The organism is Pedococcus sp. P3_C7 (assembly GCF_056402615.1).
In genome coordinates, this window is the sequence record NZ_JBFUHC010000013.1 from 1 (window position 1) to 57,671 (window position 57,671).

The 57,671-nt window shown below is 71.1% G+C and carries 49 protein-coding genes (1 of these 49 running past the window's edge); 33 read left to right on the forward strand and 16 right to left on the reverse strand.

The window, feature by feature from the left end; genetic code table 11:
• The 8 genes from AC1DS4_RS17485 to AC1DS4_RS17520 all read left to right on the forward strand — a co-directional run.
• Positions 1 to 1,066: His/Gly/Thr/Pro-type tRNA ligase C-terminal domain-containing protein (locus AC1DS4_RS17485; protein ID WP_477646084.1), on the forward strand; the 1,066-nt coding region annotated here is incomplete at its 5' end.
• Positions 1,066 to 1,827: an HAD family hydrolase gene (locus AC1DS4_RS17490; RefSeq protein ID WP_477623403.1), complete on the forward strand. Its 762-nt coding sequence runs from the start codon at positions 1,066 to 1,068 to the stop codon at positions 1,825 to 1,827. The genes AC1DS4_RS17485 and AC1DS4_RS17490, both read left to right, overlap by 1 nt.
• Positions 1,828 to 2,610: a TSUP family transporter gene (locus AC1DS4_RS17495; protein WP_477632661.1), complete on the forward strand. Its 783-nt coding sequence runs from the start codon at positions 1,828 to 1,830 to the stop codon at positions 2,608 to 2,610.
• Between the two features lie 6 nt (positions 2,611 to 2,616).
• Positions 2,617 to 3,339 carry a nucleoside/nucleotide kinase family protein gene (locus AC1DS4_RS17500; protein WP_477632660.1) on the forward strand — a complete coding sequence of 241 codons (723 nt, stop codon included), beginning with the start codon at positions 2,617 to 2,619 and terminating at the stop codon, positions 3,337 to 3,339.
• 79 nt (positions 3,340 to 3,418) lie between these two features.
• A complete protein-coding gene (locus AC1DS4_RS17505; protein WP_477632659.1) occupies positions 3,419 to 4,879 on the forward strand; it encodes a ferredoxin reductase family protein in 1,461 nt (486 codons plus the stop codon).
• An 8-nt stretch (positions 4,880 to 4,887) separates the two neighbouring features.
• The gene (locus AC1DS4_RS17510; protein ID WP_477623407.1) at positions 4,888 to 5,388 is read left to right on the forward strand and encodes an FMN-binding protein; all 501 of its coding nucleotides are present in this window, start codon (positions 4,888 to 4,890) and stop codon (positions 5,386 to 5,388) included.
• Positions 5,385 to 6,173 (forward strand): FAD:protein FMN transferase, encoded by a 789-nt coding sequence (locus tag AC1DS4_RS17515; protein WP_477623408.1) that lies wholly within the window; start codon positions 5,385 to 5,387, stop codon positions 6,171 to 6,173. Before AC1DS4_RS17510 ends, AC1DS4_RS17515 begins: the two co-directional genes overlap by 4 nt.
• Positions 6,174 to 6,221: 48 nt before the next feature.
• Positions 6,222 to 6,842 (forward strand): histone deacetylase, encoded by a 621-nt coding sequence (locus AC1DS4_RS17520; RefSeq protein WP_477623409.1) that lies wholly within the window; start codon positions 6,222 to 6,224, stop codon positions 6,840 to 6,842.
• Here the strand turns inward: AC1DS4_RS17520 and AC1DS4_RS17525 are convergent.
• The 5 genes from AC1DS4_RS17525 to AC1DS4_RS17545 all read right to left on the reverse strand — a co-directional run bounded on the left by AC1DS4_RS17525 (position 6,820) and on the right by AC1DS4_RS17545 (position 13,700).
• Positions 6,820 to 8,796, reverse strand: coding sequence for a thioredoxin domain-containing protein (locus tag AC1DS4_RS17525; RefSeq protein WP_477623410.1), 1,977 nt, complete (start codon positions 8,794 to 8,796; stop codon positions 6,820 to 6,822). The two genes, AC1DS4_RS17520 and AC1DS4_RS17525, sit on opposite strands and share 23 nt — an antisense overlap.
• 92 nt (positions 8,797 to 8,888) lie before the next feature.
• Positions 8,889 to 9,659 carry a L,D-transpeptidase gene (locus AC1DS4_RS17530; RefSeq protein WP_477615409.1) on the reverse strand — a complete coding sequence of 257 codons (771 nt, stop codon included), beginning with the start codon at positions 9,657 to 9,659 and terminating at the stop codon, positions 8,889 to 8,891.
• Between the two features lie 5 nt (positions 9,660 to 9,664).
• The gene (locus AC1DS4_RS17535; RefSeq protein WP_477623412.1) at positions 9,665 to 10,510 is read right to left on the reverse strand and encodes an ice-binding family protein; all 846 of its coding nucleotides are present in this window, start codon (positions 10,508 to 10,510) and stop codon (positions 9,665 to 9,667) included.
• Between the two features lie 170 nt (positions 10,511 to 10,680).
• Positions 10,681 to 13,287 (reverse strand): hybrid sensor histidine kinase/response regulator, encoded by a 2,607-nt coding sequence (locus AC1DS4_RS17540; RefSeq protein ID WP_477632658.1) that lies wholly within the window; start codon positions 13,285 to 13,287, stop codon positions 10,681 to 10,683.
• Positions 13,284 to 13,700 carry a response regulator gene (locus tag AC1DS4_RS17545; RefSeq protein ID WP_477632657.1) on the reverse strand — a complete coding sequence of 139 codons (417 nt, stop codon included), beginning with the start codon at positions 13,698 to 13,700 and terminating at the stop codon, positions 13,284 to 13,286. Before AC1DS4_RS17545 ends, AC1DS4_RS17540 begins: the two co-directional genes overlap by 4 nt.
• A gap of 189 nt (positions 13,701 to 13,889) precedes the next feature.
• Between AC1DS4_RS17545 and AC1DS4_RS17550 the strand changes: the two genes are divergently transcribed.
• The 5 genes from AC1DS4_RS17550 to AC1DS4_RS17570 are packed head-to-tail and all read left to right on the forward strand — an operon-like array spanning position 13,890 to position 19,230.
• Positions 13,890 to 14,297, forward strand: a complete 408-nt coding sequence (locus tag AC1DS4_RS17550; RefSeq protein ID WP_477646085.1) for a response regulator — start codon at positions 13,890 to 13,892, stop codon at positions 14,295 to 14,297.
• A complete protein-coding gene (locus AC1DS4_RS17555) occupies positions 14,297 to 14,650 on the forward strand; it encodes an Hpt domain-containing protein (protein ID WP_477623416.1) in 354 nt (117 codons plus the stop codon). The genes AC1DS4_RS17550 and AC1DS4_RS17555 overlap by 1 nt, the downstream gene beginning before the upstream one ends.
• 23 nt (positions 14,651 to 14,673) lie before the next feature.
• Positions 14,674 to 15,636, forward strand: coding sequence for an alpha/beta fold hydrolase (locus AC1DS4_RS17560; protein ID WP_477632655.1), 963 nt, complete (start codon positions 14,674 to 14,676; stop codon positions 15,634 to 15,636).
• Positions 15,633 to 17,798 (forward strand): molybdopterin-dependent oxidoreductase, encoded by a 2,166-nt coding sequence (locus AC1DS4_RS17565; RefSeq protein ID WP_477632654.1) that lies wholly within the window; start codon positions 15,633 to 15,635, stop codon positions 17,796 to 17,798. Before AC1DS4_RS17560 ends, AC1DS4_RS17565 begins: the two co-directional genes overlap by 4 nt.
• Before the next feature lie 19 nt (positions 17,799 to 17,817).
• Complete coding sequence (locus AC1DS4_RS17570) at positions 17,818 to 19,230, forward strand: WS/DGAT/MGAT family O-acyltransferase (RefSeq protein WP_477632766.1); 1,413 nt, start codon at positions 17,818 to 17,820, stop codon at positions 19,228 to 19,230.
• Between the two features lie 64 nt (positions 19,231 to 19,294).
• Here the strand turns inward: AC1DS4_RS17570 and AC1DS4_RS17575 are convergent, their stop codons facing one another.
• Positions 19,295 to 20,713, reverse strand: coding sequence for a cation:dicarboxylate symporter family transporter (locus tag AC1DS4_RS17575; RefSeq protein ID WP_477632653.1), 1,419 nt, complete (start codon positions 20,711 to 20,713; stop codon positions 19,295 to 19,297).
• A 109-nt stretch (positions 20,714 to 20,822) separates the two neighbouring features.
• On the opposite strand from AC1DS4_RS17575, the gene AC1DS4_RS17580 reads away from it, so the two are divergent.
• Entirely contained in the window at positions 20,823 to 22,439 is a 1,617-nt protein-coding gene (locus AC1DS4_RS17580; RefSeq protein ID WP_477632652.1) for a sensor histidine kinase, read from the forward strand.
• A complete protein-coding gene (locus AC1DS4_RS17585; protein WP_477632651.1) occupies positions 22,432 to 23,145 on the forward strand; it encodes a response regulator in 714 nt (237 codons plus the stop codon). The genes AC1DS4_RS17580 and AC1DS4_RS17585 overlap by 8 nt, the downstream gene beginning before the upstream one ends.
• Before the next feature lie 15 nt (positions 23,146 to 23,160).
• On the opposite strand, the gene AC1DS4_RS17590 is transcribed toward AC1DS4_RS17585, so the two are convergent.
• Entirely contained in the window at positions 23,161 to 24,105 is a 945-nt protein-coding gene (locus AC1DS4_RS17590) for an aminoglycoside phosphotransferase family protein (protein ID WP_477632650.1), read from the reverse strand.
• The gene (locus AC1DS4_RS17595) at positions 24,102 to 25,124 is read right to left on the reverse strand and encodes a DUF4439 domain-containing protein (RefSeq protein ID WP_477632649.1); all 1,023 of its coding nucleotides are present in this window, start codon (positions 25,122 to 25,124) and stop codon (positions 24,102 to 24,104) included. Before AC1DS4_RS17595 ends, AC1DS4_RS17590 begins: the two co-directional genes overlap by 4 nt.
• 101 nt (positions 25,125 to 25,225) lie before the next feature.
• On the opposite strand from AC1DS4_RS17595, the gene rimP reads away from it, so the two are divergent.
• From rimP to AC1DS4_RS17640, 9 genes are all read left to right on the forward strand, one after another.
• Entirely contained in the window at positions 25,226 to 25,765 is a 540-nt protein-coding gene (gene rimP / locus AC1DS4_RS17600) for a ribosome maturation factor RimP (protein ID WP_477632648.1), read from the forward strand.
• 1 nt (position 25,766) lies between these two features.
• Positions 25,767 to 26,855 (forward strand): transcription termination factor NusA, encoded by a 1,089-nt coding sequence (nusA, locus tag AC1DS4_RS17605; RefSeq protein WP_477632647.1) that lies wholly within the window; start codon positions 25,767 to 25,769, stop codon positions 26,853 to 26,855.
• 95 nt (positions 26,856 to 26,950) lie between these two features.
• A complete protein-coding gene (locus AC1DS4_RS17610) occupies positions 26,951 to 27,208 on the forward strand; it encodes a YlxR family protein (RefSeq protein ID WP_477646096.1) in 258 nt (85 codons plus the stop codon).
• A gap of 205 nt (positions 27,209 to 27,413) precedes the next feature.
• Positions 27,414 to 30,356 (forward strand): translation initiation factor IF-2, encoded by a 2,943-nt coding sequence (gene infB, locus AC1DS4_RS17615; protein ID WP_477646086.1) that lies wholly within the window; start codon positions 27,414 to 27,416, stop codon positions 30,354 to 30,356.
• 167 nt (positions 30,357 to 30,523) lie between these two features.
• On the forward strand, positions 30,524 to 31,015 hold the full coding sequence (gene rbfA / locus AC1DS4_RS17620; RefSeq protein ID WP_477623426.1) for a 30S ribosome-binding factor RbfA: 492 nt from the start codon (positions 30,524 to 30,526) through the stop codon (positions 31,013 to 31,015).
• Positions 31,002 to 31,916 (forward strand): tRNA pseudouridine(55) synthase TruB, encoded by a 915-nt coding sequence (gene truB, locus AC1DS4_RS17625; RefSeq protein WP_477623427.1) that lies wholly within the window; start codon positions 31,002 to 31,004, stop codon positions 31,914 to 31,916. The genes rbfA and truB overlap by 14 nt, the downstream gene beginning before the upstream one ends.
• A 10-nt stretch (positions 31,917 to 31,926) precedes the next feature.
• A complete protein-coding gene (locus tag AC1DS4_RS17630; protein WP_477632644.1) occupies positions 31,927 to 32,886 on the forward strand; it encodes a bifunctional riboflavin kinase/FAD synthetase in 960 nt (319 codons plus the stop codon).
• A complete protein-coding gene (gene rodA / locus AC1DS4_RS17635; RefSeq protein ID WP_477632643.1) occupies positions 32,850 to 34,031 on the forward strand; it encodes a rod shape-determining protein RodA in 1,182 nt (393 codons plus the stop codon). The genes AC1DS4_RS17630 and rodA overlap by 37 nt, the downstream gene beginning before the upstream one ends.
• Positions 34,032 to 34,275: 244 nt before the next feature.
• The gene (locus AC1DS4_RS17640) at positions 34,276 to 36,144 is read left to right on the forward strand and encodes an AMP-dependent synthetase/ligase (protein WP_477632642.1); all 1,869 of its coding nucleotides are present in this window, start codon (positions 34,276 to 34,278) and stop codon (positions 36,142 to 36,144) included.
• 14 nt (positions 36,145 to 36,158) lie between these two features.
• On the opposite strand, the gene AC1DS4_RS17645 is transcribed toward AC1DS4_RS17640, so the two are convergent.
• The gene (locus AC1DS4_RS17645; RefSeq protein ID WP_477632641.1) at positions 36,159 to 36,770 is read right to left on the reverse strand and encodes a protein-L-isoaspartate O-methyltransferase family protein; all 612 of its coding nucleotides are present in this window, start codon (positions 36,768 to 36,770) and stop codon (positions 36,159 to 36,161) included.
• Between the two features lie 186 nt (positions 36,771 to 36,956).
• Here AC1DS4_RS17645 and AC1DS4_RS17650 point away from each other — a divergent pair, with 186 nt between their 5' ends.
• A complete protein-coding gene (locus tag AC1DS4_RS17650) occupies positions 36,957 to 38,099 on the forward strand; it encodes an alpha/beta hydrolase (RefSeq protein ID WP_477632640.1) in 1,143 nt (380 codons plus the stop codon).
• 6 nt (positions 38,100 to 38,105) lie between these two features.
• Here AC1DS4_RS17650 and AC1DS4_RS17655 read toward each other — a convergent pair whose 3' ends face one another.
• Positions 38,106 to 38,975, reverse strand: a complete 870-nt coding sequence (locus AC1DS4_RS17655) for an SGNH/GDSL hydrolase family protein (RefSeq protein WP_477632639.1) — start codon at positions 38,973 to 38,975, stop codon at positions 38,106 to 38,108.
• A 90-nt stretch (positions 38,976 to 39,065) separates the two neighbouring features.
• On the opposite strand from AC1DS4_RS17655, the gene AC1DS4_RS17660 reads away from it, so the two are divergent.
• On the forward strand, positions 39,066 to 41,072 hold the full coding sequence (locus AC1DS4_RS17660) for a TIGR03960 family B12-binding radical SAM protein (protein ID WP_477632638.1): 2,007 nt from the start codon (positions 39,066 to 39,068) through the stop codon (positions 41,070 to 41,072).
• A 78-nt stretch (positions 41,073 to 41,150) separates the two neighbouring features.
• Here AC1DS4_RS17660 and AC1DS4_RS17665 read toward each other — a convergent pair whose 3' ends face one another.
• Positions 41,151 to 42,119, reverse strand: coding sequence for a cupredoxin domain-containing protein (locus tag AC1DS4_RS17665; protein ID WP_477632637.1), 969 nt, complete (start codon positions 42,117 to 42,119; stop codon positions 41,151 to 41,153).
• 64 nt (positions 42,120 to 42,183) lie between these two features.
• Positions 42,184 to 44,076, reverse strand: a complete 1,893-nt coding sequence (locus tag AC1DS4_RS17670; protein WP_477646087.1) for a hemagglutinin — start codon at positions 44,074 to 44,076, stop codon at positions 42,184 to 42,186.
• Between the two features lie 456 nt (positions 44,077 to 44,532).
• Between AC1DS4_RS17670 and AC1DS4_RS17675 the strand changes: the two genes are divergently transcribed.
• The gene (locus AC1DS4_RS17675; RefSeq protein WP_477632635.1) at positions 44,533 to 46,476 is read left to right on the forward strand and encodes a S53 family peptidase; all 1,944 of its coding nucleotides are present in this window, start codon (positions 44,533 to 44,535) and stop codon (positions 46,474 to 46,476) included.
• A gap of 164 nt (positions 46,477 to 46,640) precedes the next feature.
• Here AC1DS4_RS17675 and AC1DS4_RS17680 read toward each other — a convergent pair whose 3' ends face one another.
• The 4 genes from AC1DS4_RS17680 to AC1DS4_RS17695 form a co-directional block, all read right to left on the reverse strand.
• Entirely contained in the window at positions 46,641 to 47,267 is a 627-nt protein-coding gene (locus AC1DS4_RS17680; protein ID WP_477615380.1) for a hypothetical protein, read from the reverse strand.
• Positions 47,268 to 47,422: 155 nt separating this feature from the next.
• Positions 47,423 to 48,790 (reverse strand): transaminase, encoded by a 1,368-nt coding sequence (locus AC1DS4_RS17685; RefSeq protein WP_477632634.1) that lies wholly within the window; start codon positions 48,788 to 48,790, stop codon positions 47,423 to 47,425.
• 79 nt (positions 48,791 to 48,869) lie between these two features.
• Positions 48,870 to 49,787, reverse strand: coding sequence for a TIGR03086 family metal-binding protein (locus tag AC1DS4_RS17690; RefSeq protein WP_477632633.1), 918 nt, complete (start codon positions 49,785 to 49,787; stop codon positions 48,870 to 48,872).
• Positions 49,787 to 50,764, reverse strand: coding sequence for a phosphotransferase family protein (locus AC1DS4_RS17695; RefSeq protein ID WP_477632632.1), 978 nt, complete (start codon positions 50,762 to 50,764; stop codon positions 49,787 to 49,789). Before AC1DS4_RS17695 ends, AC1DS4_RS17690 begins: the two co-directional genes overlap by 1 nt.
• A gap of 79 nt (positions 50,765 to 50,843) precedes the next feature.
• Between AC1DS4_RS17695 and AC1DS4_RS17700 the strand changes: the two genes are divergently transcribed.
• The 6 genes from AC1DS4_RS17700 to proB all read left to right on the forward strand — a co-directional run.
• Positions 50,844 to 51,596, forward strand: coding sequence for a TIGR03936 family radical SAM-associated protein (locus AC1DS4_RS17700; RefSeq protein ID WP_477632631.1), 753 nt, complete (start codon positions 50,844 to 50,846; stop codon positions 51,594 to 51,596).
• A gap of 169 nt (positions 51,597 to 51,765) precedes the next feature.
• A complete protein-coding gene (locus AC1DS4_RS17705; RefSeq protein WP_477646088.1) occupies positions 51,766 to 54,972 on the forward strand; it encodes an Rne/Rng family ribonuclease in 3,207 nt (1,068 codons plus the stop codon).
• Positions 54,973 to 55,170: 198 nt separating this feature from the next.
• Entirely contained in the window at positions 55,171 to 55,479 is a 309-nt protein-coding gene (gene rplU / locus AC1DS4_RS17710) for a 50S ribosomal protein L21 (protein ID WP_140741724.1), read from the forward strand.
• 36 nt (positions 55,480 to 55,515) lie between these two features.
• Entirely contained in the window at positions 55,516 to 55,785 is a 270-nt protein-coding gene (gene rpmA / locus AC1DS4_RS17715) for a 50S ribosomal protein L27 (protein ID WP_179420401.1), read from the forward strand.
• Positions 55,786 to 55,901: 116 nt separating this feature from the next.
• The gene (gene obgE, locus AC1DS4_RS17720) at positions 55,902 to 57,482 is read left to right on the forward strand and encodes a GTPase ObgE (protein WP_477646089.1); all 1,581 of its coding nucleotides are present in this window, start codon (positions 55,902 to 55,904) and stop codon (positions 57,480 to 57,482) included.
• A 10-nt stretch (positions 57,483 to 57,492) separates the two neighbouring features.
• Positions 57,493 to 57,671: the beginning of a glutamate 5-kinase gene (gene proB / locus AC1DS4_RS17725; protein ID WP_477623445.1), read on the forward strand. It continues 946 nt past the right edge of the window; the window shows 179 of its 1,125 coding nt (coding positions 1–179); it begins with the start codon at positions 57,493 to 57,495; the stop codon falls past the right edge of the window.

The window sequence follows — 57,671 nt, forward strand, 5'->3', positions numbered from 1 at the left end:
CTCGTATGCCGACGTGCCCGCTGCGCACGCGGAGTCCACCCCGGACACCCCCACCATCGACGCGCTCGTCGCCCACCTCAACGCGCACTTCCCCCGCGAGGACCGACCCTGGGCTGCGGGCGACACGCTCAAGAACGTCATCGTGACGGTGGTCCACCCCGACGGCACGCGTGAGCCGCTGGCCATCGGCGTGCCCGGCGACCGCGAGATCGACGAGAAGCGGCTCGGCGCCCAGGTCGACCCGGCCGAGGTGGAGGCCTTCGAGGAGAAGGACTTCGCCGCCAACCCGGCGCTCGTCAAGGGCTACATCGGGCCCGGCGCGCTCGGCTCGGAGTCTGCCTCGAAGATCCGCTACGTGCTCGACCCGCGGGTCTCCGAGGGCACCCGCTGGGTCACGGGTGCGAACGAGGCCGGCAAGCACGTGATCGACCTGGTGGCCGGCCGCGACTTCACCGCTGACGGCACCATCGAGGCCGCTGACGTGCGCCCCGGCGACGCGTGCCCGAGCTGTGGCCACGGACTGGAGTCGGCCCGCGGCATCGAGATGGGACACATCTTCCAGCTCGGCACCAAGTACGCCGAGGCGCTCGACCTCAAGGTGCTGGACCAGAACGGCAAGCTGCAGACCGTGGTCATGGGTTCCTACGGCGTCGGCGTCTCGCGTGCCGTGGCCTGCGTCGCCGAGGGCAACCACGACGAGCTCGGCCTGCGCTGGCCCCGGGAGATCAGCCCCGTCGACGTGCACGTCGTCGCCACCGGCAAGGACGCGACCCGCGACCCCGAGGTCTTCGCGACGTCCGAGGAGATCACGCGCGCCCTCGAGGCCCAGGGCCTGTCGGTGCTCTACGACGACCGCCACAAGGTCAGCCCCGGCGTGAAGTTCAAGGACTCCGAGCTGATCGGGGTCCCGACGATCGTGGTGGTGGGCAAGTCGCTCGAGAACGGCATCGTCGAGATCAAGGACCGCGCCACCGGCGACCGTCGCGAGGTCCCGGTGCAGGACGTCGTGGCCGAGGTGGTCCGAGAGGTCCGCGGCGACCGCGAGGTCCGCGGCTCCGAGTCCTGATGGGCGGCTCTGCGCCGATCGAAGCGCTGATCTTCGACTGGGGCGGGACGCTCACGCCCTGGCACGACGTCGACCTGCCCCAGCAGTGGCGCGTCTTCGCCCGCGAGGTGCACGGACTGCCGGTCGATGACCCGGGCATGCCCGTCGAGGAGCTCGCCGAGGCCGACTCGCTGGCCATCCGCATCCACGAGGCCGAGGAGAAGGCCTGGTCTCGCGGCCGCCAGACCCATGAGAGCGCCTCCATCGAGGAGATCCTCGCGGACGCCGGGGTCGACGCGGACCACGACCGGCACCTCCTGGCGCTCGCGGCATACCGGAGGTTCTGGGAGCCGCACACGCACACCGACCCGCAGGTGCGCCCGCTCTGGGAGGGGCTGCACGACCGCGGCCTCAAGGTCGGTGTGCTGTCCAACACCATCTGGAGCCGCGCCTACCACCGCGAGGTCTTCCAGCGTGACGGTGTCCTCGACCTGCTCGACGGCGACGTGTACTCCTCGGAGATCCACGTCGTGAAGCCGCACCCGGAGGCGTTCCTGGCGGCGTGCGAGGCAGTCGACGTCGCGCCGCAGGCCGCCGTCTACGTCGGCGACCGCCTCTTCGAGGACGTCCACGGGCCGCAGCAGGTCGGCATGCGCGCGATCTGGATCCCGCACAGCGACATCCCGGTCAACCAGCAGGTAGCGGTCGACGTGACCCCCGACGCCCAGGCCCACGAGCTGCTCGACATCCTCTCGATCGTCGACGGCTGGCTGGGGCAGTAGGTGCCGGACGTCGACCTGACCACGGTCCTCCTCATGGCCCTGGCGGGGTTCGGTGCGGGCTGGATCGACGCGGTCGTCGGCGGGGGCGGCCTCGTGCAGCTGCCCGCCCTGCTGCTCGGCTTCCCCGGGGCGTCACCCGCGCAGCTGCTCGCCACCAACAAGATCGCCTCGATCTTCGGCACGACGACGAGCTCGATCACCTACTGGCGCAGGGTCCGTCCCGACCTGCGCACCGCGCTGCCGATGGCGGCCGTCGCCTACCTCGGCGCGGTCGGGGGTGCCTTGCTCGGCCTGCACATCCCCAAGAGTGCGTTCAACCCGATCATCCTCGTGATGCTGGTGGTCGTCGGCGCCTACACCATCGCCAAGCCCTCCCTCGGCGCCGAGACCGCCCTGCGCTTCGCGGGTCACCGGCACACCGTCATCGCGATGATCACGGGCTTCGTCATCGGGGTCTACGACGGTGCCCTCGGTCCGGGTACCGGCTCGTTCCTCGTCTTCGCGCTCGTCGGGCTGATGGGCTACGCCTTCCTGGAGGCCAGCGCGAAGGCCAAGATCGCGAACTTCGCCACCAACCTCGGGGCGCTGACCGTGTTCGTCCCCGGTGGCCACGTCATGTGGAAGATCGGGGCGGTGATGGCCGTGGCGAACATCGCCGGCGGCTACGTCGGAGCGCGGACGGCCGTGGCGCGGGGGAGTCGGTTCGTCCGCGTGGTCTTCGTGGTGGTGCTCGTGGCCTTCATCGTCAGGATCGGCGGCTCGGTGCTCGGCTGGTGGAGCTGACCGGGGATGGACGCCTCCCGCGAACCCGGTGGTCCGGAGGTCGCCGGCGCGCCGTCGCTGCCCGCGCTGAGTGAGCTGCTGGACCGGTGCGCCGGCCTCGTGTCCGAGGCTGCCGGCGGACGCCGACGGGTCCTGGGCATCGCGGGGCCACCGGGCGCAGGCAAGACCACCCTGGTCGCGGCGCTGCTGCACGCCGTGGCAGCCGACCCGCGACTGGCCGGCCGCGTCGCCCACGTGCCGATGGACGGCTTCCACCTGCCCGGTGCCGAGCTGGGACGGCTGGGCCGCTTGAACCGCAAGGGCGCGCCGGACACCTTCGACGTCGAGGCGTATGCCGCGCTGCTCGCCGCCGTTCGCGGCTCACCGCGCGTGGTGGTCCGGGCCCCCGCCTTCGACCACGCGGTGGGGGAGCCCGAGGCCGAGGCCATCGAGGTCGGCCCCGCCGCGGACCTCGTTGTCTCCGAGGGCAACTACCTGTTGCTCGACGACCCGGCGTGGCGCCCGGTGCGGGCGCTGCTCGACGAGGCGTGGTTCTGCGCCCTGGCGGACGACCGGCGCCGCCAGCGCCTCATCGACCGCCACGTGGAGACCGGCAGGGCCCTCGAGGACGCGACGGCCTGGGTCGACCGGTCCGACGAGGCCAATGCCCGGCTCGTCGCCGGAGGCCGGGACTTCGCGGACCTGGTGCTGGTCGACGGCCGGATCGTCCGAGGCCCTGCGGCACCCTGAGAGGGGGTCCCTTGGACTCACGCACCGGTCATGGCTGGTGCACAGCAAACACCCAGACTCGCGACCCACAGTGCTGGATGTGACCACCACCGACCTGCCGCGCTCTGCGGTGACCTCCGCCCACGACCCCGCGCACGCGGCATACCGAGCTGACGCCGGTCGAGCCCACGCCCGCCGTCCCGCCGTGCGGGTCGTGCCGCGCTGGTGGCGCGATGCGTCCGTCAGCGCCTTCTGGCTGGTGCAGCTCTGGGTGACCGCGCTGTGGGTCCAGCACGGTGGCATCCAGGACCTCGGGTCGCTTTCGGGTGCGCTCACCAGCCTCGGGCGCCTCACCGGGCTGGTCGCCTCGGCCCTGCTGCTGGTCCAGGTGTTCCTGATGGCCCGGGTGCCGTGGTTCGAACAGGCCTGGGGCCAGGACGAGCTCGCGCGCACGCACCGGCTCGTCGGGTTCACGTCCTTCAACCTGGTGTGGGCGCACATCGTCCTCATCACGCTCGGGTATGCCGCCGCCTCTCCCGTGGGGTTGTGGGGCACCATCGTCGACTTCGTCGTCAACTACCCCGGGATGCTGCTGGCGGTGGCCGGCACGGTCGCCCTCTGCCTGGTCGTCGTCACCTCGGTGCGCAAGGCACGACGGCGACTGCGGTACGAGTCCTGGCACCTCATCCACCTCTACGGCTACCTCGGCGCCGGGCTGGCGCTGCCGCACCAGCTGTGGACCGGTCAGGAGTTCCTGGCCCCGACGGCGTCGACCGTCTTCTGGTGGGGCCTGTATGCCGTGTGCGCCGCGACCGTGCTCGTCTTCCGGGTGGGGCTGCCCCTGTTCCGCTCACTGCGGGCGCCGCTGCGCGTCGTCGCCGTGCACGCCGAGGCGCCGGGGATGACCACGGTCGTCGTCGGTGGGCCCGGCGTGGCGCGGATGCGACCCGCGGCAGGGCAGTTCTTCCAGTGGCGCTTCGTCGACGGGCCCGGCTGGACCCGGGCCAACCCCTACTCCCTGTCGGCGGCTCCGGACGGGCGACACCTGCGCGTCACCGCTGCCCACGTGGGGGACGGCACCGAGCGGCTGGCCACCCTGCGGCCGGGCACACGGGTGCTCGTCGAGGGGCCGTACGGCCGGCTCCACCCCGGGGTCCGCACTCGCCGCAAGGTGCTCCTCATGGGCGCGGGAATCGGCATCACCCCCATCCGGGCCCTGCTCGAGGGACTCGACCAGGACCCTGGCGACGTCGTCGTCATCCACCGGGCCAGCACGCGAGACCAGTTCGTGCTCGGCGAAGAGCTGTTCCGGATCGCGACCGACCGCGGCGCCCGCTACGTCACCGTCGAGGGACACCGTGTGCCCGGGCGTGACACCTGGCTGCCTGCGGCCGCCGCGCACCTGACCGACGCGGCCGCCCTGGCCCAGCTCGTGCCGGACGTCGCCGAACGTGACGTCTTCCTGTGCGGGGCGCCTGCCTGGATGGACGCCGCCCGCCGGGCGGCGCTCGACTGCGGGGTCCCGGCCACCAACATCCACCTCGAGCGGTTCGAGTACTAGGAGGACCCATGCGAAGAATCACCCTGTGGGCCCTGTCCACCCTGACCACGTTGGTGCTGCTGTTCAGCTACCACACCTCCACCGCCGGCTCGGGGACGACGCTGGCCGCCGGGACCTCGGTCCAGGCGCCGGCCGCTGCCTCGGGCACGACGGACTCGGGGACCACGGGCTCCGGAACGACGGACTCGGGGACCACGGACTCGGGGACGACCTCGGGCTCGAGCACCTCCGCCGCCAAGACCTACGACGGAGACACGGTGCAGACGCGATGGGGGCCCGTGCAGGTCCGGATCACCGTGCAGGACGGCAAGATCACCGCCTCCGAGGCGATCGTGTACCCCAACGGGAACCACGAGGACGTCCAGATCAACTCCGCCGCGCTGCCGGTCCTCAGCCAGGAGGCGGTGCAGCAGCAGAGTGCCGACATCGACATGGTGTCCGGCGCGACCGTGACCTCCGAGGGCTACCTGTCGTCGCTGCAGTCCGCGATCGACCAGGCCCACCTGTGACTGCCGTGACGGCGACCCCGCGCAGGGCGTTCGTCGAGCAGGTCATGGGGATGCCGGTCTCGATCCACCTCCGAGGAGAGGCGCGGGGTGCCCTGGACGACCCCGGGGTCGTCACCGCCGTCGAGCAGGCCTTTGCCGTGCTGCGCAGGGTCGACTCGGTCTTCAGCACCTGGCGCGAGGACAGCGACCTGATGCGGGTGAGGCGAGGCGAGCTCCCCGCGGCGCAGGCGCATCCGTGGCTGGCCGAGGTCGAGCAACTCTGTGCCGAGGCGCAGTGGCGCACGGCTGGGCTGTTCAGCGCCTCCTACGCCAGCTCCTCCCACGACAGCACCTCCCACGACAGCGCTGCCACCAGCGGGACCTCCTACGACCCGACGGGGCTGGTCAAGGGGTGGGCCGTCGAGCGGGCGGCGATGCACCTGCGGCACGTGCCCGGGATCTCGTGGTGCCTGAACGCGGGCGGCGACCTGTTCGCCGGCGCCGGTCGTGCGGCCCCGCCGAGCACCTGGCGCGTCGGTGTCGAGGACCCTCGCGAGCCCTCCGCCGTCGCGGCGACGATCCCCCTGCGCAGTGGCGGGTTGGCGACGTCCGGCGCAGCCGCCAGGGGAGCGCACGTCGTCGACCCGCGGAGCGGCGCGGCCATCACCCGCCCCGGTTCGGCGACGGTCTGGGGCCCCAGCCTCCTGTGGGCGGACGTCTGGGCGACGGCCCTCTTTGTGGACCCGTTGGCGGGGGAACGTGCGCTGGAAGGCGCCGACCCGGCATACCGGTCGCTGTTGCTCTGAATGAGCGGTGGTGGGGTGGCACCGGCCTCGGCGTGGCATGGTGGAGGTGTGCAGGTCTGGTACGCGAGCTATGGCAGCAACCTCTCCCGCGACCGCTTCCAGTGCTACCTGGGCGGCGGTCGGCCTGAGGGCGCGAGCCGCACCTACCCGGGCGCCCGCGACCAGAGTCCTCCCCAGGACGACCGCGCGCTGACGTTGCCGGGCGAGCTGGTCTTCGGGTGGGATTCGCCGACGTGGGGTGGCGGGATCGCCTTCTACGACGCCGACACGGCGGGCACGACGCTGGCGCGCGCCTACCTCGTGACCGAGCAGCAGTTCGCCGACGTCGCTGCCCAGGAGATGCATCGGGCGCCGGGCGCAGACCTCGATCTCTCGCACGTGCTCGAGCACGCGCGGCACGAGGTGGGGCCGGGTCGTTACGAAGCCCTCCACCTGGTCGGCGAGCTCGAGGGGACGCCGGTCCTCACCTTCACGACGCCGGATCCGACTGCGGTGCAACCCAACTCACCGACACCCGCCTACCTGCGAACGCTCGCCGCAGGCGTCCGCGAGGCCCACGACCTGTCGGACGACGAGCTCACGGACTACCTGCTCGGGCGCCCGGGCATGCAGCCCGACTGGGATGCGGCCCGGCTGACCGAGCTCGTCAGCGAGCCAGCGCCGCGGTGAGCGCCGCGACGTCCGTCACCGGGGCGTCGCACACGAAACCACGGCACACATATGCCGCGGCGCCACCACCGACGAGGGGCCGCTGGGCGAGGAGCGGGTGCCCCGGGGCATCGGGCTCGCCCTGCACCACGACCAGTCCGGGTGAGGCCGAGCGGCGCGCGACTCCGGCCAGGGCGTCGGCATCGGCGCCCGTGCCGACGACGGCAACCTGCAAGGGGCCGGTGACCGACGCCTCGGCCACCGAAAGCGTCCAGCCTGCGAAGCGCGGGTCGCGCAAGGCCAGCTGCCCTGCTGCTGAGAGCCCTGCCTCTGCCCGGTCTCTCATCGCTGTGTCCCCGGTCAGGGCCGAGCAGGTGAGGAGGGCGCCGGCCAGCGCCGACTGGCCTGATGGTTCGGCGTTGTCGGCGGCGCTGCGCGGGCGGGTGAACAGCGCCTCGGCGTCATCACTGGTGTCGTGGAACCCGCCGTCGTCAGCGGCGAAGTGCTCGACCGCCGTGGTGAGCAGATCTCGTGCGGTCGCAAGCCATTTCGCGTCGCCGGTGGCCTGGTGCAGCGCGAGCAGCCCCTCCGCCAGGTTGCCGTAGTCGTCGGCCACACCGGCGGCGGTTCCGACCGTGCCAGCCCTCGACGTCCGGCGCAGGCGGCCGTCGACGACGTGGGTCGCGACGACGAACTCAGCGCACGCCGCGGCGGCCTCGACGAGGTCGGGCCTGCCGAGGACGGCACCCGCGTCGGCGAGCCCGGCGATGGCCAGACCGTTCCACGAGGTGACGATCTTGTCGTCGCGGCCGGGCTGCGGGCGTGCCTGGCGTGCCTCGAACAGCCGGCGTCGCGCGTCGGCCCACCAGGCCCCGTCGTCAGGGTCGGCCGGCAGCTGGAGGGTGGACGATCCGTGCTCGAACGTGCCGCCGGTGGTCACGGTGAGCAGGGTGGCCGCCCGAGCGCCGTCGTCGTCACCGAGGACCTCGGCCAGCTGGGCCGGTGTCCACGCGTAGGTCAGGCCCTCGACGCCGTCGGTGTCCGCGTCCAGCGCCGAGGCGAAACCGCACTCGTCGGTGCGCAGGTCTCGGAGCAGGAACTCGGCAGTCTCCAGGGCGACGCGGCGAGCCAACGGGTCCTCGGTGATCCGGTGCAGGTGGGTGTAGACCCGGAGCAGCTGGGCGTTGTCGTAGAGCATCTTCTCGAAGTGGGGAACCACCCAGCGCGCGTCGACGGAGTAGCGCGCGAACCCGCCCGCGAGCTGGTCGTAGATGCCGCCGCGTGCCATCGCCTCGCAGGTGCTCGCCGCCATCGCGAGGGCGTCCTCGGACCCGGTTCGGGCGTGGTGGCGCAGCAGGAACTCGAGCACCATCGACGGCGGGAACTTCGGCGCACCGCCGAATCCCGCTGCGCCGTGGTCGAACTGGCCACGCAGCTGCACCGCAGCCGCTTCGAGTGCGCCCTCGTCCAGCACCTGTCCAGTGACCGGGGCCGACAGCTCGCGGAGCCGCGAAGCGATGTGGGCGCCGCTCTCGAGGACGCGGTCGCGCTGGGTGGTCCAGGCGTCGGTGACCCCCGCGAGGAGCTGGAGGAACTGACCCTTGGGGAAGTAGGTGCCGGCGAAGAAGGGGTCGCCGTCCGGCGTGAGGACACACGTCATCGGCCAGCCGCCGTGTCCCGTCAGGGCCGTGGTGGCCGCCATGTACACCGCGTCGATATCGGGTCGTTCCTCGCGATCCACCTTCACCGCGACGAAATCCGCGTTGAGCACCCCTGCCACGTCCTGGTCCTCGAACGACTCGTGAGCCATCACGTGACACCAGTGGCACGCGGCATACCCCACCGAGAGGAGGACGGGGACGTCTCGCTCGCGCGCCTCGGCGAACGCCTGCGGACCCCATTCCTGCCAGTCGACGGGGTTGTCCTGGTGCTGCAACAGGTAGGGGGAGGTCGAGTCGGCCAGACGGTTCGGCATGGGTCCCACTCTCCCTCAGAGGCCTCGGGGAGGGCGAATGCGGGTGGAGCCGGTGCAGCGGGTGCTGGTGGCGCTGTGGGTGCTGAGCCTGCTCAGGCGATGGTGACGGGGGTGCCCAGGGGCAGGAGCTTGGCGAGGGTGGTGATGTCCTTGTTGCTGAGCCGGATGCAGCCGTGGCTGCTGGAGCGGCCGATGCTGGAGGTGTCACTGGTGCCGTGGAGTCCGATCTGGCCCGGACCACCGCCAAAGCTTGTGAGGACGTCCGAGAAGGCGGACAGGCCGTAGGCGTACGGGCCGTAGCCGGCGTTGGTCGGGGCCAGGAGCTCGGCCAGGAAGAACGTGCCCAGCGGGGTGGGGGTGCCCCCGGTGCCGGTCGCCGCGCGGAAGGTGGCGACCAGTCGCCCGGACTTGTAGAGCCGCAGCCGGTGAGCGGTGGTGGAGACAGCGATGCGGTACAGGACCCGCGCGGTCGACACGTCGGTGCTCCGCACCCAGCCGGTGGTGCCGTTCGGCCTGACGGGCAGGGACACCTGCAGCCAGGCTCCCTCGCGCTTCATGACCAGCAGCGTCCGGGGCGCCCCGTTGGCTTGGGGGTTCGACAGGGTGTGGGTCACCGGGCCGTCCGGCTTTGCGTACACGGGTAGTGAGTGCCCCACGGCGGTGGCCGAGAGGGCTGAGGTGGCCGACGGTGAGTCGCCGGTCCCCGGCGCCGTCGTGACTGCCGCGGGTGCACGGGTGGCGGTGACCGACCCTGTAGCGGTGGCGGGCGCGGGGCCTGCGGTCGGGGCCGTGGGGTTGCAGCCTGCCAGCACGGTCGCCGCCAAGGCGATCACGAAGAGCTGGGGCAGGCGTCGCCGGGGCATGACCTCTACCCGGTGAAACGGGCTCCTGAGCGCACTGGGACCGCAGCCCCTGCAACTCCCGGTGTGCCGGCGCCCGACGGGGTGGATGCAGCGGCAGTCCCGCAGCCCGGCCGCGTGATGGTGTTGCGGTCCAGCGTCACCGCGCCGGTGCGGGCCAGGAGTCGACCGGCAATGGTGGCGCCGGTGACTGCCGTGATCGAGGCCTGGGCCATCACGGTGCCGACGAAGACCGAGTTCGACCCCAGCGTGGTCGAGCTGCCCACCTGGAAGTAGACGTTGCACGGGCTGGCGCCGTTGATCAGCCGGATGCGGCTCCCGGAAGCGGTCACCAAGGTGCTGGCCGACTTGAAGACGAAGACGGCGTTCGGGTTGCCCTGGGCGTTCAGGGTGAGCGCGCCGGTCACTTCGAGCGTGGTCCCGCTGTACACGCCGGGAACCAGTGTCCTGCCGCCAAGCTCCGGAAGTACGGTCGCCGTGGTACTCCGCCCAGCGGCATCGTTGTAGGCGGTGGTGAGATCGGACTTGGCCCGCCGCGCCACCGCGTCGGCGCGGTGGATCGTCCCGTTGAACACCAGACCGGGAGGAAAGCCCACTACTGCGGAGCCTGGACTGACGCCAGCGCTTCCACTGATGCGGGACGCTCCGGTGTTGGTGATGGTCGATCCGGCCAGCACCGCGAAGCTGGCCGCAGTGCCCAGCCCGACGGGAGCGGTGGCCGCTTCCGCGGGTCGCGTCCCCACGAAGCCGACCACGAGTGCGATGGCCAGCCCGCAGGCGACGGTCAGAAGCCGGCGGCTGCGGTGAGTGGGAAGGGAGGCTGCAGAAGGGATGGAGATGCGACGTGTGGCCACGGTGGGCGCCCTAACAGAAAGGAAATGCTGCGGACGGCCGAACCAGTTGGGGGCGCTGCCCGCGCGAATCTTCCCCGCTGTTGCTCGTGTTGAGGGTCGCCCCCTTTCTACGGTTTGTCAAAGGGGCGTTGGCCTGCCACGACTCGTGGGATGGCTCCGCTGTCGGGGATTCAGGCTGGGGTGGGGGACGTGATGGTCCGCAGGAGTCCGATGACCTGTCGCTCGAAGTCCTCCGGAGACTCTCCCGCCTTGGTCACGAACCGGGTCTCGCCCAGGCGCAGCCGGCGCCGGTCGGTCTCGTCGAGCTCCCTGCCGGTGTAGACGACCATCGGCAGGGACCGCAGCCGTTCGTCGCGGCGCAAGGCGCTGACGACGGCATACCCGTCGATGTCAGGCAGCCCCAGGTCGAGGACGAGCAGGTCAGGTGCCACCTCACGGCTCATGGCCAGGGCCTGCATCCCGGTGTGGGCCACGCGGGCGTGTACCCCGTGGTCGGTGAAGAAGCCCTTGAGGACCTCGCCCAGGTCCTCGTCGTCCTCGATGACGAGGACGCTGGTGGTGGCGTCGGTGCCCAGCGCCTTGCGTAAGGAGCTCATCAGGGCGCCCTGGTCGACGGGTTTGGTCAGCCAGGCGGATGCGGTGGGGACGGCGTAGTCGTCCGGGGCCAGCGCGCTGAGGATGACGACCGGGATGTGCGCGGTTGCCGGGTTCGCGCCGAGGGCGGCGATGGTCTCCCAGCCCGACATCCCCGGCATGCGCAGGTCCATCAGGATCAGGCTGGGTGCCTGGCCGGTGGCAAGCTCCAGGGCCTGTTGGCCGGTGCGGGCGGTCAGGGTGGAGTAGCCGTGGGCTTCGAGCATGGCGGCGAGGACTTCCACGATGTCCGGGTCGTCGTCGCAGATCAGGACAGCGCCCACCGGCCTGGGTCCCGCCTGCTCGTCTTCCACCCGAGCCGGGGCGGCCGGCAGGATGAACGTCAGGGTGCTGCCCGACCCCGGTGTGCTGGTCGCCCAGATCCGGCCGCCGTGCTGTTCGACGATGCCACGGCAGATGGGGAGGCCGAGACCGGTGCCGGTCTTGGCGCGGGTGTCCGAGGCGTCCACCTGGGCGAACCGGTCGAAGATGGTCTCGAGCTTGTCGGCGGGGATCCCGGGGCCCTGGTCGGTCACGGTGAACAGGACCATGTCGTCACCACCGGCCTCGGGCGACGCCGGCCCGGCGTGGACCGTCACCACCCCACCGTCGGGGGAGAACTTCACCGCGTTGCTGAGCAGGTTCGCCAGCGTCTGGGCGATCCTGTCCGGGTCGGCGAGCACGAAGGCGTCGCTGTGGTTCGCGCTGAGCGTCACCCCCGCCTGCTGCGCCATCGCACGCATCTCCTCGAGGGCCGCAGCGACCAGCTCGTCCACGGACAGCAGCTCCAGGTCGAGCTCGAGCTTTCCGGCGGACAGCTTCTCCACGTCGAGGATGTCGTTGACCAGGCGGACCAGGCGCTGGCAGCTGTTCAGCGCGACATCGGCCATCCGCTGCGCCTTGGGCGGCAGGGTTCCCACGGCGCCGCCGGCCATCAGGCCGAGCGCGCCGCGGATGGACGTCAGGGGAGTGCGCAGCTCGTGGCTGATGACGCCGACGAACTCGTCCTTCATCCGCTGGACCACGCGCTGCTCGGTGACGTCCTGCACCGTGCCGACCAGGCGAACGATGGTGCCGGAGTCGTCGCGCACCGCCCGCCCCATGGCCCGGACGTCGCGGACGGCGCCGTCGGGGCGCACGATGCGGTACTCCGAGTGGATATCACGCTGCGCGGTGGCTGCTTCCTCCTGGGCCCGGACGACGTCGGCGGCATCCTCAGGGTGGACGCGGGCGCTGAACAGGTCGGCGTGATCGCCCTCGGTGTCCGGGTGGATGCCGAGGATGCGGTAGAACTCGGCGCTCCACTGGGTCTGACCGCTCGCGAGGTCCCACTGCCAGCTGCCGATGTGAGCGAGCTGTTGGGCGTCCTGGAGCTCGTCGTTGCTGAAGGCCAGCTGTTCGGCGTTCTCCTCCACGCGGCGCAAGAGCGCCTCGTTCCGGACCCCCAGGCGGTACAGCGCGAAGGCAAGCAGCAACATCGCGCCCAAGGTCGCGGCCGCGACGATGGCCGTCCAGCGGATCGCCGTCTCCTGCCGACGGTCGGCTGCCGTGTTCGCCGTGCCGGCCTCACGGGCCAAGGCGGCCGTCAACGTCGACTGTGGCCCCCCCAGCTCGTCGAAGGCGTCGTCGAAGGCCGCGTGCTCCTCACGAGCCCGGCTCGGTGACGTGGTGGCCAGATCGGTCAGCCGGACCGCCTCGGCGCCGTAGGCCCTCAGCCTCGTGTCCAGGGCGCGGACGTCCGGGGCGAGCGTGCTGTCCAGTGTCGACGCGGCCAGCCTGCGCAGGTCGTTCTCGAGCCGGGCGACGTGGGTCCGGGTGCGGGCAGCGAGCTCGGCGCCGGTCTCGTTGTTGCCCCCGAAGGCCTCGAGCGACTCGAGCACGTCGCCGTGGAGGGTGGCGTACATCAGGTTGGCATCCTGCTGGTACTGCTGGGCCGTGAGCAGGTCGGTGGCCTTGGCGTGGGCGCGCTCAACAGCCGCAAAGCCGGTCAGGGCAGTGGTGACCACGAGCAGCGGGAGGATGATCGCGACCACCGCCGCCACGAGCAGGGCGCGGCCCAGCGGCAGGCCGCCGAGCGGGTCGCCCGACCTCAGCCGGCGCACCCATGCGGGACCTCGCTGCGCGTCTGCGGTGGCGGTCGTCACGACCAGCCCAGCATCGAGGCCAAGGTGCCCGGAAGGAGCATCGGGTCGAACGGCTTGCTCAGGACGCCGACCACCGGCAGTGCGGACAGGTCGGGCTGCCCCTTTCCCTGGGCCTTCGCCGTGAGCAGGACGATGGGTATGCCGGCTGTCACCGGGTTCTCGCGCAACGCCACAGCAGTCGTGGGGCCGTCCATGCCGGGCATCATCACGTCCATGACGATGGCATCGGGTCGTTCCGAGACCGCCCGGTCCAGCCCCTCCTGGCCGCTGCTGGCCGTGGTCACGTGCCAGCCTCCCACCGCTTCCAGGCACATCTGGGCCACCTCGAGGATGAGCTCGTCGTCGTCGACGACGAGAACCCGTCGGGCCCCCACCCCTGTCGGTCCCGCGGCACCACCCCCGGCGTCGCTCATCGAGTGCGCTGGTCGCTCGCTGGTGCTTTTGTCCTCATGCGCACAGTGTGCCCTCTATCTGACCCTGCGGCACCGGTTCGCGGCCAACGCGCAGTGTGTGCGCCAGCCGGTCGAGTGTGCGCAGGGTGTGAAGGTGCTGCACACTGGCCAAATGGCCGCAAAACCACTCCCATCCCAGCAGCCCTGCAGGTGAACGGGGCCGCGCACGGTTCTCAGGAAGGCGTTGCCCGCCGAGTGCTGGTCGTCGACGACGACGAGCTCATCCTCGAGGTGGCGCAGATGAGCCTGGAGGTGGTCGGCGGCTGGATCGTCATCACCGCAGCCGACGGCAAGGAGGCGTTGGACCGCGCTCGCAGCGAACAGCCGGACGCGATCGTCATGGACGTGATGATGCCGCGCATGGACGGTCCCACGGCGGTGGTGGCCCTGCGGGCTGATCCCGCCACGGCCGGCACACCCATCGTGCTGCTCACGGCCAGTGTCCTGGCCGCCGAGCGCGCCGCCCTGGCGGCCCTGCCAGTGAACGGGGTGTTGCGCAAGCCGTTCGATCCGATGCTGCTCCCGGCTGAGCTGTCCACGATTCTCGGCTGGTCCTGATGCCCCCCGACCAGCCCATCGATCCGGAGACAGCGCTGCCGGCGATGGCATCCTTTCGTGACCGCGCCAGGCTCACGAACCTCGCGCGGGTGGAGGTCATCGCGGACGCCCTTCACCGCCTCGGTGACGGGGGCCCGGCCGACGACGCGCGGCTGACCGCGCGCCGGGCCGCACACTCCCTGGTGGGTTCGGCAGGCACCTTCGGGTTCGGTGAGGCGAGCCAGCTCGGTCGCGCCCTGGAGTCCCTGCTGGACGAGGCGGATGACGCCGAGGACGGACAGGTCCGGGCCCAACGGAGGCTGGACGTGGTCGAACGGTTGCGCGAGGCACTGGCGATCCCGACTTCTGGTTGAGATCCTCTGAGGGTGAGCAACAGGTGACAACAGAGACGGCATCGCGGCCCGCGAGCCTTCAGCTAGCCGAGCCCTGGGGCGGGACCGGGTGGGTCACCGACCTCGGCGGGCCGGTGCACTGGGTGGACTACGGCGGGCCGGACGAGTCGGACGACGCCACTGCGGGAGTGCCGATCGTCATGGTGCACGGCCTCGGCGGATCGCACCTCAACTGGGTCGGGGTCGCGCCACCGCTGGCTCAGAGGCACCACGTGTATGCCGTGGACCAGGCGGGTTTCGGACTCACGCCGGGGACCCACCGGTCCACCTCGGTGCACGCGAACGCAGACCTCCTGGCGCGGTTCGTCAGGGAGGTCGTGGGGCGTCCCGCGGTTCTCGTCGGCAACTCGATGGGTGGGATGGTCGCACTGCTGACGGCGGCGGCCCACCCCGAGCTGGTCGAAGGGCTCGTGCTCATCGACCCGTCCATCCCGGTGCCACGGCAACGCCCGGACCTCGCGGTCAGCGCCACCTTCCTGGTCTACGCCACACCGTTCGTCGGTGAGCGTTACCTGGAGTTGCTGACCCGGCGGACCAGCGACCGGCAACGGGTCCAGAGCGTCGTCAACCTGTGCTTCGCCGATCCGAGTCGCGCCAACCCGGACGTCGTCGACGCCGGTGTCGTCCTCGCGGCACATCGCCGGGGTGTGCCGGGCCAGGAGGCGGCCTTCCTCGGCGCCGCGCGGTCTCTGATGAGGGTGCTGGCGAACCCGCGCCGGTACCGGTCGGTGATGCGCAGCATCGACAGGCCCGTCCTGCTGGTGCACGGCGAGCTGGACCGGCTGGTCCCCGTCGCGGCCGCGCGAGCCGTCGCTGCCGCGAACCCGTCCTGGGAGACGATGTTCCTCCCCGGAGTCGGGCACACCCCTCAGCTCGAGGTGCCCGACGCAGTCAGGGACCGGATGGTGACCTGGCTGGGAGACCACGGCTTCGCCCCGAGCCCATGACCACGGCATACCTGACCTGTCCGTTGTGCGAGGCCACCTGTGGCCTGGCCGTGACGCTCGACGGTGAGACGGTCACGTCGGTGCGCGGCGACGCGGACGACGCCTTCTCGCACGGTTTCATCTGTCCCAAGGGCGCTTCGCTCAAGGCGCTCCACGAGGATCCCGACCGGTTGCGCGGTCCCCTCGTGAAACGTGACGGGCAGTGGCACGACGTGAGCTGGGACGAGGCGTTCGAGGAGATCGACCGACGGCTGGTGCCGATCATCGCCGAGCACGGCCCTGACGCGGTCGCGTTCTACCTGGGCAATCCCTCCTCGCACAACCTCGGGGTGACGCTCTACGGCCGAGCGTTCTACCGCGCAGTCGGCACCCACAACATCTACACCGCCGGCAGCGTCGACCAGCTGCCGAAGCACTACTCGTCCGGCTACCTGTTCGGCGACCCCATGACCATCCCGGTGCCGGACCTCGACCGCACGCGGCACCTGCTGCTGCTCGGCGCCAACCCCTTGGTCTCCAACGGGTCGCTGATGACCGTGCCGGATGCCCGCGGACGGCTGAAGGCGATCCGCGACCGTGGCGGCAAGGTCGTCGTCGTCGACCCGCGACGGACCCGCACCGCCGAGCTGGCTGACGAGCACCACGCCATCAGGCCGGGCGCCGACGCCCTCCTGCTCTTCGGGTTGGTCAACGTCATCCTGCGTGAGGGCCTTGCCGACCTGCGCCACCTCGCCGACCACGTGACCGGGCTCGATGCACTGACGGGGCTCGCCGCCCCGTTCACGCCGGACGCGGTAGCCGAGCACACCGGCATCGCGGCCCCTGAGATCGAGCGGATGGCCCGGGAGCTCGCAGCTGCGGAGGCTGCAGCCGTCTACGGCCGGATCGGGACGACGACGCAGGCGTTCGGCACCCTCGCCAGCTGGCTCGTCGACGTGCTCAACGTCATCACCGGCAACCTCGACCGACCGGGCGGCGCGATGTTCCCGCTCGCCCCGGCCGGACAGACGAACAGCGTTGCGGCGAAAGGCGATACGCCGAGCAAGGTGTGGCGACACGGGCGCTGGAGCAGTCGGGTGCGGGGCCTCCCGGAGGTGATGGGGGAGCTGCCCGTCGCGACCCTGGCGGAGGAGATCCTCACGCCGGGGTGGGGGCAGGTGCGTGCCCTGGTGGTCGTCGGAGGCAACCCCTGCCTCAGCACCCCCAACGCCGACCGGCTCCGTGCGGCGGTGCAGACCCTCGACCTCATGGTGTCGCTGGACGTCTACCTCAACGAGACGAGTGAGCACGCCGACGTCATCCTGCCGGGGCCGTCCCCGCTCGCCCGCGACCACTTCGACCTGACCTTCACCCAGCTGTCCGTGCGCAACATGGCGAACTGGAGTCTGGCCGCCATCGAGACCGACCTGCCCCAGGAGTGGCAGACCCTCCTGCGTCTGGCTGGAATCGCGGCCGGACAGGGGCCCAAGACCGACGTCGAGCGGCTCGACGACCTCCTGGCCGCGCAGACAGCGGCCCGCTACCAGCTCGACCCGGCCGTGAGCGAGCCGCGGCGGGGACCTGCGCGGCTGCTCGACCTCATGCTTCGCGGCGGCCCCTACGACCTGACCCTCGCTGACCTCGAAGCCGCACCGCACGGACGCGACCTCGGACCTCTCGCACCTCGCATCCCTGAGGTGTTGCGCACCGCCAGCCGCACCATCGAGCTGACACCGACGGCCATCACCGACGACGTGCCACGGCTGGTCGCCGTGCTGGAGACGGCTCCGACCGGCGGCATGGTCCTCATCGGGCGGCGTCAGCTCAGCTCCAACAACTCGTGGATGCACAACCTGGCCCCACTGGTGCGGGGGGCCAACACCTGCACCGCCCACGTCCACCCCGAGGACGCGGCGCGGATCGGGCTGCGCGACGGCGGTGACGCGGTCGTCCGCTCGCGGGCCGGGTCGATCACCGTGCCGGTGGAGGTCACCGACACGGTGCGGCCGGGCGTCGTCAGCATCCCGCACGGCTGGGGGCACTCCAGTCCAGGCGCCCGTACCGCGGTCGCGGCGTCGCACGCCGGCGTCAACAGCAACGTCCTCGCCGACGACCTGTTCGTCGACGCCCTCACGGGAACGGCCGCCCTCAACGGCATCCCGATCAGCCTCACCCCAGCCTGAGGAGCCCGTCGTGGACCGGATGAGCGCGATGGACGCGATGTTCTACTACATGGAGGGCGAGAACACCCCGATGCACGTGGGCGGGGTCTCCGTCCTGGAGGGTCCCGCGCCCGCCTACGGCGACCTCGTCCGACTTCTCGCCGCCAAGATGGACCTGGTCCCGCGCTACCGGCAGGTCATCAAGACCGTGCCGTTCCAGCTCGGTCGCCCGGTCTGGGTCGACGACCCGCACTTCCAGCTGCTCTACCACGTGCGACACACGTCGCTGCCGAAGCCCGGCGGACCGGAGCAGCTGCGCAACCTCGCTGGCCGCGTGTTCGCCCAGCGCCTCGACATGACCAAGCCGGTGTGGGAGGCGTGGCTGGTCGAGGGCCTCGCGGACGACCGGTGGGCGCTCATCTCCAAGGCGCACCACTGCATGATCGACGGCGAGGGCAGCACCGACCTCATGCAGGTCATCTTCGACGTCGAGCCGGAGCCGCAGCGTCGGGAGCCGTCGGACTGGTCGCCCTCGCCGTCTCCGTCCCTGCTCGCCCTCACGGCGGGGTCCTTGCGGGACTTCGTGACCGAACCCCTGCAGGCTCTCGGGGTGCCCAGCATCTCCGACCTGGGCAAGGTGCCCCTGGCGCTCGCCGGTGTCGGCGTCGCGGCCAAAGAGCTTGTCCCGCAACAGATCGCGCAACTGATTCCCGGTCGTGGGCAGCTCACTCCCGTGAGCATGAACGGCCCCCTCGGCCCCAACCGCCGCTGGGTCTGGACCGAGGCCACGATGGCCGAGGTCAAGACCATTCGCACCGCACTCGGCGGCACCGTCAACGACGTCATCCTCGCGGCAGTCACCCGCGGCCATCGCGACCTCCTGGTCGGCAGGGGTGAGCTGGTCCCCGACATGGTGGTGCGTTCGCTCGTGCCGGTGTCGACCCGCCAGGCGTCAGGACGCGGCCAGGTCAACAACCAGGTCACCAGCGTCGTCGTCGACCTGCCGGTCGGGGAGGAGGACCCGCGCAGGCGGCTGACCCTGATCCGTGAGCAGATGGACCGCAACAAGCGGGGGATGGGCGCGGTGGACGCAGCGGCCATCGTCGGGCTGGCCGACTACGCCGCCCCGACCCTGCTCGCCCTCGGCGCACGGTCGATGTCGCGGATGCCCAACAAGCTCACCCAGACCGGCACGACCAACGTCCCGGGTCCGCGGATCCCGCTCTACCTCCTGGGCCACCGGCTCATCGGGTCGCACCCCTACGTGCCGGTCTTCGCCGGCGTACGGGTGGCCACCGGGATCTTCTCCTACCTCGACACCTTCAGCTTCGGGATCACGGCCGACTTCGACAGCTTCCCGGACGTCGAGGTCATCGCCGACGGCATCCGCGCCGGCTTCAACGAGCTCGTGGCTGTCGCCGTGTCCGGCAACGGGACCGACCAGCCGGCCTGACCGTCGACCACCCGTGGCCAGCGGTGCCGGGTGCCTGCGGCTGCAGGACCCGGCACCTCCAGCATCAGTGGCCGGGAGTGCCCGCCATCCGTGGGTCGGACTGGGTGCCGGAGTTCGCACCGGAGTGGGCGTCGGGGACGGCGTCGGCCTGCCCATCGGGCTCGTGGTCGTCGATCAGCGTCGACTCGTCGAACGGCAGGTCGCCGGCGAGCACCGCGTCGAGCCGAGGTCGGTCCAGCTCGCCGACCCAGTGCCCGATCAGCACCGTCGCGATCGAGTTGCCGGCGAAGTTGGTCAGCGCCCGCGCCTCGCTCATCATCCGGTCGATGCCGACGATGAATCCGACGCCGTCGACCAGGTCGGGGCGGTGCGACTGGAGGCCGCCGGCCAGCGTGGCCAGACCCGCCCCGGTCACGCCGGCAGCACCCTTGGAGGCGATGATCATGAACACCAGCAACGAGACCTGCTGACCGATGGAGAACGGCTTGTCCATGGCGTCGGCGATGAACAGCGACGCCATCGTGAGGTAGATCGCGGTTCCGTCGAGGTTGAAGGAGTAGCCCGTCGGCACCGTGATCCCGACGACCGGCCGGGACACCCCCGCGTGCTCCATCTTGGCGATGAGGCGCGGCAGGGCCGACTCCGACGAGGACGTCGAGAGGATCAGGAGGAACTCGCGGGCGAGGTAGCGCAGCAGGGCGAAGACGTTGACCCCGGTCGCCAGCTTGAGCAGCGTCCCCAGGACGACGAACACGAATAGCGCGCACGTGATGTAGAACGCGACCATCACCTGGGCCAGGCTCTTGAGCGCGTCGACGCCGGTGGCGCCGACCACGGCGGCCATCGCTCCGAACGCACCGATCGGCGCGACATACATGATCATCGCCATCAGGCGGAAGACGAGGCGCTCGAGGTGCTTGATGCCGACCAGGATCGGCTCTCCCGCGCGGCCCATCTTCTGCAGCGCGAAGCCCACCAGCAGTGCCACCAGCAGGGCCTGGAGCACCGAGCCCGACGTCAGCGACGAGACGACGGTGTCGGGGATGAGGCCGAGGATGAAGTCGGTGGTCGTCGTGTGGGCCTCACCCACCTGCTTCTGGCCGGCGGCGGCCAGCGTGTCCGTGAGGTGAAGGCCGGCGCCGGGCTTGACGATGTTGCCGACCAGCAGGCCGATCGCGAGGGCGAACGTCGACATCGTGACGAAGTAGGCCAGCGCCAGACCGCCGACCTTGCCGACCTGGCTGGCCCTGCGGACGGAGCCGATGCCCAGCACGATCGTGCAGAAGATGACCGGGGTGATCATCATCTTGATGAGGCTCACGAAGCCGGTGCCCAGCCACTTGAGCTTGATCCCGAACTCGGGGTTGACGAACCCGACGATGATGCCGAGGACCATCGCCACGATGACGGCGATGTAGAGGTAGTGCGTGCGGTCCCGCTTCGGTACGGGGCGTTCGACGACGCTGTCGGCGCTGGTGCTCACGGTGGTCTCCAGGGGATCGGGTCCCGGGCGCGGCCCGGGAGCGGTGAACAAGGACGAGGGTGGCTCCACGAGTGACTAGGGTCACGTTTGTGTTCATTGAGTTCCCGGTATGCCGGTGAGCGCACCTCGGTGGCTCACCGCACCGGCGCGGTGGAGCGTGGCGGCGCAGACCTTCGCGCTGCAGGTGCTCGTCGCGCTGCTCGTGGTCGGCGTGGGAACCCTCGCGGCCTACGCGCAGGCGCAGCGGGCCGGCACGCAGGAGGCGACCGCACGGGCGACCGCCGTCGCCGAGACGGTTGCCAGCACGCCATCCGTCGTCGCGGGTGTCCGTACCGGTGCGCCGGGAGCCGGGCTGCAGGCATTTGCCGAGGACGTGCGTCGGGAGACGCGCACCGACTTCGTCGTCATCATGAGCCCGACCGGCATCCGCTACACCCATCCCGACCCCCGGCAGATCGGTGGCCAGTTCCTCGGTCACATCGCGGCGGCCCGCGCTGGAGGCGCCGTCGTCGAGGACTACACCGGGACGCTCGGCCCGTCCCGCCGGGTCGTGGTGCCCGTCCGGGCCGACGACGGGGCGGTCGTCGGGCTGGTGGCGGTCGGCATCCGCAAGGCAGCCGTGAGCGAGCGGCTGCGCGGCCAGCTCCCGGCTCTGCTGCTCGCCGGACTGGCAGCAGCCCTGCTGTCCGGCTTCGGCACCGCGCTCGTCAGCCGCCGGATCCGTCGCCAGACCCACGGCCTTGGCGAGCGGCAGCTGCGGGAGATGGTCGAGTACTACGACGCGGTGCTGCACGCCGTGACCGAGGGACTCCTGCTGACCGACCTCGACGGACGACTCCGGCTCGCCAATGACGAGGCGGTCCGGCTGCTGGGGTTGCCCGACGACGCACGTGGCCGCCCCGTCGCCGAGCTGGGGCTGTCCGCTCCGCTCCTGGCCGCGCTGACCGACGGCGAGCCGCGGGAGGACGAGCTGCACGTCACCTCGGCCAGGGTGCTGGTCCTCAACAAGGCGCGCGCCCAGTGGGACGGCCGCGCACTGGGGTTCGTCGCCACGGTGCGCGATCGCACCGACCTCGAGCACCTCACCGGCGAGCTCGACTCGGCCCGCGGGCTCACCGAGGCGCTGCGCTCGCAGGCCCACGAGTCGGCGAACCGGCTGCACGCCATCGTGTCGCTCATCGAGCTCGGCCACCCCGAGCGCGCGCTGGCCTTCGCCACCGACGAGCTGCAGGTCTCGCAGCGACTCACCGACAGCGTGGTCGGGTCGGTGGGTGAACCTGCCCTGACCGCGCTGCTGCTGGGCAAGGCAGCGCAGGCTGCGGAGCGCGGCATCGACTTCCGGATCTCGGACGAGGCGGTCTGGCCACAGGACGTCGCACCCGTGCGCGACGTGGTGACCATCGTGGGCAACCTCATCGACAACGCCTTCGACGCCGTCACCTCGGGGTCCGGTGAACGCCAGGTCGAGGTGAGCTCGCGGATCGAGGCCGGCCGGGTCGTGCTCAGCGTCGCGGACTCCGGGCCGGGGCTGCCGCCGGACGCCGTCGACCAGGCGTTCCGCCGCGGGTTCTCCACCAAGGAGCAGGGGGGAGCGGGTCGCCGCGGGATCGGGCTGGCCCTCGTGGCGCAGTCTGTGGCGCGCCTCGACGGGGTGCTGGAGGTGTCGGGGCCGCCGGGGGCCCGGTTCACGGTGCGCCTGCCGCTGGAGGCGAAGACCCGTGCCTGACGACGACCTGCCCGCCGACCCAGCCCGGCCCGCTGTCCTCACGGTCCTCGTCGTCGAGGACGAGCCGGTCGCCCTGGAGGCGCATGCGGCCTACGTGGGGCGGGTGCCCGGCTTCGTCGTCGCGGCCACGGCCGCCACGAGTCACGAGGCGCTGCGCGCCCTGCAGTCCACGCCGGTCGACGTCGTGCTGCTCGACATGAACCTGCCCGACCGGCACGGTCTCGACGTCATCCGGGCGATGCGCGCCGGGGGACACCAGGCCGACGTCATCGCGGTGACCTCCGCCCGCGACCTCGACGTGGTGCGCGCGGCGGTGTCCCTGGGCGTCGTGCAGTACCTCCTCAAACCGTTCGTCTTCGCGACCCTGCGCGACCGCCTCGAGGCCTACCGCGCCTATCGGACCCAGCTCGGCCACACCCAGCACCTGTCCACCCAGGCGGAGGTCGACGAGGTCTTCGCCGGGGTGCGCACCAGCAGCCCCACTGCGCTGCCGAAGGGGATGAGCGAGGACCTGCTGGCGCGCGTCACCCGCGCGCTGCGGGACACCGGACAGGGACTGTCCGCGACCGAGCTCGCCGAGGCCGTCGGGGTCAGTCGCGTGACCGCTCGCCGCTATGCCGAGCACCTCTGCGACAACCGTCTCGCCGTGCGCACCCAGAGGTATGCCGGAGCCGGGCGTCCCGAGGTGGAGTACCGCTGGCTGTGAGCGCGCTGAGCGCGGTCAGCCGTCGAGGGCCTTGAGCAGGGCGACGTTGAAGGACACCGCGTCGCGGTCGCCGTCCCCGGCCGCCCAACCTGCCTCGATCGCCGTGTGGACATAGGTCCACGCGAGGGCCTGGTCCTCGTCGATCCCGGCTGCCTCGCAACAGATCTCGAGCCGCCGCCGGACCAGGTAGCGGAAGGCCGATCCGTTGCCGAGCTCGTCGGTGCGGTTGCGCAGCAGGGGCTGGATCTCGAAGCCGGGGTGTCCGGCCATGGCGTGCGGGTCGATGGCCAGCCAGTCCGGGCGACCCGACTCGGGCAGGCTCCCCAGCACGTTCTCGTAGTGCAGGTCGGTGTGCACCAGGGTCGCGTCGCACCCCGGGTCCGCGGTGAGGTCGCGGACCAGCGACGCAGTCCGCTCCAGCATGCGACGGGGGAGGGCTCCCTCTGCGGACTCCAGCCGCGACAGCTGCTCGCGGGCGAAGGTCGACAGGCGCCGAAGCCCCGCCGGCGCCGGAACGTGCAGCTGGCGGAGCAGCTCCCCGACGGTCTGGCAGGCCTGGTCGACGTCCACGGAGCGCAGGTCGCGGTCGGGGTCGAGGGCTTCCAGCAAGAGGGCGCTCCTGCCCGGGTCTGCCGCCACCAGCCGCACGGCGCCGCGGCCGTCCCAGTGCCGCAGCACGAGCGGCTCGTCGCGCGACTCCACGTGGGGCCACACCAGCTTCAGGGCCAGCCGTTCGCCGTCGCGACGGACCGGCACGACGACGGCTGTCCATCCGGTCGCACCGACGCCCAGCGGTTCCAGGCCCCAGTCGTCGAGGACCTCCGCGAGCAGCCGCGGCAGCCGGGCGGACCAGTCGGCACCCGAGGGGCCGCCCACCGCACCGTCCTGCTCGGAGAAGCGGTGGACGGAGGCACGGAACTGCTCGGGGACCAGCGGTGCTACGTCCTCCGGACGCGTCACGTGAGGCCCGGGAAGGCCGACAGCCGGACCCCCCACTGCGATGCCAGGACCTCGGTGTCGGCGAGCCACTGGACGAGCGCACCGAGGGGACCGAGGTCGCCTCCGGTGGACCCCAGGTCCCTGGCGACGGACGCCCGCAGCTGGGTGAGCACCTGCCCGGCCAGCCTGCGCGCGGTCGCGGTCGTCGTCACGGGGAAGGGCAGCGGATAGCCCAGGGCGGGCGGCCCGGCGGAGGCCCCGGCGAGGGACTCCTGGTCCTGCGCGCGCGACTCCAGGGCGGAGAGGGTGGCCAGCGCCAGGGAGTGCTGGGCCCCACTCGGGGACTGGGCGGCCACGACCTCGAAGGCGTACACGGCGGCGCGGGTGCTCTCGAGGTACGAGGCTGCCAGGGAGGGGGCCGACCAGCTGGTCTCGGGCCACGTCGCAGGCGCGCCCAACAGGGTCGCCGCGGCGGCCCGCTGGGCGAGCACGCTTCCGACCAGGGGGATGGCCTGCGAGGGCACCTTCGCCAGCGAGGCGATCGCCGTCGGGCCCAGGTCGCTGGCCTCCTCGGCGCCCAGACCCCTGGGACCCGGGACCGCAGGGGCGGTGCTCGTGCTCGCCGAGCCGGTGGGGCTTCCCGAGGTGCCGGACGCCGTGGCCGTCGCGGTTGACGAGGCCGACGGGCCGGCGGCGGCGGTGTCCAGCACCTTGCGCGGGACCCCGAGCCTCAGCAGCTCCGCCTCGAGCACCGACACCTGGCTGCGGTGCAGGGCGGCCAACCGTGCGGGCACTCCGGTCGCCGGACCGGCCACGGAGGTGGCCCGCGCGGCGAGGTCGTCGCTGTGCCGCCACAGGGCCAGCAGGAACGCCTCGCTCGGGATGGGTGCCCGAGTGGGGATGAGCGGCACGCTCGGCGCGTCGTCCTCGAGCCTGATGCCGCAGGCCGCGAGCGAGGCTGCCGCCATGGCGCCGAGCCCCAGGGTGAGCACGCGGCGCCGGGTGGGGCACGGCGGCATACCGGCGTCGTCCTGGGGCATGGGCCGATCATGACATGCCCGCAGGTGCGGGCATGCGGCCCACTCACGGCGCAGATAGAGTGGCGGTGCACGGCCACACAAACTTCAGAGAGGACGAGTCAGTGAGCGTCAAGGAACAGATTCGTCCCGCCGTCGAGGGCCCCTTGCGCGACCTCGGCCTGCTGGTCGAGGACGTCGCCGTGACCCCCGCAGGCAAGCGTCGTCTGGTCCGCCTCTGGATCGACCGCATCCTCGACGCGACGGGTGACACGACGACCACGACGCCGCCCCTCACCCTCGACGAGGTGGCCGACGCCACCCGAGCCGTGAGCGATGCCCTCGACGAGACCGGCGCGATGGGCGAGCAGCCCTACACGCTCGAGGTCGGGTCGCCGGGCATCGACCGGCCGCTGACCGAGTCTCGCCACTTCCGGCGCAACGTCTCCCGGCTGGTCACCATCACCCCGCTGGAGGGCCCGGCCGTGACCGGCCGCATCACCGCTGCGGGTGAGACGGGTGTGACCCTCGAGGTCCCTGCGGTCAAGCAGGTGCCGGCACAGTCCGTGGACGTGGCGTATGCCGACGTGTCCAAGGCTGTGGTGCAGGTGGAGTTCTCGAGGGCAGCCAGCGACGACGACGACGACGATTCTGAGGAGCACTGACATGGACATCGACCTGGCTGCACTGAGGGCGCTGGAGCGCGAGCGCGACATCTCCCTCGACATCCTCATCCCCGCGATAGAGCAGGCCCTCCTCGTGGCCTACCACCGCACCGACGGTGCCTATCGCTCGGCGCGGGTCGAGCTCGACCGCAAGACCGGACACGTCATCGTCTGGGCCAAGGAGGAGCTCGAGCAGCCCGAGCCCCAGGCCGCCGAGCCGGACGGGGACACCGACTCCGACGCTCCGCCGGCGCCGGTCGAGCGCCCGGTCCGTGAGTACGGCCCGGAGTTCGACGACACCCCGACCGGGTTCGGCCGGATCGCCGCGTCCACCGCGCGGCAGGTCATCGTGCAGCGCCTGCGCGACCTCGAGGACGACGCGATCATGGGCGACTTCAAGGGTCGCGAGGGCGACGTCGTCGCCGGCATCATCCAGCAGAGCCCGGACCCCCGGGTCGTGACCGTCGACTTCGGCACGGTCGAGGGCATCCTGCCCCTGGCCGAGCAGGTGCCGGGGGAGAAGTACGTCCACGGGGAGCGGCTGCGCTGCTTCGTCGTGTCCGTGCGGCGCGGGCCCAAGGGTCCCCAGATCGGCCTGTCCCGCACCCACCCCAACCTGGTCCGCAAGCTCTTCGCCCTCGAGGTGCCCGAGATCGCCGACGGCTCCGTCGAGATCGCCGCCCTGGCGCGTGAGGCCGGCCACCGCACCAAGATCGCGGTGCACTCCAAGGTCGCGGGGCTCAACGCCAAGGGCGCCTGCATCGGCCCGATGGGCGCCCGCGTCCGGGCCGTCATGACCGAGCTCCACGGGGAGAAGATCGACATCGTCGACTACTCCGAGGACGCCCGCACGTTCGTGGCCGCGGCCCTCTCGCCGTCGCGGGTCCAGTCGGTGCAGATCGTGGACCCGACGCTGCGTTCGGCGCGCGTGATCGTCCCCGACTACCAGCTGTCGCTGGCCATCGGCAAGGAGGGCCAGAACGCCCGCCTGGCCGCCAAGCTGACCGGTTGGCGCATCGACATCCGCCCCGACACCGCCCCCGTCGCGGCGTCCTCCGCAGGTGCGGATGACGCGTCCGATCGGCAGTAGGGGCTAGACTGGTGGTGACCGACCGGACTGGACTCCGGCCAGCGGCATCGCGCACGACCCTCCACACCTCGCACGGGCAACCGACCCGGACGTGTGTGGGATGCCGCCGGACGGATAGCTGGTCGGCACTCCTGCGAGTGGTCGCGGAGACGGATGAGACCGGAGTAGTCCGGCTGACTCCTGACCTGCGGCGTTGCCTGCCGGGGCGCGGCGCTTGGCTGCACCCCACGGGCGACTGTCTTGAGCAGGCCCTTCGCCGCCGGGCGTTCGGTCGCGCGCTGCGTGTCAGCGCCGCGCCGGATCCGGCAGCGGTCACGGCATACGTCGAGGGCCTGGACCGGACCACGAGCTAGGCAGTGTCATTGAAATGCAATCCCCCTCATCCCGAGGGAAACCGTCCGCCTCCATGGGCACCGTCCATGGAACCGGTTATGTCCATCGAACCGAGAATGGGTTTGACGCTGATGAGCATCCGATGAGAACTCAGCAATGAGCTCCAACCAGCATTGACGACGGTCCGCGCCTGTCACCTGACTGCGGACCAGGAACAGGAGAAACGTGGCCAAGGTCCGTGTAAGCGCGCTCGCCAAAGAGCTCGGCACCGACAGCAAGACGCTGATCGCCCACCTCAACAGCATTGGCGAGTACGTCAAGACCGCCAGTTCGACGATTGAGGCCCCCGTCGTCCGCAAGGCGACCGAGACATTCCCCGAGGACCTCAAGAAGGCTCCCGCCAAGAAGGCTGCAGCGAAGCCGGCCGGTCCGGCCGCTCCCGCTGCGCCTGCTGCTGCCGCCCCTGCGGCGCCGGCAGCGCCTGCCGTTGCCCCGTCGGCTCCGGCTGCTGCGCCGTCGGCTCCGGTCGCACCGGCACCGGCGCCCGCCTCTCCCGAGACGGTGGCGGCTCCTGCTGCCGCCGCACCGGCGAGCCCGGCTCCCACGGCGCCCGCCGCTCCGGAGGCTCCCGCCGCCCGTGCCGACGTCCAGTCCGCTCGTGATGGTGACCAGCAGGGTCCCGGCGTCCCGGCGTCCCCGCGTCCCGGCAGCGCCCCGCGTCCGGCGGGCTCCGCCCCGGGCGCTCCCCGTCCCGGCGCACCGCGACCGGGCAACAACCCGTTTGCGCCCAGCCAGGGCATGCGCACCGGCCGTGACGGCGGGCAGCCGGGTCGTGGCGACGCCGCACCCCGCGAGGGCGCACCCCGTGAGGGTGGCGGCCGCGACAGCGCCCGTCCGGGCAACAACCCCTTCGCGCCCAGCCAGGGTATGCCGCGCCCCCAGAGCCGTCCCGGTGCCGCCGGTCCGCGCCCTGGCGGCACTGCCGGCCCCGGTGGACCGCGTCCGGCCGGAGCCCGTCCCAGCCCCGGCATGATGCCCGACCGCAGTGCGGTCGGCCGTCCCGGTGACCGTCCCGCCCGCGGTGGCGCACGGGGCCCCGGCGGCCCCGGCGGTGCCGGTGGCGGCCGTGGACCCGGTGGTCCCGGAGGCCCTGGTGGCCCCGGTGGTGGTGGCGGCGGTTTCGCCGGTCGCCCCGGTGGCGGTGGCTTCCGTGGTGGCGCCGGTCGAGGCTCGACCGCAGGTGCCTTCGGGCGCGGCGGTGGCCGTCCCGTGCGCGGACGCAAGTCCAAGCGTGCGAAGCGCCAGGAGTTCGAGCAGATGCAGGCGCCGTCACTCGGTGGCGTCAGCGTGCCCCGCGGCAACGGCGACACGCTCATCCGGGTGCGCCGAGGCTCGTCGCTCAGCGACTTCGCCGACAAGATCAACGCCAACCCCGGTGCCCTCGTGACGGTGCTCTTCCACCTCGGCGAGATGGCCACGGCCACCCAGTCGCTGGACGAGGACACCTTCAAGCTGCTCGGTGCCGAGCTCGGCTACAACATCGAGGTCGTCTCCCCCGAAGAGGAGGAGAAGGAGCTCTTCGACGCCTTCAACATCGACCTGGAGACGGGTATCGAGGGTGAGGACGACGAGGACCTCGAGGCGCGCCCGCCGGTCGTGACCGTCATGGGCCACGTCGACCACGGTAAGACCCGCCTGCTCGACGCGATCCGCAACGAGGACGTCGCCGGTGGCGAGTCCGGCGGCATCACCCAGCACATCGGTGCCTACCAGGTGCACAAGCTGCACGAGGGCGTCGACCGTCCGATCACCTTCATCGACACCCCGGGTCACGAGGCGTTCACCGCTATGCGTGCCCGTGGTGCCAAGGTGACCGACATCGCGATCCTCGTGGTCGCGGCCGACGACGGCGTCATGCCGCAGACCATCGAGGCGCTCAACCACGCCCAGGCTGCGGACGTGCCGATCGTCGTGGCGGTCAACAAGATCGACGTCGAGGGTGCCAACCCGGCCAAGGTGCGCCAGCAGCTGACCGAGTACAACCTGGTCGCCGAGGAGTACGGCGGCGAGACGATGTTCGTCGACGTGTCGGCCAAGGCCGGCCAGAACATCGACGCGCTGCTCGAGGCCGTCCTGCTCACCGCCGACGCCGCGCTCGACCTGCGCGCCAACGCCGACCGCGACGCCCGCGGTGTCGCGATCGAGGCCAACCTCGACCGTGGCCGKGGCGCCMCGGCCACGGTGCTGGTCCAGGCCGGCACGCTGCACGTCGGGGACGCCATCGTCACGGGCTCGGCCTACGGCCGCGTCCGCGCGATGCTCGACGAGCACGGCAACAACCTCACCGAGGCGGGTCCGTCCCGTCCGGTGCAGGTGCTCGGTCTGTCCTCGGTTCCGCGCGCCGGTGACACCTTCGTGGTGGCCCCGGACGACCGCACGGCCCGTCAGATCGCCGAGCGTCGCGAAGCTGCGGACCGTCAGGCCTCGCTGGCCAAGGCCCGCAAGCGCATCTCGCTCGAGGACCTCACCGAGGCCCTCGCAGCAGGCAAGGTCGAGACCCTCAACCTCATCCTCAAGGGTGACGTGTCCGGTTCCGTCGAAGCCCTCGAGGACGCGCTGCTCCAGATCGACGTGGGCGACGAGGTCGACCTGCGGATCATCGACCGCGGTGTCGGTGCGATCACGATGAACAACATCAACCTGGCCATGGCGTCCAGCGCGGTGATCATCGGGTTCAACGTGCGTGCAGAGGGCCAGAACGCCGACTACGCCGAGCGCGAGGGTGTCGAGATCCGCTACTACTCGGTGATCTACCAGGCCATCGAGGAGATCGAGGCGGCCCTCAAGGGCATGCTCAAGCCGGAGTTCGAGGAGGTGGAGCTCGGCACCGCCGAGATCCGCGAGATCTTCCGCTCCAGCAAGTTCGGCAACATCGCCGGTTCCATCGTGCGCAGCGGCGAGATCAAGCGCGGCACCCGGGCCCGGATCACCCGCAACGGTGTCGTGGTCTCCGAGAACGTCGAGATCGCCGGACTGCGCCGGTTCAAGGATGACGTCACCGAGGTCCGTGAGGGCTTCGAGTGCGGCATCAACCTGGGGTCCTACAACGACCTCCAGCTCGGCGACCTCATCGCCACGTACGAAATGCGGGAGAAGCCCCGCGCCTGACGGTATGCCGGGTGGGCCGGCGGCGGCTGCATGTCACCGCCGGCCCACCCGGCGAAGCCGGATGATGGCGCCTGCACCTCTCGCAGGCTCGCTCTACGGTGGTGCGCGCCATCATCAGCCTTCGCCTGAGAGTTCCCACCTCACCCACACCAGCAAGGAGTCCTCGCATGGCTGACGCCGGACGCGCGCGCAAGATCGCCGATCGCATCAAGACGCTCATCGCCGCGAACGTCGTGTCGATCGTCAAGGACCCCGACCTGGGCTTCATCACCGTCACCGACGTCCGCGTCACCGGCGACCTCCAGCACGCCTCGGTCTTCTACACCGTGTTCGGTGACGAGGCCCAGCGCGAGAAGACGGCCGCCCTGCTGGAGAAGAACAAGGGTCGCCTGCGGTCGTTCGTCGGCCAGCAGATCCAGATCCGGCTGACGCCCAGCCTGGACTTCTTCGCCGACGCGATCCCCGAGACCGCCGCGCACATGGAGGACCTGCTGCGCGAGGCCAAGGAGCGCGACGAGGCGGTGGCTGCGGCTGCGGCCGGCGCGACCTACGCCGGCGACGCCGACCCCTACCGCAAGCCCGAGCCCGAGGACGAGGCTCCTTCCACGGACGACACCAGGGACGACACCAGCGACAACGGCGCGGATGCCCGCGCCTGACGGCCTGCTCGTCGTCGACAAGCCGTCGGGCTGGACCAGCCACGACGTGGTCGGCCGGGCCCGTCGGCTGTGCGGGACGCGCAAGGTCGGCCATGCCGGCACCCTCGACCCGATGGCGACCGGCGTCCTGGTGCTCGGCATCGGCCGGGCCACCCGGCTGTTGACCTTCCTCGTCGGCTGCGACAAGGACTACACCGCCACCATCCGGCTGGGCCAGGCCACGATCACCGACGACGCCGAGGGGGAGGTCACCTCCTCCACGGCCGCAGATGGCGTCACCCCGGGACAGCTGGAGGCGGCCGTGAGCCAGCTGACCGGCGACATCGAGCAGGTGCCGAGCTCGGTCTCGGCCATCAAGGTCAAGGGTGAGCGCTCCTACCACCGGGTCCGGGCGGGCGAGGACGTCGACCTGCCCCCACGACCGGTGACGGTCAGCCGGTTCGACATCCTCGCGACGCGCCCGGGTGACGTGGGCGGCATACCCGTGCTCGACGTGGACGTCGAGGTGACGGTGAGCTCCGGCACCTACGTCCGTGCGCTCGCCCGCGACCTCGGTGCCGCACTCGGCGTCGGCGGCCACCTCAGCGCGCTGCGCCGCACCCGGGTCGGGGCCTTCACCCTCGACCGGGCGCACGACCTCGAGGCGCTCGGCGCCGTCGAGGACTCGGAGCGGATGCCGGTCACCCCGCTCGCCGACGCGGCTCGCGCCCAGTTCATCGTGCGCGAGCTCACCGACTCGGAGACGACTGCGGTGGGCTATGGCCAGCGGGTCGAGTCCGCGCAGGAGGGGCGCACCGAGCCGGTCGCGGCCTTCTCGCCGGACGGCCGGTTGGTCGCGATGCTCGACGAGACCGGACGTCAGGCCAGGGCGCACGTCGTGTTTGCCCCCGCTGGTTCGTAGAGTGTCCTCCGTGCACCGCTGGACCGATCCCGCCCAGACCCCTGAGGGCCTGCGCCCCTGCGTCGCCACCTTCGGCAACTTCGACGGAGTCCACCTCGGACACCGAGCGGTGCTGGCCCGCCTGCTCGCCGAGGCGAGCCAGCGGGGCCTGCCCAGTGTGGCCGTCACGTTCGACCCGCACCCGGCGGCGATCTTCCACCCCGAGACCCTCGAGCTCATCGCGGCGGGGCGGCTGCGCGACGAGCTGCTCGAGACCACCGGCATCGACGGCCTGCTCGTGCTCGACTTCACCGAGGAGTTCGCGCAGCAGAGCGCGGAGGAGTTCATCGTCCGCACCTTCGTCGAGACGCTCGGTGTCAGCGCGATCGTCGTCGGCGAGGACGCCCGCGGGTTCGGGCGTGGCTACACCGGCGACGTGTCCACCCTCGCGGCGCTGGGGGAGGAGCACGGCTTCGACGTGATCGTCCTCGACGACCTCGGTAACGGCGAGCGCTGGTCGTCCTCCGCGGTCCGTCGCCACCTCGCCGCCGGCGAGGTGGGAGCCGCCTCCGCGATCCTCGGACGGCCGCACCGCATGACCGGCACCGTCGTGCACGGCGCCCACCGCGGGCGTGAGCTGGGCTACCCGACCGCCAACCTCGCGCCGGACTCGCTCGGCCTCGTCCCCGCGGACGGGGTGTATGCCGGGTGGCTCACCCGCGTGGCAAAGCCCGCGAAGGACCCCGAGCGGACCCTGCCGGCAGCGATCTCGGTGGGGACCAACCCGACCTTCGACGGGACCGTGCGCACCGTGGAGGCCTACGTCCTCGACCGGACGGACCTCGACCTCTACGACGAGGAGGTCACCGTCGAGTTCGTCGAGCACATCCGCCCCACGCTGCGCTTCGACTCCATCGACGAGCTGCTCCAGGCCATGGCCGGGGACATCGAGAAGTGTCGACAGGTCCTCACCTCGATCGTCCCGTCCTGACGAGCAGGTCCCGCTCCGGCGGGACCTGGGCCAGGGCGAGTGGCGGCGCGGCGCGGTGGAGCCGGAGCGACTGGGGGCTGGTCGTCGCGGCCCTCGGGCTCTCGCTGATCGGGGCGCTGCTCGTCTGGTCGGCGACCCGGCACCAGGCCGGGTCGGCCTATCTCGTGCGGCACCTGACCAACACCGTCCTCGGCGTGGCGCTGGCCGCCGCCGTGACCAGGACCGGGTACCAGCTGCTGCGGGCGGTGGCGCCCCTGCTCTACCTCGCGTCCGTCGCGGGGCTCGTGCTGGTGCTCACCCCGGTCGGGTCGACCGTCAACGGGTCGCACTCGTGGATCCTGCTGCCCGGGGGATTCTCGGTCCAGCCGTCGGAGTTTGCCAAGGTCGCCCTGTGCCTCGGCCTGGCGATCCTGCTGGGGGAGCGGATCGACCGCCAGGCCCAGCCCGACGGTCGTGACCTGCTCTTCGCCGTCCTCGTGGTGGGCGTCCCCATCGGGCTGGTCATGCTCCAGCCCGATCTCGGATCGGCCCTGGTCCTCGGCGCGCTCGGGTTCGGCGTGATCGCGGTCGCCGGCACCCCCAAGCGCTACCTCGCGGCTGCAACGGCCCTGGTGGCGGCGGCTGTCGTCGTCGCCCTCACCACGCCCGTCCTCAGTGACTACCAGCGGGATCGGCTGACGGCCTTCGCCGACCCGCAGGCGGACCCTCAGGGGATCGGGTACCAGACCCGCCAGGTGCGCATCGCCATCGGCTCCGGGGGCTGGCAGGGCCAGGGGCTGTTCGAGGGTCGGCAGACCCAGGGCGGGTTCATCCCCTACCAGCAGACCGACTTCGTGTTCTCCGTGGCGGGGGAGGAGCTGGGCTTCCTCGGCGCCGCAGGCCTGCTGCTGCTCCTGGGGTTCGTGGTGCTGCGCGCCGTCCTCGTGGCCGCACGGGCCCAGGACGCGTTCGGACGGCTGATGGCCTCCGGGGTCGCGGTGTGGTTCCTGTTCCAGGTCTTCGAGAACGTCGGCATGAACCTCGGGATCACGCCGGTCACCGGACTGCCGCTGCCGTTCCTGTCGTACGGCGGGTCCTCGATGTTCGCCTGCTGGCTGGCGGTCGGCCTGGTCAACAACGCACACCTGGCCTCGCGGCGGCGCTGAACCACGCGGCATACCGCCGACACGAGACCTGACCGCACGAAGCGTGACGCGTTCAACGCGCTCCGCGGCAACGTCCAACTGTTTGGCCACAATCGCGCTCGATCACCCCCGTTGGACCCTCGTGCGTGGCACTATCCCCGGCAACCCCTGTCACCCCTGTCACGCCGTGTCACCGCACTGTCACCGCACGCAGTCTCACCCCACTGTCACCCCACACTCCCTGTCACCGAGCCGAGGACGGTCAATGTCGACTCAAGCCCCCCATGCCACCTCCACGAGAGCCGCCTCCAGGAACGAGCGCTTCAACGCCGCCGTCCTGGAGCAACGCCCGCCCACGGTGGCCCACCTGTTCCGTGACCGGGTCGCCAAGACGCCGCAGGCCGAGGCGTTCCGCTTCGCGGAGGACGACTCCTGGTCGTCGGTGACCTGGAGCCAGGTGCGCGAGCGCGCCTACCGCCTCGCCGCCGGCCTGATCGCCCTCGGCGTACGGCCCGAGGACCGCGTGGCCATCGCCTCCTCGACGCGCTACGAATGGGCGCTTGCGGACCTCGCGGTGATGTGCGCCGGTGGTGCCACCACGACGATCTACCCGACGACGATCGCCCCGGACGTCGCCTACATCCTGTCCAACTCGGGCAGCGTGGTCGTGTTCGCCGAGGACGACGACCAGGTCGCCAAGCTTCGGGAGCGCCGGATCGACCTGCCGGAGATCGTCCGCGTCGTGACCATCGACGGCACCACGGACGGTGACTGGGTGATCAGCCTCGACGAGCTCGAGCAGATGGGCGCCGAGCTGCTCACGACGAACTCCTCGGCCGTCGACGACCGCATCGACGCCCTCACCAAGGACCAGCTCGCCACCATCATCTACACCTCGGGCACGACGGGCCGTCCCAAGGGCGTCCGCCTCAGCCACGACGCGTGGACCTACGAAGCCGCTGCCGTCGACTCGATCGGCATCCTGAACCCCAGCGACCTCCAGTACCTCTGGCTGCCGCTGGCGCACGTCTTCGGCAAGGTGCTGCTGACCCTGCCCCTGCAGATGGGCTTCCCGACGGCGATCGACGGCCGCGTCGACAAGATCGTCGACAACCTCGCCGTCGTCCAGCCGACCTTCATGGGGGCCGCACCGCGCATCTTCGAGAAGGCCTACGGCCGGATCACGACGATGGTCGCGAACGAGGGCGGCGTGAAGGCCAAGCTGTTCGCGTGGGCCACCGGCGTGGGCGCCAAGGTCGCCGACGCCCGCGCGCGAGGCGAGGAGCCCTCGGGCATGCTCGCCCGCCAGTACGCCGTCGCCGACAAGCTCGTGCTGCACAAGGTGAGGGCCCGCTTCGGCGGTCGGATCCGGTTCTTCATCTCCGGGTCTGCGGCGCTCAACAAGGACATCGCGACCTGGTTCGACTCCGTCGGCCTGGTCATCCTGGAGGGCTACGGCCTCACCGAGACCAGCGCGGCGTCGTTCGTCAACCGGCCGGCCACCAACGCCATCGGCACCGTCGGCTGGGCCCTGCCCGGCACCGAGGTCCAGATCGCCGAGGACGGCGAGGTCCTGCTGCGTGGTCCCGGCGTGATGGAGGGCTACCACAACAAGCCCGAGGACACGGCCGAGACCAAGGACGCCGATGGCTGGTTGCACACCGGCGACATCGGCACCCTCGACGACAACGGGTACCTCAAGATCACCGACCGCAAGAAGGACTTCTTCAAGACCTCCGGTGGCAAGTACGTCGGTCCCTCGCTCATCGAGTCGACCTTCAAGGGCCTGTGCCCCTACGTCAGCCAGTTCATGGTCTACGGGTCCGACCACAACTTCGTGACGGCCCTGGTCACCCTCGACGCCGACGCGATCAAGGAGTGGGCCGACCTGCACGGAGTCGCCGGCGACTACCGAGCGATCGTCACCTCCCCGGAGGTGCGCGACATGGTGCAGATGTACGTCGACAACCTCAACGTCAACCTCAACCGCTGGGAGCAGATCAAGAAGTTCACGATCCTCGACCACGACCTCACCATCGAGGACGGTGACCTCACGCCCAGCCTCAAGCTGCGTCGCAAGGCCGTCAGCGAGAAGTACCAGACGACGCTCGACGCGCTCTACACCAGCCAGTAGGTCGCGCCAGAGGGCTAGTCCGCAGGACCCGGAGCAGCAGCTCCACGCGGCGGGTCGGCGACGAGGGGCACGAAGCGGTACCACCCGTGCTCCTCGACCGCCGGCCCGCTGTCGCGTGCCACCACCCGGACCATCCGTCCCGCCACCGGGATGACGAGCACCCCGTGGGGTGCCAGCTGCCGGACGAGCTCGGCAGGGAGCGACGGCGCCTGCGCCGACACCAGGATGCGGTCATACGGTCCGTATGCCGCGTGGCCCAGCTCGCCCGGCACCGCCGCCTCGACGTGCGCCCACGGCATACCCCTCAGCGCCAGGTTGGCGGCGCCGAAGGTGACGAGGTCGGGAACCCGCTCCACGCCCGTCACCCGGCCCGCCGGTCCGGTCAGGTGGGCCAGCAGGGCCGTGGACCAGCCGGACCCGGAGCCGACGTCGAGGACCCGGTCGCCGGGCTGGACGTCGAGCAGCTCCAACATCTGCCGGACGGTCGTCGGTTGGCTGTTGGTCTGGCCGTGACCGATCGGGAGCGGCGCATCGCGCTCGCTGTGACGTCGTTGGGCGGGCGGCAGGAACGCCAGACGGGGGACCGCCTGCATCGCCGCAGCCACTCGTTCGGCCGTGCTCGGCACCCGTCCAGTATCGCCGGACGGGGTCGCCCAGCGCTCCGCGGGCTGCGTCTGACCTGCCGGCCCAACGCGAACCTGAATGCGCGCTGAGGCTCCCAGCCAACCCCCAGCCAGCACGCAGTCTGCTCACATCGGCCGCGCGCACGCTGGGTTCGTGCCCTGGTGCTGGGGCCGGTCGGAGGTTTGCGCATGCCCCTGCTTGGTTGGCCCCTGCTCGTGACGCTGGGTCTGGCGACGGTCGCCACGACCGTCCTGGCGCTCGTCATGTGGTCCCGCGTCCGCGGCCCTGCCCCTGCGCGCGTGGGGCAGAGGGTCGCGCTGGTCGTGGCGTCCCAGCTCGCCGCGGTGCTGCTGGTCGCGGCTGCCCTCAACGACTATGGGTTCTTCTACGGATCCTGGTCGGAGCTGTTGGGCACGTCGGCCTCGGCGGCTGCGGCGGTCCACGCCGGGGTGAACCCACCGACGAGGCGCCACGGCGCCCTCCCGATAGCAGCCACCAGCGACGCCTCCCTCGGGGGTGTCGACTCCTGGTCGACGCCTGCGCAGTGGGCAACGCGCGGGCGGGTGGAGACCCTCACCCTGTCGGGCGCGCACAGCGGGCTGTCCGAACCTGCGGCGGTCTACCTGCCGCCGCAGTACTTCCAGAGGGCGTACGCGCGGACCGTGTTCCCGGGGGTGGAGGTGTTCACCGGCTACCCGGGAACCACGAGGAACCTGGTCTCGCGGATGAAGTACCCGGATGTCCTGCTGTCGCAGATCGACGCGCACCGTGCGCGGCCGATGGTCCTGGTCATGATGCGACCGACCGTGGCACCGCCACGGGACACCGAGTGCAGTGACGTGCCGGCCGGACCCCAGACCCTCACCTACTTCGGTGAGGACGTCCCGAGGACGGTGTCCCAGACCCTGCGGGTCGCTCCGGTCGGCTGGGGTGCCGTCGGTGACTCCACCGGAGGCTACTGCGCAACCAAGCTCCTGCTCACCCACGCCTCGGTGTTCACGACGGCGGCCTCCCTCTCCGGCTACTACCACACGCTCCGGGACGGGACGACCGGAGACCTCTGGGGTGGTTCGTCGGTGCTGCGGGACCTCAACGACCCGGAATGGCTGGTGCGCCACCAGCCCGAACCCCCGGTCTCGCTCTTTGCGACGATCGGGACCGGCGAAGTCGGGGGCACGGGGATCCGCGACACCCGGCGGTTCGTCGCGCTCGTGCACGCCCCGATGTCCGTGACGACCGTGGTCGTCCCCGGCGGCGGACACAACTTCGCCACATGGTCGGCCCTGATGCCGCAGGCCCTCGACTTCCTGTCCGCCCACCTCGGCGCCTGACCGTCCTCAGGGAGGTGTCGCCGCCAGCAGGGCACGGGCGATCACCTGGTGACCGGCGGCGTTCGGGTGGTCCCCGTCGGAGGACAGCAGCGGGGTGGGGTTGCGGTTGCCTTCCGCGCTGAGGAAGGGCGTGTAGAGGTCCACGCAGGTGTCACCGAAGGTCCGCGCCGTCGCGCAGATCGCTCGGTTGGCGGACAGCGTCACGGTGTCGCTCCAGTCCGCGAAGCCCAGCCCGCGCTGCTGGTCGGCGACGTCGCCGTCCTCGAACACGTTCCAGTAGGTCGTCACCTCCACCCGCTGACCGGCGTGCCCGAGGTCCCTGATCCGGGCGAGGTCGTCAGCGAGCCCGCGCGCCATGGCCGTCACGGCTGGCGCCCGGCAGGCCGCACCGCACCCCGTCCGCTCCCACTGGTCCTCGAGTGGTCCGAGGTCGTTGGCCCCGATGGTCACCACGACCGTGTCAGCCGACGCCACCGACCCGGACGGTCCCGGCTGGGTCAGCTGCGCGGCGAGCGAGCCGGTCGTCAGACCTGGCACCCCGAGGTTGGTGGCGGTCGCAGCCCGCCCATCCCGCGCCGAGACCAGGTCGGCGAAGCGTTCCACGAACGCTGCGCAGTCACAGTTGGACCCGGCGGTGACCGAGTCGCCGAGTCCCACGATGGACATGGTGTTCGAGATAGTCGGGGTGGTCGGGGTCGCCCCCTGTGGCGACGCCGACGGGGTGCTGCGCACCTGGGGGAGGGCGGTGTGCACCGGGGTCGATCCAGCGGGTGGTCGCGATCCGACCACGCCCACCACCGCCGCGATGGCGACCGCACCGACCGCCAGGGCGGCGCCGCCGGCCACGACGCGCGGCGACGGGAGGTGGCGAGGCACCCGCGCGATGGTAGGAGCCCTTGCTGTGAGAAGCGTGGGAATCATCGCATTTTCGGCTCCCGGCGGTGCCGCCGTTACCCTTGTCCCACCATGACCCACACCTGCGGCGCCTCCGTCTTCCCGCTGCTCGAGCCGTTGCTCGAGCAGGTCAGCAAGCCCATCCAGTACGTCGGGGGCGAGCTGAACTCCACGGTGAAGGACTGGAACTGCGGCGGTCACGGCCCGGACGGCCAGGAGCTGACCACCCGCTGGGCGCTGATGTACCCGGACGCGTACGAGGTGGGCGTGCCGAACCAGGGCGTCATGATCCTCTACGAAGTGCTCAACGAGCGCCCGGACGCCCTCGCCGAGCGGACCTATGCGGTCTGGCCGGACCTCGAGGCACTGATGCGCGAGCACGCCGTGCCTCAGTTCACCGTCGATGCGCACCGGTCGGTGCGGGACTTCGACGTGCTCGGGCTGTCGTTCTCGACCGAGCTCGGCTACACCAACATGCTCACCGCGCTCGACCTCGCGGGTATCCCGCTGCATGCGGTCGACCGCACCGACGACGACCCGATCGTCATCGCCGGCGGTCACGCCGCGTTCAACCCTGAGCCGGTCGCCGACTTCGTCGACGCTGCGATCGTGGGCGACGGCGAGGAGGCCGTGCTCGCGGTCACCCACCACATCGGTGCCTGGAAGGCGGAGGGTATGCCGGGCGGCCGCCGCGAGCTGCTGCTGCGCCTGGCTCGGACCGGTGGGGTCTACGTCCCGTCGCTCTACGACGTCTCCTACCTGCCCGACGGGCGGATCCAGCGGGTCGCGCCCAAGGCTGACGCCCACGGAGTGCCGTGGCGGGTGTCGAAGCACACCGTCATGGACCTCGACGCGTGGCCCTACCCCAAGCAGCCTCTCGTGCCGCTGGCCGAGTCGGTGCACGAGCGGATGTCCGTCGAGATCTTCCGTGGGTGCACGCGCGGTTGCCGGTTCTGCCAGGCCGGGATGATCACCCGCCCGGTGCGTGAGCGCTCCATCACCGGTATCGGCGAGATGGTCGAACGCGGCCTGGCCGCCACGGGTTTCGAGGAGGTCGGCCTGCTGTCACTGTCGTCCGCGGACCACTCCGAGATCGCCGACATCGCCAAGGGTCTGGCTGACCGCTACGAGGGCACCCAGACCGGGCTGTCGCTGCCGTCGACCCGCGTCGACGCCTTCAACATCGACCTCGCCAACGAGCTCACCCGCAACGGCCGCCGCTCCGGGCTCACCTTCGCGCCCGAGGGCGGCAGCGAACGTATCCGCAAGGTCATCAACAAGATGGTGTCCGAGGACGACCTCATCAACACCGTCGCCGCGGCGTACGGGGCGGGCTGGCGCCAGGTGAAGCTGTACTTCATGTGTGGCCTGCCCACCGAGACCGACGAGGACGTCCTCCAGATCGCCGAGCTCGCGAAGAAGGTCATCGAGACCGGTCGCCAGGTCTCGGGTCGCCGTGACATCCGGTGCACCGTGTCGATCGGTGGGTTCGTGCCCAAGCCGCACACGCCGTTCCAGTGGTGCGCCCAGCTCGGCGACGAGGAGACCGATGCCCGCCTGGCCAAGCTGCGCGAGGCGATCCGGTCCGACCGCCGCTACGGCTCGTCCATCGGATTCCGTTACCACGACGGCAAGCCCGGCATCGTCGAGGGACTGCTGTCCCGTGGCGACCGCCGGATCGGCCGGGTCATCGAACAGGTCTGGCGCGACGGCGGGCGGTTCGACGGCTGGAGCGAGCACTTCTCGTTCGACCGGTGGATGACCGCGGCCGACACCGCGCTGGCCGACCTCCCGGTCGACGTGGCCTGGTACACCACGCGCGAGCGCGGCGAGTCCGAGGTGCTCCCGTGGGACCACATCGACTCGGGGCTCGACAAGGAGTGGCTCTGGGCCGACTGGCAGGACGCCCTCGACGAGACCGAGGTCGACGACTGCCGCTGGACGCCGTGCTTCGACTGCGGGGTCTGCCCGCAGATGGGCACCGACATCGAGGTCGGCCCGACGGGCAAGACGCTGCTCCCTCTCACCGTCCTCGGCGCCGGTCGCGAGGCGATGCTCGCGGGCGACCACACCCACTGACGCGGCACAGCCACCGAGTCTGAAGGATCGTCCGGACCAGGGTCCTGACGATCCTTCAGACTCGCGGGCGCCCGGCTCTCAGGGGACGACGACGACGTCGCCGACCATGCCCATGTCGTCGTGGATGGCGCAGATGTAGTGGAACGTGCCGACGGTGGTGAAGGTGACGTCGAACGGGGTGCCGGGCGCGAGGACCCCACTGTTGAGGTCGCCACCGGCGAAGTGGGTCGGGTCGCCGGATGGGGCCAGGACCGCGAGCCCGGGAGGCTCTTCGCCGAAGGTCACGGTGTGCGGTGCGCCGGGTCCGGCCACGTAGAACGAGACCGTGCGGCCCACGTGCACGACGAGGTGGTCACGGACGAACCGCGACACCCCGAAGCCCTCGCCGTCCACGCCGACCAGGACACGGGACCCGGTGGTGGCGTGGGACTGCCGGGCCTGCCGCCAGGCGTCCCGTCCGTGACCGAGCGCGGCCTGGGCCTGCTGCGTGCCGACCCTGTCGTAGTCCTGCTGGGTGTAGGGGTAGGCGGTGCCGGCCGGACGGACGTGCACCGTGCCCGTCATCATCAGACCGTGCAGCAGGCAGACGTACGTGAAGTCGCCGGTGGTCGTGAAGGTCAGCTGGTAGCTGGTGGCGGGGTTGGTGAACACGAAGATCGGCTGCGTGGCCAGGATTCCGGAGTTGGCGTAGGCGGTGCCGTTGTAGAGCGAGGATCCCTGGGCGGCGGTCTGTGACGGGTCGAACGGGTTGAACTCGGGCAGCTCCGTCCCGGGGGCAAGGAAGGTCACGGTGTGCGGCTCTGCGCTGTTGGAGGTCCAGTGGACGGTGTCGCCGGCGTCGACCCAGATGTTCTCGGGCAGGAAGGCCATGGCGGTGACGGCCATGTCGGGGGTCTCGGCGCCGACGCGCACGTGCCACGTGACGGGTCCGGCCGTTGCCGCCGAGGCACTCGAGCCGAGGGCGACCGGGATGGCAAGGGGGATGGCGAGGGCTATGACGGAGACGACGGCCAGCACGAGCCGTCGCAGCATTGACTTCGCGGACATGGGTGCTCCTCAAGGGGGACTCACGGTCGCGGTCGCGGCCGCGTCGGATTGCTCGTGGGCCCCTTCAGCGCGCGCACTCCATGACAAGGGTGCTCGTCCGGCCATGACGTGACCTCATGCCTTTGGACGATTTCCGGCGTCCTCCGCTCCTGGACGCGCCATTGCTCGCAGGCGTGGGCGGCGCTGCCGAGCTGTCAGCCGTCTGCGCCGGGGCGTTGCCCGACAGGACGGACTGCGGTGAGGCGCCGGCGACGGTCTTGGTCGTCGAGAACGCGCTCGATCCGGTGCAGGCGCCGTTGGTGAAGAACTCGAACGACACGGTGCCAGCCATGGCGCCGCCGGCGGTGGCAGACACGGTCACCGAGTCGCTCGGCACCCAGGTCTGCGCACTGGTCAGCGACGACGGCACGGTGGTGACGACGACGTCCTCGTTGGTGTCGTCGCACGCGGTGTTGTGGGTCGTGCCGTTGTTGTTCGGCAGGTTCCCGCTGTACGAGGCCGCCCAGTGGTAGGTGCCTGCGGCGGTCGGGACGAACTGCGGGTTCGGCGTGTTGTAGGTGCCGTTGCCGCTGACCGTGACCGCACCGGAGGTGTACGCCGCCGTGGTGCAGTTGTCCGGCCCGAACAGGGTGAACGTGACCGTGCCGCCCGCTGCAGCACCACCGGTACCGGTCAGGTTGATGACCGGGTTGGCCGGCTGGGTGGCCAAGCCGCTCAGGGTGGCGCTGTCACTCACGGAACCACCGAGGACCACGTCGTCACTGGCGCTGGTGGCCAGGGTGGGTGTCACCGGGTTCACGGTGAAGCACTCACTCGCACGGGAGTCGGACGACCCGGGAATGCCGTTGGCCGAGTCACCGCTCCACGCTGCCCGCCAGCAGTACCGACCTGCCGACGTCACATACGCGATCGGCGACAGGACCGTCACGGGGTAGGCCGCGCCGGTCAGGTTGGTCGATCCGACCGAGGTCCCGCCAGTCGTGCACAGCCCGGGGGAGTCGACCTTGCAGAGGTTGAACGCGACTGAGCCAGTCGGGGTGGCGGTGCCGCCCACGAGGTCAACCACGGCCGAGTCCTTCACGGACACGACACCCGTCCCGATGGACAGACCACCTGCAGGGATGTCACCACCGGCGCCGGTCTTCGGCGTGGTGACGGTCGTGGAGGTGCAGTTGGTGATCGGAGGAGCGTTCTTGAGGATGGTGTCCTTGTAGTCGGCCGAGTCCGAGTTGCCCGTCACCGTGCTGGGAATGGTGTTGGCGAACGTCTTGCAGGCCGTGCTGCCGCCGAAGATGGTCGCGGTCAGGTCGACCGCCGCTTCGCCGCGGAACCCGTCCGAGCTGTACTCGGCTTGGGAGACGGTGGCGTTGAGCTGGGTCGGGGCGCTCAGGACCAGGTTGGGCGCCGTGCCGGACCAGGTGCGCAGGAACAGGTCCTTGCTGCCACCCTGCTGGTCCCACAGGATCATGAAGTCGCCGGCCTTGCGGTTGGCCCACGGGTTGCACGCGGCGATGAGCTGCGCGTCCGTGGCGGTGTCGTAGGCACAGGCGGCGGGCGCCGCGCTCTGCATGAACTCGTAGGCGATGAAGCCGCTGCCGCTGTTGGCGTCGCGCTCCCAGGCGAAGTAGAGCCAGTCGTGGTTGGGGGCGGCGGTGTCACGCTCGGTGTCGAGCCAGGCACGGCGCAGGTCGACCTGGCCGTTCGGGTTCGTCGTGTCCAGCATCGGCAGGGCCGCACTGTGGATGACGCCGATCTTGGTGACGTTCGAGTTCTTCGGGCCCAGCTCCTTGACGTTGCCGAACCCGTCCGCGAGCTCGGTGGTGTTGGCATCGGGCACCGTGCCGTCGATGCTGAAGGGGCCGTCGGCGGCGTAGGCCACCTGCGGCACGGCCACCGCTCCGGCGACGACCAGCCCGGCGATGGCGAGGGCGGCCTTCAGCCGCGACCTGCGGGTCATCCTGTTTGCGCCCCCTGCGGTCATGCGTTGTGTCATGACTCCTCCAAATTTCAGCTGCACCGGCCCGGGTTGGAGCCGGGTCGGCATCGCCGGCGGTGTAAACCGCGGCTCCGTCGTCAGGGGAGCTCCCGCCAGCAGGGGGTTCGGAGGACGGTGGGGTCGTCGGGCACTGTCGGTCGGTGCCGGTCTCCCACGCTAGGACGGCCCGGCGTCGAGCAGCACCGCCACCAGGCGCAGGTGGAAGCACGCCGAATGTGCTGGAGGAAGCAGGCAATCCGGCGATTCACGGCCAAGCCGGCCCCTCGCACCACAGGGCTCTCAGGGAACTCACATGAAACCGGTGACATTTGTCATCGGGCAGGGACCAACCCCCGGTGTCGAATGAGACCGCTCCACCTGCGGGCGGCCGAGACCCGGCTGCCCCGGGCCACTCGTCCCGGAGGTCTGATGTCACGAATGTCGAGAACCGCCTGCGCCGCACTGGGCGCAGCCGCACTGGTCACTGCCGCAACCGCCGGATCCGCACTGGCTGCGACGTCGGGGCCTCACGCCCTGCCAGGCAGCGTCCCGTCCTGGGCCGTCGCGAAGAACCGCGCCGCCGGCACCGACGGCACCCAGCAGGTCACGTTCCGCGTCTACCTCAACTACCGCGGAGGTGACGCGGCCGCGGCATACGCCAGTTCCGTCTCGACCCCCGGCAGCGCCAACTACAAGAAGTTCCTGACCCCGGCGCAGTTCCGCGCCCAGTTCTCGCCCGTGCAGGCCGACGTGAACAGCGTCTCGGCGTGGCTGAAGAGCCAGGGCTTCTCGATCGGCACGACCCCCGACAACCGCAAGTACGTCGAGGCCACCGGCACGCTCGCCCAGGCGGCCGCCGCCTTCGACACCTCCTTCGCGGAGTACCGCACCGAGGGCAAGGTGGTGCGTGCCAACGCCTCGGCGCTCAAGGTCCCCGCGAGCCTGACCGCCGTCGAGGGCGTCGTCGGGCTCGACGAGTCGCAGACCCTGGCCCACGCGGACAAGGTCACCCCGGGACCGGACCTGTTCCGCAACGCCGAGCCGACCAGCGCCTACTGGGGCGAGAAGACGGTGCAGAACACCCCCACGCCGGACGGCACCGCCCTGCCGGCCTCCCCGAGCGCCTTCGCGCCCAAGGGGTATGCCGGGGCGCAGCTCCAGGGCCTGTACGGCATGACCGGGGCGATCGGCTCCGGCAACGACGGCCGGGGAGTCACGGTCGGCATCATCGACGCCTACGCGTCGCCGACGATCCTCCAGGACGCCAACACCTACTCGGCCGCCCACGGGCTGCCGTCCCTCAACGGTCACTTCACCCAGGTCGTGGCGCCGGGCACCTACAACCGTCCCGAGAACCCCAGGCAGGACCCCCAGGGCTGGGCCGGTGAGGAGACCCTCGACGTCGAGGCGGTCCACACCATGGCTCCGGGAGCCGACATCACCTACATCGGCGCCCCGAACAACTACCGCGACATGGACGCGATCATGAACAAGGTCGTGGACCAGCACCTCGCCGACATCGTCAGCAACTCCTACGGCTACGGCGGCGAAGCACTCCCGGCCGGCACCATCAAGCCGTCGTTGGACACCCAGATCCAGGCGGCCGCCGAGGGCATGACGCTGTTCTTCTCCTCCGGCGACAGCGGCGACGAGACCGGCGGGGTCGCCGGCGCCACCCCCAGCCCGGACTGGCCGGCCTCGAGCCCCTACGTCACGGCGGTGGGCGGCACCAGCGCCGGCGTGTCCCAGGCCAACGGTCGCGTCTTCGAGCTCGGCTGGGAGACCGCCAAGGGCACGCTGAACAAGGCCACCACGACGTGGAACACCCCGGTGTTCCTCTACGGCAGCGGCGGCGGCACCTCGCGGCTGTTCGCCCAGCCGTCCTACCAGGCGGGTGTGGTCCCTGCGGCCATCTCGCAGACCTACGGTGGCGGCGCGATGCGCTCGGTGCCCGACGTCGCGGCCCTGGGGGACCCCAACACGGGCATGCTCGTCGGTGAGACCCAGACCTTCCCGGACGGGTCGCAGCAGTACTCCGAGTACCGCATCGGCGGCACCTCGCTCGCCTCGCCGCTCTACGCGGGCATGTTCGCCCTGGCCCAGCAGAAGGCGGGTCACGCGTTCGGTCTCGCCAACCCGGTGCTCTACGGAGCCCGCAGCACCAGCATCGACATCACCAAGTCCGACATCGCGGCCTACCCCGGTGACGTTCGCTCCGACTACGTCAACGGCGTCGACGTAGTCGACGGCTACGTCTACAGCGCTCGCTACTTCGACCGTGATGACGCCCTGACCATCCACGTCCGCCCCGGGTACGACGACGTCACCGGCGTCGGGGTCCCCAACGGACAGGCGTGGTTGAACGCGGTCGCTTCCTCCTGACCGCGCGCGCCGGCGGGTGGGGCCCCTTCACCCTCTCGTCGGCGCCACCCCCTGGCTCCTCGTGCGGAGAGGGTCAGGGTATGCCGCCCGCTCACCCAGGCTCAGCGCCTGAGGTGGGCGGGCGGCGTACGTTCCGCACGGGGGAGAGAGGGTCGGCGAGCCGGTCAGCTCATCGACATCCCGCCGGCTGGTGCGCTGGCGAACCACGGGGAGTGCAGGTCGAGGTAGCGCATGTCCCTCACCTGGGCCATCTCGTCCTCGAACTCGCGACGACGGTCCTCGGGCATCTCCTTCTTCTCGCCGACGCGGGCCTCCTCCTCGCTCCGGAACGCGATGGTCTCGGTGAAGAAGCCGTCCTCGTCGATCGCGATGGTGCCGCCGATGATCTCGGGACGCTGCTCCTGGAGCATGTCCATCGGCTGGTCCATGAAGCGCCGGAACCGCTCGGTGTCACTGAGCCGGCCCTGCATGACCTGCACGAAGCCCGCGTCGTCCGAACCGCCGTTCAGGAACATCTGCGCGTTGTCGCAGTCGTGGAAGGTGACGTCACCGTCGAAGCACTCCTGCATCTTGGTGAACCACTCACCCTGCTCGGGCCTGGTGGAGTTCCTGGCAGCGGCCTCCCGGCTCTCGAACCGGACCACGCCCACGAACTCGTTGTCGTCGGTCATGCCGTAGGTCCCCCCGAGCCAGCCCTCGGCCGTCGGTCCCAGCTGCTCTCGCCACTCGTCGGTCAGCTGGTGCATTCGGTCCGCGTCCCGACACTTTCCCTGGATGATCTGGATGAACACCTCGAAACCCTCCGCTCTCTGCAGGGGCCGCTTCCCACTGAAGTGGTCCACCTGACGAAGTTACGCCGGGGCCGCTGCCACGTCACCAGACAATCCGGGCTGTGCGCCGAGCGGTCGGCCAGGCACTGGCCGACAGCCCTGCGCGAGGACCGAGGTCACGCGAAGAGTGCCCCCACGACCTCGCGGAAGGTCGCGGTGTGCAGGTCGACGTCCGCCCGGCTCGTCTCGGGGCACATCAGGGCCATGTTGTGGAACGGCGTCATGAGGATGCCCCGGTTGCACATCGCGAGGTGCAGGTAGGCATCGAGCACGTCGTCGGCGGCCGCTGCAGACTCTTCACCGTTACCGGGTGCGGGACGCGCGAAACGGTACTCCGCCCGGGCGCCGAGCTGGCTGATCGACCAAGGGACGTCGAGCTCGTCGAGTGTCGCCTGGACGCCGGCGGTGAAGGCCGTCGCCAGCTCGGTCATGTGGCTGAACGCGTCGGGCGTAAGCACCTCCGCGAGCGTGGCCCGCATCGCCGCCGTCGACAGGGCGTTGCCTGCCAGCGTGCCGCCGACGCCACCCACGTCGACGATGTCGGCCTCGCCGGCATCGGTGTGACGGGTGACCGCGTCGGCGACCTCTCGGGAGATCCCGTAGGCGCCGCAAGGGATCCCGCCACCGATCGACTTGCCGATGACGAAGATGTCCGGCTCCAGGTGCCACTCGCGGGTCGCGCCACCCCACCCGGCCGAGAACGTGTGCGTCTCGTCGATCATCAACAGGGCGCCGTACCGGGTGGCTAGGTCGCGGAGCCGGGCCAGGAATCCCTCGTCGGGCAGCACGATCCCGATGTTGGTCAGGGCGGGCTCGGTGAGGATCGCGGCGACGTCGCCGTGGGCCAGCGCTGCCTCGACCGACGCGAGGTCGTTCCAGGTCGCGACGCGGGTCGTGAGGTCGAGGTCGACCGGGGGAGCGACGTTCCCGGGGCGACTCTGCGCCTTGCCCTCGGGACCGGGCAGGGCGAACGCCTCGTCCACGGAGCCGTGGTAGCAGTAGGCGAACACCAGCACCTTGGGCCGCCCGGTGGCGAGCCGTGCCAGCCGGATCGCCCAACGGTTTGCGTCGGTCGCGGACAGCGTGAAGCTCCACAACGGCATACCGAAGCGTCGCTCCAGCTCTGCGCCCACCCACTGGGCGTCCGCGGTCGGGAGCATAGTGGTGATGCCGCCCAGGTCGCCGGCCCGGCGCTGGACGGCGGCCACGGTCGCGGCAGGGGAGTGGCCGGCCATCGCGCCGGTGTCGCCGAGGGCGAAGTCGACGTAGGTGTGGCCATCGACGTCGGTGACCCGGTTGCCGGTCGCGCGGTCGAGGTAGAGCGGGAATCCGCCGGACCACATGTTCATCCAGGTCATCGGCACGCGGCCGAAGAGGTTGTCGGCCTCCTCGAACAAGGCGCTGCTGCGGGGGTGGTTGTCGGTGTATGCCGCCTGCTCGCGGTTGAGGAGCGCGGTGAGCCGGGCGCGGTCGAGGTGGGCCATGCGGCCACGCTAGGACCCAGGGCGGGCCGGTCGCAGGCGAGTGCGGATTCCGTTGCGGTGCGTAGTCAGCGGTGCGTGGTCAGCCCTTGACGTACGACAACTTTTCGCAGATGCGCCCGTCACGGAAGCGGACGACGTCCACGCCGCGGACGTGGCCCGGCGTGCCGTCGTCGTTCGTCCAGGCGTAGGACCAGCGGAACAGCGCCCGGTCACCGGCGACGAACTGCTCCTCGGTCGTGAAGACGGGGTCCGTCGTCTCGGCGAACATCTGGGTCCACACGGCGCGCACGGCATCGGCCCCCTCGTGGCGGACCCCGTCCGGCGCCGGCCCCGTGGCCTCGAACACGCAGTCCGGGGTCATCTCCAGCAGGGCCGCGTCCATGTCACCGTGCCCGAACGCCCGCAGGAAGCGAGCGGCGCAGGCATGGTTGGGGCCCCACTCCGAGTCGCGTCCGAAGGTGGCGAGCAGGTCGGCCTGGGACCCGCCGTGGGAGATGGCCCGAGGCGCCACGGCGCCGACGCTGCGGTAGGCCTCCTCGCGCTCGGCGAACCAGCCGGCCACGCCCGCCACGAGGGTCGGGTCGAGCCGCCGGTCCGTCCCGGTCGCCGCCGACAGGTCCCAGGAGTGGATGAGGTGGTCGGAGGCGAGCTGCCAGACGTACTCGGCGACGTCGGTGTCGCCGAAGGACAGGGGAACCGTGCCGCCCCGGGGGAGCCGCTCGGCGACGGACGTGGTGGCTGCCTTCGCCGCATCGATCGACCGCGCCACCGGCTCGTCGCCGAGCAGGTCGCCGTCGAGGCGGTCGCCCACCTCCTGGATCGTGCCGCCCTCCAGGAGGGCAGCGGTCCACAGGTCCTCCGACGTCACGTGGTTGACCAGGTCCCGCACGCTCCACTCGCTGCAGGGGGTGGGGGAGTCCCACTGGTCGTCGCGGACCGCGACGACGACGTCGGCCCAGCGCTCCACCGTGCGGTGGTACAGCGTGTTGAGATCCATCAGATAGCTCCGCTCTGCAGTGCCGTTCTGGTGGCCCGTACCCACCAGTCGAGGTCCGTCCTCTCCCGGGCCCGGATCGCCCGGTCCGGGTGCTCGACCGCGTCGAGCGCCTTGTTCCACCCCAGCCAGACCATGGCCGACAGGAGCCCGAGGTGCATGGTCCGGTCGTCGCATGCCTCGCCGGCCGCTGCCCGATACCAGCCGATCAGGTCCTCCCTCGTCGCCTCGACGACCGAGGAGCACCCGGCGACGAACCTGGCGATGTCGAGGGCTCCCGGTCCCTGCGTCGCCATCGCCCAGTCCAGGAGGACGAGGTCGTCTCCCTCGAACGCCATGTTGACCGTGGCCAGGTCACCGTGGGCCAACGTCGACGGCGAACGGTGCAGGGCGGTGACGAGCGGGGTGGGGTCGTCGAGCAGGCCGAGCACGGGGTCAGCGACGTCGGGCGGGACGGCATCGGCGAACAGCTCCCATCCGCGCAGTGCCAGGCGCATGAGCTCGACCTCGGCGACCCGGGCCTCCCGGATGCGTCGCGGGGTGAACAGCGTCACGACGAGGTCGAGCGGAGCCAGTCCGGGCGGCGCCTGGCCGAGAAGGGCACGGTGGAGGGAGGCGACTGCGGTCATCGTCTGTGCCGCCCGCTCGGCCGAGAGCCGGTCCTCCCACGTCAGGACGCGGTCGCCGAGGTCCCGCAGCACCAGGACCGTGCTGTCACCCTCGACCCAGCCGTCCACCACGGCGTGACCGACGCCCGGGGGCAGCCGGTCGAAGGCGCCGTCGCGCCACAGGACGTACTCCGGGGAGGGCCCACCGCCCGTCATGGCCAGGGTCACGTCGTGTCGGGGGTCGACCCGCTTGACCACGAGCGCACGCCCGTCCCGGAGCCGGACCCGCTCGAGCCCCGCTCCCGACTTGCCCACGTGGTCCGAGACCACTGTGCGTTCCACGACGTCGCGCAGGACGTCGCCCGCTGCCACGAGTCCACCGTGGCACGGAGCGCAGCCGCCCACCATGGCCCGATGGAGCCACTCAGGAGCCGGTGCCTAGGCTTGCCCCATGGCCAGGCAGCGCGTTCCCGAAGGACCCCCACCCGCCCTGGCGGTGCAGAAGCTGCGGATCAGGTACGCGAAGCGGGGTCGGCTGCGGTTCTCCTCCACCCGCGACTTCCAGCGTGCCCTCGAGCGTGCCCTGCGCCGTGCGGGGGTGCCGATGGCGTTCTCGGCCGGCTTCCACCCGCACCCGAAGATCAGCTACGCGAACGCGGCGCCCACCGGGACCGCCAGCGAGGCCGAGTACTTCGAGATCTCGGTGACCGAGAGGGTCGACCCCGAGTCCGTGCGTCGGGCCCTCGACGAGGCGCTGCCCGAGGGGTTGGACGTGCTCGAAGTGGTCGAAGCCTCCCCCGGTGCGCTCGCGGACCGGCTCCAGGGCAGCGACTGGGTGATGGACTTCCCGGGGCTCACCGTCGAGCAGCTCCAGCAGGCCGCCGACCAGCTCCTCGCGCTCGACCGGGTCGAGGTCATCCGCACCTTCAAGACCGGTCCGAAGACCTTCGACGTGAGATCGGCCGTCGTGTCGATGACCACGGAGCCGTCGCAGCGCCCCGACTGTGCGATACTGCGGGTGGTTGTACGGCACACCACACCGGCCGTACGCCCCGACGACGTCCTGACCGCGCTGCGAGCAGCCACGGAGCTCACGCCACCGACACCACCCCTGGTGACCCGACTGGCGCAAGGCCCGCTGCGACCCGCAACCGCTGGGGTGGCTGATCCACTGGCTGCCGACAAGAACGACGACGGCGCCTGACCTGGTGCCGCGCGACCTGCGCGAGCCTTGACGGGCGTAGCCCACCCGACTTCCGTGTCGACGGCACCCGCCACCGACACGACGCAACACCGCGCACCACGTGGCCGATGGGAGAGTCCTCCAGGACTCTCGGTGTGGCCTTCGCCCGTGGGTGACGGAAGGGCGCCGAATGGCCTCCAACGAAGACCTGTTCACCTCAGACTCCTCAGGCACCTCAGAGGGCCCAGACACCTCGGGTACCTCCGCGCAGGAGGCTGCTGCGGACGCTGGCGTCAACGCCCCGGCACCAGCCCGCAAGCGTGCACGACGGGCGACCAAGAAGGCGTCCGCACCGGAAGCTGTCGAGGTCACCGACTCGGGCGCAGCCGTCGTCGCGCAGGACGTCCTCGCCCTGGACGCTGCCCTCGGCTCCGCCGAGACGGATGCCGCCGACACGACCGAAGCTCCGGTCGCGGCGAGGAAGGCCGCCACCAAGTCGGCCACCAAGAAGACTGCGAAGAAGGCCACCGCGAAGAAGGCGGCTCCCAAGAAGGCCGCCAAGGCCACCGCCGACTCCCTTGCCGCCGACGTGGAGCCCGCCGTCGACGGGACGGCCATCGGCGAGACCATCGACGAGACCACCGACCCGACCGCGGTGGACGCCGAGCCTGCCACCGCCGCCCGCAGGACGAGGTCGCGTCGGGCCACCCGCGCCACGGCAGAGCCGGCGCTCGACGAGACGATCGACGCCGAGGCCACCGAGGCCACCGAGGGCGAGACGCCCGAGGACGAGACTTCCGAGGACGAGGCCGCAGCGACTGCCGCTGCCGTGCCGAGCTTCGGCGTGGTGTTCCAGGCGCCGGACCCGGCAGCGGCCCGGCCGACGCGCCGCCGCGCGGCCACCAAGGCGGCGGGACCGCCGCAGGTCACGGAGGCAGCCCCGGTCGCCGAGCAGGACACGACAGGCGAGGCAGAGCAGGCCGATGGTGCAGCCGAGGTCGGCGAGGTGCAGGACGCACCCGCACCGCGCCGCCGCCGCGGCCGTGGGGCCAGGCAGCAGGGCGGCGCCCAGGGCGACGCAACCGCCCGCGAGGACGCCGACACCGCCGAACGCACCGAGGACGCCGCGCAGGCCGACCAGGGTGGGGACGGCCACGCAGGCGACGACGACTCCGAGGGTGGTTCCGAGGGCGGTCGCCGCCGGCGCCGCCGTGGCGGCAAGGGCCGCGGCCGTGGCCGAGGTCAGGGCGACGCCGACGCCGCTGTTTCCTCTGAGGACGACGACGAGCCCTCCTCCGAGGGCCCCGACTCCGATGCCCTCGACGACCAGGGTGGTGACGGCGACGCGTCGTCGAGCCGTCGTCGTCGTCGCCGTCGCCGCAGTGGTTCCTCGGCCGAGGGGGACGACCCGCCCGGCACCGTGACCCGCGTGCGCGAGTCCCGCCGCGACGAGCCGCAGAGCGTGAAGGGCTCGACCCGCCTCGAGGCCAAGAAGCAGCGTCGCCGCGAGGGCCGCGAGGCCGGCCGTCGTCGCACGATCATCACCGAGGCCGAGTTCCTCGCCCGTCGCGAGAGCGTCGAGCGCGTCATGGTCGTCCGCGAGCGTGAGGGCCGCACCCAGATCGGCGTGCTCGAGGACAACGTCCTCGTCGAGCACTACGTGTCGCGCGAGAGCAACGCGTCGATGGCGGGCAACGTCTACCTCGGCCGGGTCCAGAACGTGCTCCCGTCCATGGAGGCTGCCTTCGTCGACATCGGCAAGGGCCGCAACGCCGTGCTGTACGCCGGTGAGGTCAACTGGGATGCCGCGGGGCTGGAGAACAACCAGCCCAAGCGCATCGAGAACGCCCTCAAGTCCGGTGACACCGTTCTCGTGCAGGTCACCAAGGACCCGATCGGTCACAAGGGCGCCAGGCTGACCAGCCAGATCTCGCTCCCGGGCCGTTACCTCGTCTACGTGCCCGAGGGCTCGATGACGGGCATCTCCCGCAAGCTCCCCGACACCGAGCGCAGCCGCCTCAAGGGCATCCTCAAGGAGGTCGTGCCGGACAGCGCCGGCGTCATCGTGCGCACCGCCGCCGAAGGGGCGAGCGAGGAGGAGCTGCGCGCCGACGTGGAGCGACTCACCAAGACGTGGGACAAGATCAAGGGCAAGGCCGACTCCAAGGGCAAGGCCAAGGGCGGGTCCCCGTCCCTCGTCCACGGCGAGCCGGACCTCACGGTCCGCGTCATCCGCGACGTCTTCAACGAGGACTTCACCTCCCTCGTGGTTGCCGGCGACCAGGCCTACGGCGAGGTCAGCGACTACCTCGGCGACGTCGCCCCCGACCTCGCCGAGCGGCTCCAGAAGTGGACCTCCGAGGAGGACCTGTTCACCCACTACCGCGTGGACGAGCAGATCGCCAAGGCCATGGACCGCAAGGTCTGGCTGCCCTCGGGTGGCTCCCTGGTCATCGACCGCACGGAAGCGATGACGGTCGTCGACGTCAACACGGGCAAGTTCGTCGGCTCGGGGGGCAACCTCGAGGAGACCGTCACGAAGAACAACATCGAGGCGGCCGAGGAGATCGTCCGGCAGCTCCGGCTGCGCGACATCGGCGGCATCATCGTCATCGACTTCATCGACATGGTCCTGGAGAGCAACCGCGACCTCGTGGTGCGCCGCCTCCTGGAGTGCCTGGGCCGGGACCGGACCAAGCACCAGGTCGCCGAGGTGACCTCGCTCGGCCTGGTCCAGATGACCCGCAAGCGCGTCGGGTCGGGCCTCATCGAGGTCTTCTCCGAAACCTGCGAACACTGCGGTGGACGCGGGATCATCGTGCACGCCGACCCGGTCGACCGGTCGTCCGGTGGCGACGGCCGAGACAGCCGCGACAACCGGGACAGCGGTGGCGGCAGTCAGGGTGGCGCCGGCTCGAGCGGCCAGAACTCACGCAGTGGCCGCGGCCGTCGCGGGCGCTCCGGCACCTCGGCCCCTGAGGAGCAGGCCCCGCCGCAGCCGGTCCACTCCGGTCCGACCCCGGCCCAGATCGCCGCAGCCGCGCACGCGGCGGCCCTGAAGTCGGCCGACCACCACCACCACGACGACGACCACGACCACCCCGAGCACGACGACCTGGGTGGGCAGGATGCCCCGGTCGTCGAGGTGCACGAGGACGTCGACCAGGAGCAGCCCGACCAGGCTGTCCCGGAGACTGCCTCTGAGGTTGTCCCTGAGGTTGTCCCTGAGACGCTGACGGAGCCCGAGCCGGTCCGCGAGCTCGCTCCCGAGCCCGTGGCCCTGGCCCCGAAGCGCCGCAAGCGCGGCCGCGTCGTCGCACCGGCCGGCCCGCCGCGCGCAGGCGCCGGCGACGCCGACGGCGAGCCCTCCGCGGAGGCGACGGCAGAGCAGGCCTGAGCCGTGCGGCATACCGGTGGATCACCCCTCGGTGTGCCGCACGACCGCCGGTTTGGTCGGCAAGGCCCCTAGCCGGTAATCTTCATCCTTGGTGCGCCCACCATCCGGCGTCCGCGGCTGAGTTGAGTCACAGCGCGGGTAGCTGCTGGCTGGTCCAGACAGAGAGCGCGTGCTTCCCGAAGTAGAAAAGAGTTCCACGTGTACGCGATTGTTCGCGCTGGTGGTCGCCAGGAGAAGGTTTCCGTCGGCGACGTCCTCATCATCGACAAGGTCAGCGGCAAGGCTGGCGACAGCATCGACCTGACCCCCTTGCTCGTCGTCGACGGCTCGACCGTGACCAGCGACGCTGCCAAGCTCGCCAAGGTCAGCGTCAAGGCTGAGGTCGTCAAGGCCGCCAAGGGCCCCAAGATCACGATCATGAAGTACAAGAACAAGACCGGCTACCGCAAGCGTCAGGGCCACCGTCAGCACCTGACCCAGGTCAAGATCACCTCGATCGACGCCTGAGTTTCGGACCAGAACAAGACATAGGCAGGTACTGACATGGCACACAAGAAGGGTGCGTCCTCGACCCGCAACGGTCGCGACTCGAACGCACAGTTCCTCGGCGTCAAGCGCTTCGGCGGCCAGCTCGTGAACGCGGGCGAGATCCTCGTCCGCCAGCGTGGCACGCACTTCCACCCCGGTGACGGCGTCGGCCGTGGCGGCGACGACACGCTGTTCGCGCTCGTCGCGGGCAACGTCCAGTTCGGCACGAAGCGTCGGCGCAAGGTCGTCAACATCGTCCCGCTGGAGACCTCGGACGCCAGCTGAGCCTCCGGGCGAAGCAGGAGATCAGATACTTCCGGGCGAAGCAGGAGATCAGATACCTCCGGGCGAAGCAGGAGATCAGATACCTCCGGGCGAAGCAGGAGATCAGAAACTTCGGTATGCCGCGTGGCCAGGCCACGCGACGCACCGCACCGGAGGGGGGGGGGGGGGCCACCTTCGTCGACCGCGTCGTGCTGCACGTCGCTGCCGGCGACGGCGGACACGGAGTGGCTTCCGTCAAGCGCGAGAAGTTCAAGCCGCTCGGAGGCCCGGACGGTGGCAACGGCGGGCGTGGCGGCAACGTCATCCTGCGCGTCGACCCGAACGCCACCACGCTGCTGGACTACCACCACCACCCCCACCGCAAGGCGACGAACGGCAAGCCCGGCGCCGGTGACGAGCGCAACGGCGCCGACGGCGGCGACCTGGTGCTGCCCGTCCCGGAGGGCACCGTCGTCAAGGACGGCGCCGGTGAGGTGCTGATGGACCTCGTCGGACTCGACGGTGAGTTCATCGTCGCCAAGGGTGGCCGGGGTGGCCTCGGCAACAAGGCCCTGTCGTCGGCCCGTCGCAAGGCGCCCGGCTTCGCCCTGCTCGGTGAGCCCGGTGACACCCTCGACATCGTCCTCGAGCTCAAGTCGCTCGCCGACGTCGCGCTGATCGGCTTCCCCTCTGCAGGGAAGTCCTCTCTCGTGTCGGTGCTGTCGGCCGCGCGACCCAAGATCGCGGACTACCCGTTCACCACGCTGGTGCCCAACCTCGGCGTCGTCCAGGCCGGTGACGCTCGCTTCACCATCGCCGACGTCCCCGGGCTGATCCCGGGCGCCAGCGAGGGCAAGGGCCTCGGGCTGGAGTTCCTGCGCCACGTCGAGCGGTGCTCGGTCCTGGTGCACGTGATCGACTGCGCGACCCTCGAGCCCGGCCGCGACCCGATGAGCGACCTCGACGTCATCGAGCGCGAGCTCGCCCAGTACGTCCCTGACGCGACCCTCGGCGGCCGACCGCTGGCCGAGCGCACGCGCATGGTCGTGCTCAACAAGTCCGATGTCCCTGACGCGAACGAGCTGGCCGACATGGTCAAGCCCGACCTCGAGGCGCGCGGCATCGAGGTGTTCGTCGTGTCCGCGGTCGCCCACACGGGGCTGCGTGAGCTGACCTTCGCCATGGCGCGGCAGGTCAAGGCCGCTCGGGCCGAGATCGAGGCCGCAGCCGCGGCCACCCCGCAGCGCATCGTGATCCGGCCCAAGTCGGTCGACGACACCGGCTTCAAGGTCATCCGCGAGAACACCCCGGACGGCGAGGTCTTCCGCATCGACGGTGAGCGGCCCACCCGCTGGGTGCGCCAGACCGACTTCTCCAACGACGAGGCCGTGGGTTACCTCGCCGACCGGCTGGGCCGGGCCGGCGTCGAGCAGGCGCTCTTCGCCGCCGGGGCGGTCGCCGGAGCCACCGTGCTCATCGGCCCGAAGGACGACGCCGTCGTCTTCGACTGGGAACCCACCCTCGTGGCCGGCGCCGAGCTGCTGGGCGCCCGCGGCACCGACCTGCGGCTCGAGGACGCTGCCCGTCCCACCCGCGACGACAAGCGGGCCGACTACGCCGACCGTCGCGCGGCCAAGACCGCCGCCCGCGACGAGCTCGCTGCCGAGCGTCGGGCCGGTCACTGGGCCACGGCGAAGGACGAGGACGCCGAGGAATGAGCGTCGAGGGATGAGCGCGGCTGACCGCCGGGGGGACGTGGCCCGCGCCCGGCGCCTCGTGGTCAAGGTCGGTTCGTCGAGCCTGACCGACGTCGGGGGAGGGGCGCTCGACGAGGAGCGGCTCATCGCCCTCGTCGACGTGCTCGCCAAGCGACGCCTCGCCGGTCACCAGGTCGTGCTGGTGTCCTC

What these genes read in the sequence shown, in the direction of transcription:
- AC1DS4_RS17490 (WP_477623403.1), top strand. Translation starts at nt 1,066, where the DNA reads ATGGGCGGCTCTGCGCCGATCGAAGCGCTGATCTTCGACTGGGGCGGG.
- AC1DS4_RS17500 (WP_477632660.1), top strand. Translation starts at nt 2,617, where the DNA reads ATGGACGCCTCCCGCGAACCCGGTGGTCCGGAGGTCGCCGGCGCGCCG.
- AC1DS4_RS17510 (WP_477623407.1), top strand. Translation starts at nt 4,888, where the DNA reads ATGCGAAGAATCACCCTGTGGGCCCTGTCCACCCTGACCACGTTGGTG.
- AC1DS4_RS17525 (WP_477623410.1), bottom strand. Translation starts at nt 8,796, where the DNA reads ATGCCGAACCGTCTGGCCGACTCGACCTCCCCCTACCTGTTGCAGCAC.
- AC1DS4_RS17530 (WP_477615409.1), bottom strand. Translation starts at nt 9,659, where the DNA reads ATGCCCCGGCGACGCCTGCCCCAGCTCTTCGTGATCGCCTTGGCGGCG.
- AC1DS4_RS17545 (WP_477632657.1), bottom strand. Translation starts at nt 13,700, where the DNA reads ATGAGCGACGCCGGGGGTGGTGCCGCGGGACCGACAGGGGTGGGGGCC.
- AC1DS4_RS17555 (WP_477623416.1), top strand. Translation starts at nt 14,297, where the DNA reads ATGCCCCCCGACCAGCCCATCGATCCGGAGACAGCGCTGCCGGCGATG.
- AC1DS4_RS17565 (WP_477632654.1), top strand. Translation starts at nt 15,633, where the DNA reads ATGACCACGGCATACCTGACCTGTCCGTTGTGCGAGGCCACCTGTGGC.
- AC1DS4_RS17570 (WP_477632766.1), top strand. Translation starts at nt 17,818, where the DNA reads ATGAGCGCGATGGACGCGATGTTCTACTACATGGAGGGCGAGAACACC.
- AC1DS4_RS17580 (WP_477632652.1), top strand. Translation starts at nt 20,823, where the DNA reads ATGCCGGTGAGCGCACCTCGGTGGCTCACCGCACCGGCGCGGTGGAGC.
- AC1DS4_RS17595 (WP_477632649.1), bottom strand. Translation starts at nt 25,124, where the DNA reads ATGCCCCAGGACGACGCCGGTATGCCGCCGTGCCCCACCCGGCGCCGC.
- nusA (WP_477632647.1), top strand. Translation starts at nt 25,767, where the DNA reads ATGGACATCGACCTGGCTGCACTGAGGGCGCTGGAGCGCGAGCGCGAC.
- rbfA (WP_477623426.1), top strand. Translation starts at nt 30,524, where the DNA reads ATGGCTGACGCCGGACGCGCGCGCAAGATCGCCGATCGCATCAAGACG.
- truB (WP_477623427.1), top strand. Translation starts at nt 31,002, where the DNA reads ATGCCCGCGCCTGACGGCCTGCTCGTCGTCGACAAGCCGTCGGGCTGG.
- AC1DS4_RS17640 (WP_477632642.1), top strand. Translation starts at nt 34,276, where the DNA reads ATGTCGACTCAAGCCCCCCATGCCACCTCCACGAGAGCCGCCTCCAGG.
- AC1DS4_RS17650 (WP_477632640.1), top strand. Translation starts at nt 36,957, where the DNA reads ATGCCCCTGCTTGGTTGGCCCCTGCTCGTGACGCTGGGTCTGGCGACG.
- AC1DS4_RS17660 (WP_477632638.1), top strand. Translation starts at nt 39,066, where the DNA reads ATGACCCACACCTGCGGCGCCTCCGTCTTCCCGCTGCTCGAGCCGTTG.
- AC1DS4_RS17665 (WP_477632637.1), bottom strand. Translation starts at nt 42,119, where the DNA reads ATGTCCGCGAAGTCAATGCTGCGACGGCTCGTGCTGGCCGTCGTCTCC.
- AC1DS4_RS17670 (WP_477646087.1), bottom strand. Translation starts at nt 44,076, where the DNA reads ATGACCCGCAGGTCGCGGCTGAAGGCCGCCCTCGCCATCGCCGGGCTG.
- AC1DS4_RS17675 (WP_477632635.1), top strand. Translation starts at nt 44,533, where the DNA reads ATGTCGAGAACCGCCTGCGCCGCACTGGGCGCAGCCGCACTGGTCACT.
- AC1DS4_RS17685 (WP_477632634.1), bottom strand. Translation starts at nt 48,790, where the DNA reads ATGGCCCACCTCGACCGCGCCCGGCTCACCGCGCTCCTCAACCGCGAG.
- AC1DS4_RS17690 (WP_477632633.1), bottom strand. Translation starts at nt 49,787, where the DNA reads ATGGATCTCAACACGCTGTACCACCGCACGGTGGAGCGCTGGGCCGAC.
- AC1DS4_RS17700 (WP_477632631.1), top strand. Translation starts at nt 50,844, where the DNA reads ATGGCCAGGCAGCGCGTTCCCGAAGGACCCCCACCCGCCCTGGCGGTG.
- AC1DS4_RS17705 (WP_477646088.1), top strand. Translation starts at nt 51,766, where the DNA reads ATGGCCTCCAACGAAGACCTGTTCACCTCAGACTCCTCAGGCACCTCA.
- rpmA (WP_179420401.1), top strand. Translation starts at nt 55,516, where the DNA reads ATGGCACACAAGAAGGGTGCGTCCTCGACCCGCAACGGTCGCGACTCG.
- obgE (WP_477646089.1), top strand. Translation starts at nt 55,902, where the DNA reads ATGCCGCGTGGCCAGGCCACGCGACGCACCGCACCGGAGGGGGGGGGG.